The organism is Aeromonas sp. QDB54 (assembly GCF_027707385.1).
Lineage (GTDB): Bacteria > Pseudomonadota > Gammaproteobacteria > Enterobacterales > Aeromonadaceae > Aeromonas > Aeromonas hydrophila.
The window spans coordinates 57,672-114,243 of the sequence record NZ_JAPCIT010000011.1 but is presented as its reverse complement, the minus strand read 5'-3'; the positions used below and the strand labels follow the sequence as shown (position 1 = coordinate 114,243).

General features: G+C 60.9%; 48 protein-coding genes, 2 tRNA genes and 1 pseudogene (2 of these 51 only partly in view). 21 read left to right on the top strand and 30 right to left on the bottom strand.

From position 1 onward, the window contains the following. Positions 1 to 1,205, bottom strand: partial view of a heme ABC transporter ATP-binding protein/permease CydC gene (cydC, locus tag PG881_RS12865; RefSeq protein WP_270800426.1) — the 5' portion only. It extends 541 nt beyond the left edge of the window; only the first 1,205 of its 1,746 coding nucleotides appear in the window; it begins with the start codon at positions 1,203 to 1,205; its stop codon lies beyond the left edge, outside the window. Next, positions 1,198 to 2,967, bottom strand: a complete 1,770-nt coding sequence (cydD, locus tag PG881_RS12860) for a heme ABC transporter permease/ATP-binding protein CydD (protein WP_270800423.1) — start codon at positions 2,965 to 2,967, stop codon at positions 1,198 to 1,200. Before cydD ends, cydC begins: the two co-directional genes overlap by 8 nt. A 201-nt stretch (positions 2,968 to 3,168) precedes the next feature. On the opposite strand from cydD, the gene PG881_RS12855 reads away from it, so the two are divergent. Both PG881_RS12855 and PG881_RS12850 read left to right on the top strand, forming a co-directional pair. After that, a tRNA-Gly gene (locus tag PG881_RS12855) sits at positions 3,169 to 3,242 on the top strand. A 94-nt stretch (positions 3,243 to 3,336) separates the two neighbouring features. After that, positions 3,337 to 3,411: transfer RNA gene (locus PG881_RS12850), tRNA-Gly, on the top strand. Positions 3,412 to 3,557: 146 nt separating this feature from the next. Here PG881_RS12850 and arcA read toward each other — a convergent pair. Next, entirely contained in the window at positions 3,558 to 4,277 is a 720-nt protein-coding gene (arcA, locus tag PG881_RS12845; protein WP_011706824.1) for a two-component system response regulator ArcA, read from the bottom strand. Positions 4,278 to 4,653: 376 nt separating this feature from the next. On the opposite strand from arcA, the gene PG881_RS12840 reads away from it, so the two are divergent. Continuing rightward, entirely contained in the window at positions 4,654 to 5,070 is a 417-nt protein-coding gene (locus PG881_RS12840; protein ID WP_270800421.1) for a DUF3293 domain-containing protein, read from the top strand. A 42-nt stretch (positions 5,071 to 5,112) separates the two neighbouring features. Then, positions 5,113 to 5,592, top strand: coding sequence for a putative 4-hydroxy-4-methyl-2-oxoglutarate aldolase (locus tag PG881_RS12835; RefSeq protein WP_011706822.1), 480 nt, complete (start codon positions 5,113 to 5,115; stop codon positions 5,590 to 5,592). 5 nt (positions 5,593 to 5,597) lie between these two features. Here PG881_RS12835 and PG881_RS12830 read toward each other — a convergent pair whose 3' ends face one another. Next, positions 5,598 to 6,074, bottom strand: coding sequence for a hypothetical protein (locus PG881_RS12830; RefSeq protein ID WP_016351501.1), 477 nt, complete (start codon positions 6,072 to 6,074; stop codon positions 5,598 to 5,600). Between the two features lie 172 nt (positions 6,075 to 6,246). Here PG881_RS12830 and PG881_RS12825 point away from each other — a divergent pair, with 172 nt between their 5' ends. Next, positions 6,247 to 6,645, top strand: coding sequence for an META domain-containing protein (locus PG881_RS12825; RefSeq protein WP_024943684.1), 399 nt, complete (start codon positions 6,247 to 6,249; stop codon positions 6,643 to 6,645). Between the two features lie 115 nt (positions 6,646 to 6,760). On the opposite strand, the gene aceK is transcribed toward PG881_RS12825, so the two are convergent. Then, a complete protein-coding gene (gene aceK, locus PG881_RS12820) occupies positions 6,761 to 8,488 on the bottom strand; it encodes a bifunctional isocitrate dehydrogenase kinase/phosphatase (RefSeq protein WP_024943685.1) in 1,728 nt (575 codons plus the stop codon). 195 nt (positions 8,489 to 8,683) lie between these two features. On the opposite strand from aceK, the gene PG881_RS12815 reads away from it, so the two are divergent. The 5 genes from PG881_RS12815 (at position 8,684) to PG881_RS12795 (ending at position 14,859) form a co-directional block, all read left to right on the top strand. Beyond that, on the top strand, positions 8,684 to 9,376 hold the full coding sequence (locus PG881_RS12815) for a tRNA/rRNA methyltransferase (protein WP_270800417.1): 693 nt from the start codon (positions 8,684 to 8,686) through the stop codon (positions 9,374 to 9,376). 260 nt (positions 9,377 to 9,636) lie between these two features. Then, complete coding sequence (thrA, locus tag PG881_RS12810) at positions 9,637 to 12,096, top strand: bifunctional aspartate kinase/homoserine dehydrogenase I (RefSeq protein WP_270800415.1); 2,460 nt, start codon at positions 9,637 to 9,639, stop codon at positions 12,094 to 12,096. Between the two features lie 2 nt (positions 12,097 to 12,098). Then, a complete protein-coding gene (gene thrB, locus PG881_RS12805; protein WP_270800413.1) occupies positions 12,099 to 13,079 on the top strand; it encodes a homoserine kinase in 981 nt (326 codons plus the stop codon). After that, positions 13,076 to 14,350: a threonine synthase gene (gene thrC / locus PG881_RS12800; RefSeq protein ID WP_270800412.1), complete on the top strand. Its 1,275-nt coding sequence runs from the start codon at positions 13,076 to 13,078 to the stop codon at positions 14,348 to 14,350. The genes thrB and thrC overlap by 4 nt, the downstream gene beginning before the upstream one ends. Before the next feature lie 92 nt (positions 14,351 to 14,442). Further along, positions 14,443 to 14,859 carry a YybH family protein gene (locus tag PG881_RS12795; RefSeq protein ID WP_270800410.1) on the top strand — a complete coding sequence of 139 codons (417 nt, stop codon included), beginning with the start codon at positions 14,443 to 14,445 and terminating at the stop codon, positions 14,857 to 14,859. A 224-nt stretch (positions 14,860 to 15,083) separates the two neighbouring features. On the opposite strand, the gene PG881_RS12790 is transcribed toward PG881_RS12795, so the two are convergent. Next, on the bottom strand, positions 15,084 to 15,986 hold the full coding sequence (locus PG881_RS12790; RefSeq protein ID WP_270800408.1) for a hypothetical protein: 903 nt from the start codon (positions 15,984 to 15,986) through the stop codon (positions 15,084 to 15,086). A 406-nt stretch (positions 15,987 to 16,392) separates the two neighbouring features. On the opposite strand from PG881_RS12790, the gene PG881_RS12785 reads away from it, so the two are divergent. Beyond that, entirely contained in the window at positions 16,393 to 17,988 is a 1,596-nt protein-coding gene (locus PG881_RS12785; protein ID WP_270800406.1) for an ATP-binding cassette domain-containing protein, read from the top strand. A 10-nt stretch (positions 17,989 to 17,998) separates the two neighbouring features. After that, positions 17,999 to 18,139: pseudogene (locus tag PG881_RS12780) on the top strand (threonine synthase); the annotation flags it as partial. Between the two features lie 210 nt (positions 18,140 to 18,349). Here PG881_RS12780 and PG881_RS12775 read toward each other — a convergent pair. From PG881_RS12775 to PG881_RS12765, 3 genes are read right to left on the bottom strand one after another with little or no spacing between them, the layout of a single operon-like run. Then, positions 18,350 to 20,131 carry an AAA family ATPase gene (locus tag PG881_RS12775; protein WP_270800404.1) on the bottom strand — a complete coding sequence of 594 codons (1,782 nt, stop codon included), beginning with the start codon at positions 20,129 to 20,131 and terminating at the stop codon, positions 18,350 to 18,352. Next, the gene (locus PG881_RS12770; protein WP_182859761.1) at positions 20,128 to 20,610 is read right to left on the bottom strand and encodes a hypothetical protein; all 483 of its coding nucleotides are present in this window, start codon (positions 20,608 to 20,610) and stop codon (positions 20,128 to 20,130) included. Before PG881_RS12770 ends, PG881_RS12775 begins: the two co-directional genes overlap by 4 nt. Continuing rightward, positions 20,607 to 21,773 carry a dsDNA nuclease domain-containing protein gene (locus PG881_RS12765; protein ID WP_270800402.1) on the bottom strand — a complete coding sequence of 389 codons (1,167 nt, stop codon included), beginning with the start codon at positions 21,771 to 21,773 and terminating at the stop codon, positions 20,607 to 20,609. The genes PG881_RS12770 and PG881_RS12765 overlap by 4 nt, the downstream gene beginning before the upstream one ends. 677 nt (positions 21,774 to 22,450) lie before the next feature. Here PG881_RS12765 and PG881_RS12760 point away from each other — a divergent pair. The 3 genes from PG881_RS12760 to tsgA all read left to right on the top strand — a co-directional run bounded on the left by PG881_RS12760 (position 22,451) and on the right by tsgA (position 25,033). After that, positions 22,451 to 22,831: a hypothetical protein gene (locus tag PG881_RS12760; protein ID WP_270800400.1), complete on the top strand. Its 381-nt coding sequence runs from the start codon at positions 22,451 to 22,453 to the stop codon at positions 22,829 to 22,831. Between the two features lie 282 nt (positions 22,832 to 23,113). Continuing rightward, the gene (gene deoD / locus PG881_RS12755; protein ID WP_016351488.1) at positions 23,114 to 23,815 is read left to right on the top strand and encodes a purine-nucleoside phosphorylase; all 702 of its coding nucleotides are present in this window, start codon (positions 23,114 to 23,116) and stop codon (positions 23,813 to 23,815) included. A gap of 54 nt (positions 23,816 to 23,869) precedes the next feature. Further along, the gene (gene tsgA, locus PG881_RS12750; RefSeq protein ID WP_270800396.1) at positions 23,870 to 25,033 is read left to right on the top strand and encodes an MFS transporter TsgA; all 1,164 of its coding nucleotides are present in this window, start codon (positions 23,870 to 23,872) and stop codon (positions 25,031 to 25,033) included. Positions 25,034 to 25,111: 78 nt separating this feature from the next. On the opposite strand, the gene PG881_RS12745 is transcribed toward tsgA, so the two are convergent. From PG881_RS12745 to PG881_RS12725, 5 genes are all read right to left on the bottom strand, one after another. After that, positions 25,112 to 25,789, bottom strand: a complete 678-nt coding sequence (locus PG881_RS12745; RefSeq protein ID WP_103829218.1) for a Crp/Fnr family transcriptional regulator — start codon at positions 25,787 to 25,789, stop codon at positions 25,112 to 25,114. A gap of 190 nt (positions 25,790 to 25,979) precedes the next feature. Beyond that, complete coding sequence (locus tag PG881_RS12740; RefSeq protein WP_270800393.1) at positions 25,980 to 29,261, bottom strand: response regulator; 3,282 nt, start codon at positions 29,259 to 29,261, stop codon at positions 25,980 to 25,982. A gap of 163 nt (positions 29,262 to 29,424) precedes the next feature. Continuing rightward, positions 29,425 to 30,192 (bottom strand): DODA-type extradiol aromatic ring-opening family dioxygenase, encoded by a 768-nt coding sequence (locus PG881_RS12735; protein ID WP_011706806.1) that lies wholly within the window; start codon positions 30,190 to 30,192, stop codon positions 29,425 to 29,427. A 244-nt stretch (positions 30,193 to 30,436) separates the two neighbouring features. Continuing rightward, positions 30,437 to 30,907 (bottom strand): FKBP-type peptidyl-prolyl cis-trans isomerase, encoded by a 471-nt coding sequence (locus tag PG881_RS12730; RefSeq protein WP_016351483.1) that lies wholly within the window; start codon positions 30,905 to 30,907, stop codon positions 30,437 to 30,439. 163 nt (positions 30,908 to 31,070) lie between these two features. Beyond that, on the bottom strand, positions 31,071 to 32,225 hold the full coding sequence (locus PG881_RS12725) for a Na/Pi cotransporter family protein (protein WP_201885657.1): 1,155 nt from the start codon (positions 32,223 to 32,225) through the stop codon (positions 31,071 to 31,073). 248 nt (positions 32,226 to 32,473) lie between these two features. On the opposite strand from PG881_RS12725, the gene PG881_RS12720 reads away from it, so the two are divergent. Further along, positions 32,474 to 32,860 carry a hypothetical protein gene (locus PG881_RS12720; RefSeq protein ID WP_270800387.1) on the top strand — a complete coding sequence of 129 codons (387 nt, stop codon included), beginning with the start codon at positions 32,474 to 32,476 and terminating at the stop codon, positions 32,858 to 32,860. Between the two features lie 98 nt (positions 32,861 to 32,958). Here the strand turns inward: PG881_RS12720 and PG881_RS12715 are convergent, their stop codons facing one another. From PG881_RS12715 to PG881_RS12690, 6 genes are all read right to left on the bottom strand, one after another. After that, positions 32,959 to 34,302 (bottom strand): APC family permease, encoded by a 1,344-nt coding sequence (locus tag PG881_RS12715; protein WP_011706802.1) that lies wholly within the window; start codon positions 34,300 to 34,302, stop codon positions 32,959 to 32,961. Next, the gene (locus PG881_RS12710; RefSeq protein WP_162837661.1) at positions 34,302 to 34,451 is read right to left on the bottom strand and encodes a hypothetical protein; all 150 of its coding nucleotides are present in this window, start codon (positions 34,449 to 34,451) and stop codon (positions 34,302 to 34,304) included. The genes PG881_RS12715 and PG881_RS12710 overlap by 1 nt, the downstream gene beginning before the upstream one ends. Positions 34,452 to 34,807: 356 nt before the next feature. Further along, entirely contained in the window at positions 34,808 to 36,151 is a 1,344-nt protein-coding gene (locus PG881_RS12705; protein ID WP_011706801.1) for an APC family permease, read from the bottom strand. After that, a complete protein-coding gene (locus PG881_RS12700) occupies positions 36,148 to 36,273 on the bottom strand; it encodes a hypothetical protein (RefSeq protein ID WP_257622350.1) in 126 nt (41 codons plus the stop codon). The genes PG881_RS12705 and PG881_RS12700 overlap by 4 nt, the downstream gene beginning before the upstream one ends. A 235-nt stretch (positions 36,274 to 36,508) precedes the next feature. Next, a complete protein-coding gene (gene gabT / locus PG881_RS12695; RefSeq protein ID WP_270800385.1) occupies positions 36,509 to 37,798 on the bottom strand; it encodes a 4-aminobutyrate--2-oxoglutarate transaminase in 1,290 nt (429 codons plus the stop codon). Between the two features lie 149 nt (positions 37,799 to 37,947). Beyond that, entirely contained in the window at positions 37,948 to 39,411 is a 1,464-nt protein-coding gene (locus PG881_RS12690) for an NAD-dependent succinate-semialdehyde dehydrogenase (protein ID WP_194759023.1), read from the bottom strand. Between the two features lie 310 nt (positions 39,412 to 39,721). Here PG881_RS12690 and puuR point away from each other — a divergent pair, with 310 nt between their 5' ends. Continuing rightward, a complete protein-coding gene (gene puuR, locus PG881_RS12685; RefSeq protein ID WP_076360156.1) occupies positions 39,722 to 40,333 on the top strand; it encodes an HTH-type transcriptional regulator PuuR in 612 nt (203 codons plus the stop codon). 51 nt (positions 40,334 to 40,384) lie between these two features. Continuing rightward, positions 40,385 to 41,662 (top strand): NAD(P)/FAD-dependent oxidoreductase, encoded by a 1,278-nt coding sequence (locus PG881_RS12680; RefSeq protein ID WP_076360154.1) that lies wholly within the window; start codon positions 40,385 to 40,387, stop codon positions 41,660 to 41,662. 76 nt (positions 41,663 to 41,738) lie between these two features. On the opposite strand, the gene PG881_RS12675 is transcribed toward PG881_RS12680, so the two are convergent. Next, on the bottom strand, positions 41,739 to 42,239 hold the full coding sequence (locus tag PG881_RS12675; RefSeq protein ID WP_011706794.1) for an SRPBCC family protein: 501 nt from the start codon (positions 42,237 to 42,239) through the stop codon (positions 41,739 to 41,741). Positions 42,240 to 42,425: 186 nt separating this feature from the next. Here PG881_RS12675 and PG881_RS12670 point away from each other — a divergent pair, with 186 nt between their 5' ends. Together PG881_RS12670 and PG881_RS12665 are read left to right on the top strand one after the other, a co-directional pair. Further along, positions 42,426 to 42,848: a GNAT family N-acetyltransferase gene (locus tag PG881_RS12670; protein ID WP_016351475.1), complete on the top strand. Its 423-nt coding sequence runs from the start codon at positions 42,426 to 42,428 to the stop codon at positions 42,846 to 42,848. A gap of 415 nt (positions 42,849 to 43,263) precedes the next feature. Then, the gene (locus PG881_RS12665) at positions 43,264 to 43,674 is read left to right on the top strand and encodes an H-NS family histone-like protein (RefSeq protein ID WP_017410727.1); all 411 of its coding nucleotides are present in this window, start codon (positions 43,264 to 43,266) and stop codon (positions 43,672 to 43,674) included. 582 nt (positions 43,675 to 44,256) lie between these two features. Here the strand turns inward: PG881_RS12665 and PG881_RS12660 are convergent. The 9 genes from PG881_RS12660 to nadK all read right to left on the bottom strand — a co-directional run bounded on the left by PG881_RS12660 (position 44,257) and on the right by nadK (position 56,201). Next, positions 44,257 to 45,363 (bottom strand): 3-deoxy-7-phosphoheptulonate synthase, encoded by a 1,107-nt coding sequence (locus tag PG881_RS12660; RefSeq protein WP_270800377.1) that lies wholly within the window; start codon positions 45,361 to 45,363, stop codon positions 44,257 to 44,259. A 261-nt stretch (positions 45,364 to 45,624) separates the two neighbouring features. Then, the gene (locus PG881_RS12655) at positions 45,625 to 46,431 is read right to left on the bottom strand and encodes a siderophore-interacting protein (RefSeq protein WP_024945089.1); all 807 of its coding nucleotides are present in this window, start codon (positions 46,429 to 46,431) and stop codon (positions 45,625 to 45,627) included. 171 nt (positions 46,432 to 46,602) lie between these two features. Next, positions 46,603 to 47,976, bottom strand: coding sequence for an efflux transporter outer membrane subunit (locus PG881_RS12650; RefSeq protein WP_270800375.1), 1,374 nt, complete (start codon positions 47,974 to 47,976; stop codon positions 46,603 to 46,605). After that, entirely contained in the window at positions 47,973 to 49,916 is a 1,944-nt protein-coding gene (locus PG881_RS12645; RefSeq protein ID WP_270800372.1) for a MacB family efflux pump subunit, read from the bottom strand. Before PG881_RS12645 ends, PG881_RS12650 begins: the two co-directional genes overlap by 4 nt. After that, positions 49,913 to 51,076: a macrolide transporter subunit MacA gene (gene macA / locus PG881_RS12640; RefSeq protein ID WP_029304088.1), complete on the bottom strand. Its 1,164-nt coding sequence runs from the start codon at positions 51,074 to 51,076 to the stop codon at positions 49,913 to 49,915. The genes PG881_RS12645 and macA overlap by 4 nt, the downstream gene beginning before the upstream one ends. A 215-nt stretch (positions 51,077 to 51,291) precedes the next feature. Further along, complete coding sequence (locus tag PG881_RS12635; RefSeq protein WP_011706786.1) at positions 51,292 to 51,732, bottom strand: universal stress protein; 441 nt, start codon at positions 51,730 to 51,732, stop codon at positions 51,292 to 51,294. Positions 51,733 to 52,092: 360 nt separating this feature from the next. Next, the gene (locus PG881_RS12630; protein ID WP_266140915.1) at positions 52,093 to 52,986 is read right to left on the bottom strand and encodes a DHHA2 domain-containing protein; all 894 of its coding nucleotides are present in this window, start codon (positions 52,984 to 52,986) and stop codon (positions 52,093 to 52,095) included. Between the two features lie 554 nt (positions 52,987 to 53,540). After that, positions 53,541 to 55,205: a DNA repair protein RecN gene (gene recN / locus PG881_RS12625; protein WP_011706784.1), complete on the bottom strand. Its 1,665-nt coding sequence runs from the start codon at positions 55,203 to 55,205 to the stop codon at positions 53,541 to 53,543. Positions 55,206 to 55,316: 111 nt separating this feature from the next. Then, positions 55,317 to 56,201, bottom strand: coding sequence for an NAD(+) kinase (gene nadK, locus PG881_RS12620; protein ID WP_005303013.1), 885 nt, complete (start codon positions 56,199 to 56,201; stop codon positions 55,317 to 55,319). Between the two features lie 269 nt (positions 56,202 to 56,470). Here nadK and grpE point away from each other — a divergent pair, with 269 nt between their 5' ends. After that, positions 56,471 to 56,572, top strand: the 5' end (the start) of a protein-coding gene (gene grpE / locus PG881_RS12615; protein ID WP_011706782.1) for a nucleotide exchange factor GrpE. It continues 474 nt past the right edge of the window; 102 of the gene's 576 nt are visible here — the first part of the coding sequence; the start codon lies at positions 56,471 to 56,473; its stop codon lies beyond the right edge, outside the window.

The following is a 56,572-nucleotide window of genomic DNA, read 5'->3' as shown; positions in this document are numbered from 1 at the left end:
TTGCCATCGAGCAGGATCTTGCCGGCCTGCGGGTTCCATTCGCGGGTCAGCAGTCCCATCAGGGTCGATTTGCCGCAGCCGGTTTGGCCCAGCAGCGCCAGTTTTTCACCGGCCTGCAACTGCAGGGTGCAACCGCGCAGCACCGGCTGCGGGTTGCCTGGGTAGCTGAAGTAGAGGTCGCTTATCTGCAACGCCCCCTGTGGCGCGTGGCGCTCTTCGTGGCCCCACTCGGGGGCCTTGGCCTCTTGCAGGATCTCGTTGAGGCGGCGGGCAGAGGTGAGGCTGGTGGAGAGGTGCTGGAAGGCACCGGCCAGCGGCATCAGCGCCTCGAAGCTGGCCAGGGTGGCGAATACCATCAGTGCCGTGATGGGATCCGGCGCGGCGCCTGCCACCCCGTGACCGGCCAGCCACAGCATCAGGGTGAGGGTCCAGCCGCTCAGCAGTTGCACCGAGCAGTTGGCCAGCCCGCTTACCCGGGCCATGCGGGCCTGGGCCTGGATCAACGCCTGCTCGGCCTGCTGCAGCTCGTCGCGCGCCCGGGGGGCGGCGGCAAACATCTGCAGCTCGGCCTGGCCATCCAGATAGTCCACCAGACGGGCACGCAGGTTGGACTTCTCGGCGATCAGCTGGCGACCGGGCTGGCGGCCGAGGAAGTAGAACACCAGCGGCAGGGCCAGCATGCCGAACAGCAGGATGGCGCCCAGTATCAGGGCCAGGTCGGCATCGAACAGCGAGAGGAAGAACACCAGACCGGCGGTGCTGAGCAGGGCCGCACCTATGGGAGTGACCAGCCGCAGGTAGACGTGGTCCATGGCGTCGATGTCGGCCACCAGCCGGTTGAGCAGATCCGCCTGGCGAAAGCCTGCCAGGGCGCCGGTGGAGAGCGGCGAGAGCTTTTGCCAGAACCAGACCCGCAACCGGGTCAGCACCCGGAAGGTGGCGTCGTGGCTCACCACCCGCTCACCCCAGCGGCCGGCGGTGCGGATGATGGAGAAGAAGCGTACCCCGCCAGCCGGCGTCATGTAGTTGAAGGTGTCGCGACTGGCGACCGCCATCCCCGCCACGGCGGCGGCGGAGAGGAACCAGCCGGAGAGCGACAGCAGTCCCATCCCGGCGACCAGGGTCACCAGGGCCAGCAGCAGGCCGAGGGAGAGGCTCAGCCAGTGCTGGCGATAGAGGCGCAGAAACGGCAAGAGATCAGTCATCGAGAGAACCCTCGTTACGTTGGGAGAGCAGGCGAGCGAACGGCCCCTGCGCGGTACTCAGTTGCTGGAAGCTGCCTTGCTCCACCAGCTTGCCACGCTCTAGCACCAGGATCTGGTCCATCTTGGTGAGCTGGTCGATGCGGTGGGTGACCATCAGCAGGGTCTGGCCTGCGGCGGCCTGTTCGAGCGTGGTCATGATGGCCCGCTCGGAGTGGCGATCCAGGCTGGCGGTCGGCTCGTCCAGCACCATCAGCTGGGTGGACTTGAGCAGGGTTCGGGCCAGGGCGAGGCGCTGGGCCTGGCCGACCGAGAGGCCGCCGGCCTGATCCCCCACCGCATAGTCGAGCCCCTTCTCCATGGCAAACTCCCACGCCTGAGCCCGTTTCAGGGCCTCCTCCAGCTCGCTGTCACTGGCAGCGGGGTTGGCCAGCAACAGATTGTCACGCAGCGAGGCATGGAACAGCTGCGGGTTCTGGGAGAGCCAGCCCAGCTGGCGGCGCCACTGGCTCATGTCGAGGTTGGCCAGCTCCTGGCCGTTGACCTTGAGCTCGCCGCGATAGGGGGCAAAGCCGAGCAGGGCATTGACCAGCGAGCTCTTGCCGGCGCCGCTGATGCCGATGAGGGCGGTGCGCGAGCCGGACGCCAGGGTGAAGTCGATGGGGCCGACCAGCACCTTGCCCTCGGCGCTCAGCACTTCAAGGCCTTTGGCTTCTACCTTGATGGGGGCGTCGGCATGGAAGGGCGCATGGCCTGAGGCGGGTTCCGTCACCTCGGCTTCGAGGAACTCCAGCAGCTGTTCGGCGGCGCCGATGGCCTGCGCCTTGGCGTGGTAGTGGGCGCCGAGTTCCCGCAGCGGAGCGTAGAACTCGGGGGCCAGAAACAGCACGAACAGGCCGGTAAACAGGGTAACTTTGCTGCCATAGTGGCCGAAGTTCAGGTGATCGATATAGGAGAAACCGAAGTAGACGGCCACCAGCGCCACCGAGAGGGCGGCGAAGAACTCCAGCACGGCGGTACTGAGGAAGGCAAGGCGCAGCACCTCCATGGTGCGTTCGCGAAAATCTTCCGACGCATCGCGAATGGCATCCCCTTCCGCCTGGGTGCGCATGAAGAGCTGCAGGGTGCGCAGCCCCTTCAGGCGATCGAGGAAGTGGCCGGAGAGACGGGCCAGCGCCTGGAAGTTGCGGCGGTTGGCATCGGCGGCGCCGACCCCCACCAGGATCATGAAGAGGGGAATGAGGGGCGCCGTACCCAGCAGGATAAGGCCGGCGGCCCAGTTGACCGGGAACACGGCCACCAGGATCACCACCGGAATGAACACGGCAATCGCCATCTGCGGCAGATAGCGGGAGAAGAAATCCTGCATGTTTTCAATCTGCTCCAGCAGCAGGCTGGCCCAGCTGCCGGCCGGTCGACGCTGGATGTAGGCCGGTCCCAACCGGCCGAGGCGGGTGAGTACCAGCTCGCGGATGGCCTGGCGCACCGCGCTGCCAGCCTTGAAGCTGGCTACTTCACGGCCATAGGCCAGCACCGCCTTGCCGAGGGTGACCAGCAGCAGGGCGATGAAGAGGGGAATGGATTGCGCCGGCGTGGTGCCCTCGATGATGAAACCGTGCAGCAGGGTGGCCAGCAGCCAGGCCTGCGCCACCATCAGGATGCCCTGCCCCAGGCCAAAGCCGATGGAGAGGCCGATCCAGCGCCGGCCGTGGCTCGATTGATTGCGCAACCAGCCATAGAGTCGTTTTTGCGTTTTTTTATCCATTACCACCATCCTCGCGTCGAGTGGCGCAAGACTATCCTCGCCCCCCAGGCTTGGCAACCTTGTAAATTCCGGCTTGTGAAAACGGTTGATTGAAAAAGCGGCTTGCTGCTCATTAGTTGGTCGAACAGATTGATTTACGGTAAAAAACCGCATCGAGGTGATTGCGCTCGGCGGCAAAATGCATATAGTAGATGCCCTGACGCGGGTGTAGTTCAATGGTAGAACGGTAGCTTCCCAAGCTGCATACGTGGGTTCGATTCCCATCACCCGCTCCAAATTCCAGATAACGGTCAAGGCCGTTGTCACCTCAGCCGAAACGGCTGTCTGTCGTGGGGTTTCCCCATCACACCAAGCAAGTTTTGATGCCAGGCGGGCATCGTATAATGGCTATTACCTCAGCCTTCCAAGCTGATGATGCGGGTTCGATTCCCGCTGCCCGCTCCAGCCTTCATGCAAAAAGCCCACTCCTGCGAGTGGGCTTTTTGTTGTCTGTTTTTTGATGCCGGCGAGAGTGCCAGCTTGACCAAGCTGGATGGCGCAGAAATGGAAAAGGCGCCATCGGCGCCTTTTCAACTCGGGGAGAGGGAGGATTACTCCTGCTCCAGCTCGCCGCAGAAGCGATAGCCTTCGCCGTGGATGGTGGCGATGATCTCGGGGGTGTCGTTGACGCTCTCGAAGTGCTTGCGGATGCGGCGGATGGTGACATCCACGGTACGGTCGTGGGGCTTGAGCTCACGGCCGGTCATCTTCTTGAGCAGCTCGGCGCGGGTCTGGATCTGGCCCGGGTTTTCGCAGAAGTGCAGCATGGCGCGGAATTCGGAGCGCGGCAGCTTGAACATGTCGCCAGCCGGACTGACCAAGGCGCGGCTGTTGATGTCCAGAGCCCAGCCGTTGAACAGGTAACGCTCCACCAGTTTCTTCTCTTCGCCACCGGCGGCCACGTTCATGGTGCGGCTCAGCAGGTTGCGGGCACGGATGGTCAGCTCACGGGGGTTGAACGGCTTGGTGATGTAATCGTCGGCACCGATCTCCAGACCCAGGATCTTGTCCACTTCGTTGTCACGACCGGTCAGGAACATCAGGGCGATGTTGTCGTCCTCACGCAGCTCGCGTGCCAGCAGCAGGCCATTCTTGCCCGGCAGGTTGATGTCCATGATCACCAGATTGATGGTGTGGGAAGTCAGAGCCTGATGCATCTCGTCGCCATTGTTGGCTTCGAGCACGATATAGCCCTCTGCCTCGAAGATGCTTTTCAGGGTATTGCGAGTGACCAGTTCGTCTTCGACGATCAGAATGTGTGGTGTTTGCATGAGTATTCCCAGATTCTTATCAGTTAGTTATCTAAATTTTAACACTCTTTGGCGTTACCCGACCGGTCCTGAAAATTTATTACGTCATCCTGGGTATGAATGTCAGGTCGGATTATCGCGAATTTGGCATCAGCGTTGGCAAACATCCCTGTGCCACACATAGGCTCTCAATAAGTCTGATCGAGAGAAGCCTGGAAAGGTAGTCCATTACAAAAGTGGCTGCATTTTATCAGTTAACAGGCGCATAACAACACTCTTTGCCGTCAGATAGCAACTTTTTAACTCTGGTTTGATATAGGTCAAACCCTGAGTTCACAGCATGATACTTGGGGTTGCCCCCATTTTCGCCCCTATAAAATGTAATGGAATGTAACATGTGGTTGACATGAATTTGTGGGAAAACTACAGAAAAATCTGCTTTATTGCACCCTTTTCGGCGCCGAAATGGCCTGCCTACGCCATTGTGACGGCCTGGAATCCTGCCAGCCGCCAGCTGGGAATGCGTCGCAATACCCACCGTCAGCGGGCCCTGTGGCGGGCCATTGCGGCGGTTCCTCGCTGGCTGGTGATGGGGCCCTGCCGGGGCAGTTCGCTGGATGAAAGCTGGCAGGAGTCGTCGCTGCTGCTGGCCTCCACGCGCAGCGAGGCCATCCGGCTGGCGGCCCGCTTTGGCCAGAATGCCATCTACTGGGTGGATCAGGGGGAGCTCTGGCTGTTGCCGGTGTTGCTGGAGGGGGAGCCACACCATCTGGGCAGAATTGAATCCCACTGGATTGTCAGGGACTCTGCTTGATGAAAGAATGAGCGAATTCATGTCCATGGAAGGAGACTTATGATGCTGGATCTACTGCCCGATCTCTGTGACGAGTACGGCGATGCTCTGCAGGTGGCGGAGCCGCTGTTTCAAAATTTTGGTGGCAAGGCGCTGTTTCACGGCCAGGCGGTCACTCTCTCCTGCTATGAGGACAACAGCCTGGTGCGGGAGCTGGTCAACCGGCCCGGGCAGGGGCGGGTGATGGTGATCGATGGCGGTGGCTCCCTGCGCCGCGCCCTGCTCGGCGATCAGCTGGCGATCAAGGCGGCGGAGCAGGGCTGGGAAGGCATCGTGATCTACGGCGCCGTGCGCGACGTGGGCACGCTGGCGACACTGGCGCTGGGGGTCAAGGCATTGGCGCCCTGTCCGGTCAAAACCGAGAAGCGGGGACAAGGGGAACTGGATGCCGTGGTGTCGTTTGCCGGGGTGACCATACATCCGGGTGACTACGTCTACGCCGATCTCAACGGCGTGCTGGTGAGCGCCACCCGGCTGATCTGATCCCGCTAGAAGTTGAAGCCGACCCCGACGCTGAGGGATTGTTCGGTGCTAAAGGCGCTGACACCGTAATTGGCGGTGATGGCCAGTTGCGGGGTCAGCAGCAGGCTGGTGTTGAGCTCCAGCAGGGTGCTGGGTTTGTTCACTTCCAGCTGTTTGAGCTGGCTGCCGATGTTGAGCATGGGGGAGAGCTGATAGCGCACCCCCGAGCTCAGGTTGTAGCCGGATTGCTCGCTGCTGGGGCCGATGGCCGGGCCTGCTTCCATGTAGAGGCTGACGCCATCGTGCAGCGGATACTGATAGCCGGTATTGATGAGCCAGAGATCGAAACTGTCGTTGTGATGAGTCTGATTGTCGAGCAGCACGCCGGAGTAACTCTTGACGTAGAGCTGGCTGTTGGCGTCGTTCTTGAGGAAATCCCAGTCGGCGGCCTGGGCGGTAAGGCTGAGGCATGAGACGAGTGCGATGACGGATGATTTGACCATTCTTTTCCCCTCCCTGGGTCCGGAACAGGAATACAAGCATGGCACATGCCAGCTGGTAGTAAAGGGAACCCCGATCACAATAAAACAGTTTTGATTTGCTCCGCTCTCATGATACACAGGCCCCCATCACCATGTTTCTTCCCCTATTTTGCTGATATCAAGAGGTGAACCCATGAACAAAAAACTGACTCTGCTGGCCGTACTGGCCCTGGGAGGCTGCGCCATGGCAACTGGTTCCAAGCTGACTCAACTGCAAGCTTCCACCTGGCAACTGCAAGGGGCGAGCGGCGACACCTTTACCCTGCAAGTCGCCGGTGACAAGGTGGCGGGCAAGGGCGGCTGCAACCGCTATTTCGGCGCCATCACCCAGCAGGGTGACGGCGTGCTGGCGCTGGGCCCCATGGGTTCGACCCGCATGATGTGCATGGGCGATCTGGCCGGCAAGGAGATGCTCTATCTGCAGAAGCTGGAGAAAGTGGCGAGCTTCCAGATCAGCGGTCAGCAGTTGGTATTGAGCGACGCCAACAAGGCGGCGCTGCTCACCTTCGATGCCATGCCTGCCGCCAAGTAACTGACGGTTTTGTCAGGGGCTGTCGTAGCGCGAGCTGACGGCCCAACGCAAAAGGGACGCTACGGCGTCCCTTTTGCTATTTGCACTCCCTTTTGCAACTGGGCTCCCGGACAGGCTAGCCCCCCCGTTGAAACTTGAAGCGCTTCTTGCGCCGATAGGGATAGACATCCTCGAATACCCCCTCCTTGATGTTGCTCTGCAGCATCTTCCAGTAGTTGGCATCGAACAGCTCCTTGTGCAGCTGCATCATGATGTCGCGCACCTGGGGTTTTTGCAGCAAGAAGGTGGCGAACTCCTCGGGGAAGATGTCGTTGGGGGCCACCGAATACCAGGGCTCTGCGCTCCACTCGTCCTCGGGGTAGCGGGGCGGCGGGATCTGGCGGAAGTTGCACTCCGTCATGTAGCAGATCTCGTCGTAGTCGTAGAACACCACCCGGCCGTGACGGGTGACCCCGAAGTTCTTGAACAGCATGTCGCCCGGGAAGATGTTGGCCGCCGCCAGCTGCTTGATGGCGTTGCCATACTCCTCCAGCGCGAGCCGGGTCTGCTGCTCGTCCGCCTTGTCCAGATAGAGGTTGAGCGGGATCATCTTGCGCTCGGTGTAGAGGTGCTTGATCACCAGCTTGTCGTCGGTGAGGGTCAACGCAGACGGGGCCACCGTCTTGAGCTCGGCCAACAGCTCCGGCGAGATGCGATCGAGGGGAAACTCGAAGTTGGTGAACTCCTGGGTATCGGCCATGCGGCCAACCCGGTCGTGCTGTTTTACCAGCCGGTATTTCGCCTTCACCTGCTCGTGGCTCACATCCTTGGGCGGCGTGAACTCGTCTTTGATCACCTTGAACACCACGTCATAGGAGGGGAGGGTAAACACGCTCATCACCATCCCCTTGATGCCGGGGGCGATGACGAACTGCTCCCGGCTCTGGGCCAGGTGCTGCTGATAGTGGCGATAGAGCTCGGTCTTGCCGTGCTTCTGGCAACCGATGGCGTTGTAGATCTCGTAGTCCGGCTTGTGGGGCATGATCTGGCGCAGGAACAGCACGAACAGCGCCGGCACGGGGGCATAGACCATGAAGTAGGCGCGGGCGAAGCCGAACACGATGGAGGCCAGCTCAGGCTCGAAGATGACGGTGTCCACATAGATGCTCTGACCGGTGCTGAGCAGCGGCAGGATGAAGGGGAAGACCTGCCCCTTGACCCGGATCAGCCCCACCAGATAGGCCCCCTTGTTGCGGTAGAACACCTCCTTGAGGAGCTCGATGGCGAACGGCTCATCGTGCAGGATGGCCGGCCCGTTCTCGGCAAGATGGCGCTGGATGTCGACAATATCCCGCTGTTTGTCCTCATAGGGCAGGGTAAAGCTGTAATCCCCCAGCAGCTGGCTCAGGGTCTGCGGCAGGTGGGCGAGGTCGGTGCGATAGATGCGCAGCAGGGCGCTCAGGTCGGGGTGTTCTCCCCGGCTGCGAAATGGATGGATGTAGAGGTTCTCGTCGCGAATGTTGCGATGGCGGAAGATGCGGCGATAGACGGAGTTGAAGAAGGACTCCGCCACCTCGAAGTTCTCGCACTTGGGCAGCAGATCGCTGAACGCCCCCTTCACCTGCTTGAGCAGGGCCTGGCTTGGCAGGGTTGCCCCCATCATCTGCTTGATCAGCGCCGTGGTGGCGCCGACGTGATGATCATAAAGGCGAATGCGCTCGCGCCCGGCGAGCTGCACCCCCAGCCAGTCGCTGTTCTCGAAGCGACTCTTGCTGCCCTGGGTGATTTCGAGAAACCGGCTGTAAAACGACTCGAAGCGTTGCAGAATCGTCTCGGCGACGGCCTGTTCCAATGGCTGCTGCATCTCTCTCTTCCTTGTGATCTGTCGGGCCGATGGCGCCTGGGATTGGCTGCAATTTGTTCACATTCCCGGCCACTATGGCAACATTCAAACGTCTGTTCAAGTGGCAATTTCCGGGTGAAAACGGTAGATTGCGCCCCTGTTTTGCCGATATTCCGCTGTTGTTTGCGCGTTCGGCCCTGCCCAGGAGAAAACCCGATGAAACTCTATTTTGTGCTGGTGGCCCCCGCCCGCCCGGCCAACGTGGGCGCTGCCGCCCGCGCCATGAAAACCATGGGCTTTGATGCCATGCGACTGGTGGCAAGCCGGGTGCACGAAGAGGAGGAGGCGAGCTGGGTGGCCCATGGTGCGCAGGAGGTCCTGACCCAGGCCGAGGCGTTCGACACCCTGGAAGAGGCGCTGGCCGACATGGAGCTGGTGGTGGCTACCACTGCCCGCCAGCGCGGCCGTTATCAGCACTACCTCACTCCGGCCGAGATCCGCGACCAGATCAAGGCCAAGCCATCGCTGGACAAGGTCGCCATCGTGTTTGGCTGCGAGGAGTCGGGGCTCTCCAACGAGCAGCTGGCCCAGGTCGACCTCATCAGCTATCTGCCGCTCAAGGTGAGCTACCCGTCCCTGAACTTGGGACAGGCGATCATGCTGTACGCCTACGAGTTGAGCCAGTTGCTCGATGAGCCCGAGGTGCTAGCAGAAAATGTTGATAACGCCGGACAGGTTCGGGTGCTGAAAAGCAAAACAGCAGAAATTCTCGGTGAACTCGGAGTTTCGCAGGATGAAAAACTGCATCAATGGGTGATGGACCGAGTGCCCATGCTGCCGCAGCGGGATTTGAATATGCTCCACCTGCTCTGCAAAGACCTTGCCCGCAAACTTGGCAAAGAGGTTTAGGTTGACAGCCCTGCGCCCGGCGCGGTATTGCTAAAAGCCAGCTTCGTTCAAGAGTGTTCGTCATGCAGTTATTCACCAACGTCATCACCACCACCATTATTACCGGTACCACCACAGGTGGCACTGGGGCCGGTTGATGCGCTGACGAACAAGCACAGAAATCAGAAAAGGCCCGTACCCACCCAGTACGGGCCTTTTTGTTGGATGATTTTCAGAACCATTTTCGGGCAAATTTGCAAGGATCACAGGGAGAGAAAGCGATGAGAGTGTTGAAGTTTGGCGGGTCGTCACTGGCCGATGCAGAGCGTTTTTTACGGGTCGCCGATATCGCGGTGAATACCCACGGCCAATCCCAGGTTGCCCTGGTGCTGTCGGCACCGGCCAAGGTGACCAACCACCTGGTGGCTCTGGTGGAGCAGACCAGCCGCGGCATGGATGCCAGCAGCACATTGTTCGAGATCAACGGTATCTTCTCCCGCCTGCTGGCTGGCTTGAAGGCAGCCTATCCGGCGCTGGATGACAAGGCGCTGCAGTCTCGTCTCACCAGCGAACTGGATCAGGTGGAGCGGCTGATGCAGGGCATCCGTCTACTGGGGCTCTGCCCGGACAACGTGCAGGCCCGCATCCTGAGCCGGGGCGAGAATCTCTCCATCGCCTTCATGCTCGAGCTGCTGCGGGTGCGTGGCCTCGAGCTGGACATCATAGTGCCGGAGCAGCTGCTGGTGACCGACGGCGGTTATCTGGAGGCTCACGTCGACATCGAAGCCTCCCGCCTGCGCTTCGCCGCCAAGGGCCTGCGCTCCGATTGCCTCTACCTGATGCCGGGCTTCACCGGTGGCAGCGACAAGGGGGAAACCGTGCTGCTGGGTCGTAACGGGTCGGATTACTCCGCCGCCGTGCTGGCCGCCTGCGTCGATGCCGAGTGCTGCGAGATCTGGACCGATGTCGAGGGCTGCTACAACTGCGACCCGCGCCTGGTGCCGGACGCCTATCTGCTGAAAACCCTCTCCTACAAGGAGGCGATGGAGCTCTCCTACTTCGGTGCCAAGGTACTGCACCCGAAAACCATCGCGCCGGTGGCCCAGTTCCACATCCCCTGCCTCATCAAGAACAGCTTCAACCCGCAGGGGCCGGGCACCTTGATTGGTGTCGAGCAGGGGGATGACGACCTGAAGGTGAAGGCCATTTCAGATCTCTCCGGCATGTGCATGTTCAACGTCTCCGGCCCTGGCATGAAGGGCATGGTGGGCATGGCCGGCCGCATCTTCTCCGCCGTCTCCCGCGCCGGGGTCAGCATCGTCCTCATCACCCAGTCATCCTCCGAGTACAGCGTCAGCTTCTGTATCCACAGCTATGACTGCGACAAGACCCGCAAGGTGCTGGAGCGCGAGTTCGAGCTCGAATTCAAGAACCAGCTGCTGGATCCGCTCGAGATCATGCAGGATCTGGCGATCATCTCCCTCATCGGTGACGGCATGCGTACCAGCAAGGGGATGGCGGCCCGCTTCTTCACCTCGCTGGCACAAGCCTCCATCAACATAGTCGCCATCGCCCAGGGCTCGAGCGAGCGCTCCATCTCTGCGGTGGTGCGGGATCGCAAGGTGGCCGAAGCCATCAAGGCCTGCCACCAGAACTTCTTCGGCAGCCAGCAGTTCATCGACTTGTTCGTGGTCGGCGTTGGCGGTGTCGGCGCGGCCCTGGTGGATCAGATTGCTCGCCAACAGCCGGTATTGGCCGAGCAGGGCACCGGCCTGCGGGTAGTGGGCATTGCCAACAGCCGTCAGATGGCGGTCAACAAGGATGGGCTGAACCTCGCCAACTGGCGTGAACAGCTGGTGGAGGCCCGTGACAGCTTCAGCCTGGAAGCGGTGCAAAAGCTGGTGGAAGAGAGTCACCTCATCAACCCGGTGATCGTCGATTGCACCTCCAGCGAGGCCATCGCCGTGCAGTATGCCGACTTCCTCGCCGCCGGTTTCCACGTGGTCACCCCGAACAAGAAAGCCAACACCGGGTCGCTGGATTACTACAAGGCGCTGCGCCGCACCGCCCGCCAGACTCGCCGCAAGTTCTTGTATGAAACCAACGTGGGCGCCGGCCTGCCGGTCATCGAGAACCTGCAGAACCTCATCAAGGCCGGCGACAAGCTGCGCGCCTTCGACGGCGTGCTGTCCGGTTCGCTCTCCTTTATCTTTGGCAAGCTGGACGAAGGGATGGCCTTCTCCGATGCCACCAAGATTGCCCGCAGCAACGGCTTTACCGAGCCGGATCCGCGCGACGATCTCAACGGCATGGACGTGGCCCGCAAGCTGCTGATCCTGGCCCGCGAGGCCGGCATGGCGCTGGAGCTCTCCGATGTGGAAGTGGAGCAGGCGCTGCCGCCAGGCTTTGATGTGAGCGGCGATGTGGAAGCCTTCATGGCCCGCCTGCCGGAGGCTGATGGCTGGTTCCGCGACCAGTTCGCGGCGGCCCAGCGTGACGGCAAGGTGCTGCGCTACGTGGGTTCCATCGAGGGTGGCAAGTGCAAGGTCGCCATCAAGGCGGTCGGTGCCGACGAGCCGCTGTTCAAGGTCAAAGACGGGGAGAATGCGCTCGCCTTCTTCTCTACCTACTACCAGCCGATCCCGCTGGTGCTGCGCGGCTATGGCGCCGGTACCGAAGTGACCGCCGCGGGCGTCTTTGCCGACGTGCTGCGCACCCAGAACTGGAAGCAGGAGTTGTAAGCATGAGTTCAGACATGTACCAGAGCGGCAGCGTGGTGGCCTATGCCCCCGCCTCCAGCGCCAACCTGAGCGTGGGATTCGATGTACTGGGGGCGGCGCTCGCCCCCGTGGATGGCTCTCTGCTTGGGGATCGCGTCCAGGTCAAGGCGGCCGATACGGCATTTGCCCTCTCTAGCGTGGGCCGTTACGCCCACAAGTTGCCGGCTGACCCGAAAAAGAACATCCTCCATGACTGCTGGCTCGCCTATGGCGAAGCGCTGGAGAAGCGCGGCATCAAACTCAAGCCGCTCGAAATGGTGCTGGAGAAGAACCTGCCGGTGGGCTCGGGCCTGGGTTCCAGCGCCTGCAGCGTGGTGGCGGCACTCGAAGGGCTCAACGCTTTTCACGGCGCGCCCCTCAATGAACATGACCTGCTGCTGCTGATGGGGGAGATGGAAGGCAAGATCTCCGGCTCCGTCCACTACGACAACGTCGCCCCCTGTTATCTGGGCGGCATGCAGTTGGTGCTGGAAGAGCACGGCGTCATCAGCCAGGGCATTCCGGTGTTCGACGAGTGGTACTGGGTGGTCTGCTACCCGGGCACAGTGGTCTCCACCGCCGCTGCCCGCGCTATTTTGCCGGCCCAGTATCGCCGGCAGGATTGCCTCACCTATGGCCGCCGGCTGGCCGCCTTCGTGCACGCCAGCTACACCGGGCAGGAGGGGCTGGCGGCGAGCGTATTGAAAGACGTGATTGCCGAGCCTTACCGCGCGGCGTTGATTGAAGGCTTTGCCGAAGTGCGGGCCCAGGCTGCCCAGAACGGGGCGCTGGCCACCGGCATCTCGGGCTCCGGCCCCAGCGTGTTCGTGGTGATGAAGGATCTGGCCCAGGCCGAGCGGATGAAAGATTGGATGGATGCACATTTCGTGCAGAACGAAGATGGATTTGCCCGGGTTTGCAAACTCGACATGGCCGGGGCACGGGTAACAGGAAGCGAGCTATGAATCTTTACAATATCAAGGACAAGAGTGAACAGGTGAGCTTCGCCCAGGCGGTGCGTCAGGGTCTGGGCCGCGAACAGGGTCTGTTCTTCCCCGAGCGGCTCGAGCCGCTGGCCGACGTCGATGCCCTGCTGGAGCTGCCGCTGGTGGAGCGCTCCGCCCGCATCCTCAGCCAGCTGCTGGGGGACGAAGTGCCCGCGCCTAAGGTGCACGAGCTGGTCAAGGCCGCCTTCACCTTCCCGGCGCCGCTGGTCAAGCTCAAAGATGGTACCTATGCCCTCGAGCTGTTCCACGGCCCGACCCTGGCGTTCAAGGATTTCGGTGGCCGCTTTATGGCCCAGTGTTTGGCTGCGTTCAGAACCAACGACAAGATCACTATCCTCACCGCCACCTCCGGCGACACCGGCGCCGCCGTGGCCCACGCCTTCTACGGGCTGGAGGGGATCGAGGTGGTGATCCTCTACCCCAAGGGCAAGATAAGCCCGCTGCAGGAGGCGCTGTTCTGCACCTTAGGGGGCAACATCCGCACCATCGCCATCGACGGCGACTTCGATGCCTGCCAGGCGTTGGTGAAGCAGTCCTTCGATGACGAAGAGCTGAAAAAGGCGATTGGCCTGAACTCCGCCAACTCCATCAACATCAGCCGCTTGCTGGCCCAGGTTTGCTACTACTTCGAGGCGCTGGCCCAGCTGCCGAAAGCCGATCGTGCCAAGGCGGTCATCAGCGTGCCGTCCGGCAACTTTGGCAACCTCACCGCGGGTCTTATCGCCAAGGCGCTGGGGCTGCCGGTGAAGCGCTTTATCGCCGCCACCAATGCCAACGATACCGTGCCGCGCTACCTGAAATCCGGTCAGTGGGAGCCGCACCAGACGGTCGCTACTCTGTCGAACGCCATGGACGTGAGCCGCCCCAACAACTGGCCGCGGGTGGAAGAGCTGTGCCGCCGCAACGGCTGGGCGCTGGAGACCTTAGGGTCTGGCATGCGCAGCGATGCCCAGACTCGAGACGCCCTCAAACGCCTGCATGAGCTGGATTACCTGTGCGAACCCCACGGGGCGATTGCCTGGGATCTGCTGGGCGAACAGCTGGGTGAGGACGAAGTGGGGGTGTTCCTCTGCACCGCTCATCCGGCCAAGTTCAAGGAGTCGGTGGACGAGATCCTGGGGCTGGACGTGCCGCTGCCCGGCCCGCTCGCCAAGCACGCCGTGCTGCCGCTCTTGTCCCATAACCTGCCGGCGGAGTTTGCCCCGCTAAGGGCCTTCCTGCTCGGTTAAGTTGACTGCCAATCCCCCGACCTCGGGGGATTTTTCTATCCATTGCTTTCTATCCGTGGCAGGGCGGGCAGGCCGCCCCATAAGGAGTGAAGATGAGTCAGCATCCCCTTCGTGCTCTTATCGAGACCTGCGACGCCGCCATCTCCCGGCGCGATTTCGACGCCCTGATGGCCTTCTACGCCGAGGACGCCGCCCTGGTGGTCAAGCCCGGCATGGTGGTGCGCGGCATTCCCGCCATCCGCCGTGCCTTCACTGCCATCTCGGATTACTTTCAGGGGCAGCTCAAGGTGGATCAGGGGGTAATGGAGGTGATTGAGGGGGCCGACAATGCGCTGGTGATCATGGAGACCCGGCTCAATTACCCGGATGGTCAGGGAGGCCTGACTGATGAAACCCGCCGTGCCACCTATGTGTTTCGCAAAGAAGCCGATGGGCAGTGGCGCTGCACCATAGACAACTCCTATGGCACTGCGCTGCTGGCAGCGGTGGACCCCGAGCCTTCTGCCTGAACGCTCCCAGGGGCTATCCCAGAGTGGGGACTGCTACAAGCCCCCGAATGGCAGGTAATCAATAAGCTGCTGATATATAAACACTTGTTAGACATTGCTGTGACCGTGATGGTGAGCAGCCCATCCCTGCCTGCCGGCGCAGATAGTGACTCGCCAAACTGGGTGAACGGGAAACAAAAATCCCCCGAGTGCGGGGGATTTTTATTGCTTCGATAACGGGCTGCTTAATTGGCTTTGCCAATCACCTGAGGGCTCGCTTCGCAGAAGTCGTAATCGTCGCAGTACTGCACCTGATAGGCATACTCCTTGCCGGAGATCAGAGGATTCTGGTCGCCATTGATGTCGATATAGCGGTCGTCGTTGATGCCGAGTTTGGCCAGTTCGACAAATTTCTGATCTTGCGGCTTGTCGAGTTTCTCGGCACGGGAGATGCGGGTGTATTTATGCTGACGGGTCGTGATGGCGCTGTTGTCGGCATTGCTCCAGGCGAGCTGGACTTCGCTGACCAGATCATTGCTGGCCTTGATCCCGGCAGGCTGGTTGAATCTTGGGTACTGCACCTTGATGGTGGAGCTGGCGATGCGCAGTCTCAGGCTGGTCAATGAGTCGAAGGAGGCAATATTGCTGCCGCACAGCGAGAGATATTTCGGCATCGCCTTGTCATATTTCGGCTGATCCTGTCCGTCGTAGAAATGCATCGAGAGCTGGGTATCGCCGCTGGAGTAAGAGGTCGCCCGTTCGATGTTCTTGCGCTGGGACAACATGAAGTTGTCGGGTGATCTGCCGGCCCCGACGGAAAGGGTCATGAAGGTATAAGAGTCGCTGGTGGAGGGCTGATAGAGATTATTGGTGCCCCGCAGGGAGTAGCTGCGATATTTCGGGTCCGAATACATGTAGGAGTAGAGATCCATGGTGCCGGCAGAGGCACCTCCTTCCGCATTGACGCCGGTGTCATTGAAGTTGTGTCCGAACAGCAGGGTGGCGCCTTGCGGGGTATTGAGGCGATACATCTGGCAGCCATCGATGATCCGCTGGTATTCCAGTGTGGCGAAGTGGTGGGCAACAGTCTGTTCGGCCATGGCAGGTGCAGCCAGCATGGTCAGAGCGGCGAAGAAAGCGCGTTTCATATAATCGAATCCCGAATAAAAAAAGAGCGCACATTCTAGATCATGTCATTCGTCAGTTGTGCTCCATATGGGTATTGAACTATCCCTCAAGGAGTGGTTTTCGTACGAGCCTTTATGGCGACTGAGATTGGCCGACAACAGGATCTGAGCCAGATGATGTGTGTTGACCTGCCCGCATACGTCGGGTTAGCCTCTTGGCTCCTTTGATATATGAGTACTTCCTCCGATGCGCATTTAACCTGTCCGCACCCCGCTTTTGATTCCTCTCCCGCCAGGGAGATCGGGTGCGTCTTACCGTGACAGGTTGATGCTGATTCCTCTGCTTTTTTCCACTTGTGGACACGTGTCCCTGTCATTTGGCTTGGCTCTTGGCCTGCGGCTCCCGCATTGGCCCACAGGAGTTCAGATGACCCATATCGCATGTCATATCAACGCCTTGCAGCTGCCCTTCGGCGCCTGCACTGTGCCCCTTACCTTCACTTTGCCCGCTGCGGGCTGCACCCTGATCGGCCACAACGGCATCGGCAAGAGCCTGCTGCTGGAATTGCTGGCGGGCCAGCGCCGCGCGGCTTCTGGCAAGATCGAGTGGTTGACCCCCATCAGCTGGTTGTCCCAGTTTGCACCCGCGCAGGCTCATGACGGTGCAGCCAGCGTGGCCGACCTTATCGGCTGGGGCGAGCCGCTGCGGGCCCTTGAGCGCATCGAACAGGGGAGCTGCGCCCTGGACGATTTCGAGCGGCTGGCTGATCGCTGGAACCTGCGCAGCGATCTTGCCGACCTGCTGGCAGAGGCTGGCCTCAGACTCGATGCCCATGCCCCGGTCAGCACCTTGAGCAGCGGCCAGCTCACCCGTTTGCGCCTGCTGGCGCTGTTTGCGAGGCCTGCTCACTTTCTGCTGCTCGATGAGCCGGACAACCACCTGGATGCCAGTGGCATCGCGTGGCTGAGCCAGCGATTGGCCAGCCACAGCGGTGGCTATCTGCTGGTAAGTCACGACCGGCGCCTGCTCAATCAGGGGAGCCAGATACTGGAGCTGGGCGAGCAGGGGCTGCAGAGTGCCAGCCTCTCGTTTGAGGCATTTTTGGCGCAGCAGGCGGAGCTGCAGGCTGCCCGCAGCGCCCGGTTGGCGCAGGCGATGCGTAGTGAGAAGGCGGCGGCGCGCAGCGTGCAAAAGGTGCGCGAACAGGCGGCCAGACGGGCCAGTCAGGGGCGGCGCGAGCGCGGCTCCCAGGCCAAGATCCTGCTCGATTTTAAAGCGGAACAGGCGGGCAAATCCCTTGGCAAGGTGCTGGATCGCCACGAGCGGGGCCACAGTGCCCAAGTGGAGGCGCGCGCCGAGGCGGCAGCCGCGCTGGCGGCGGTGCAGCCGCTTGTCATGAAATGGCCGGCGAAAAGCGATCGCAAGGGGGCGGCCCAGCCGCTGGTGATCACGGCGGCGCGCCACAGACGCTGGCATGATCAGCAGGTAGATCTGGTGCTGCAACGGGGGGAGCGCTGTCTGTTGGCCGGTGGCAACGGCAGCGGCAAGTCGAGTCTGCTGCAGATGCTGCGCGGTGAGTTGGCGCCCGAGGCGGGCAGCTTCCGCATCAATGGCCGGCTGGCCTGTCTCGATCAGGGGCTGAGCTTGATTGCGCGAGATCTCAGTCCGCTCGCCAACCTGCTGGCAGTGGCGCTGACACTTTCCGAGAGTGACGCAAGAACCCGGCTGGCGGGTATCGCACTGCGCGGCGATCGCGCCCTGGCGCCCTGCCATGGGCTGAGCGGTGGCGAGCGGTTAAAGCTGGGCCTCTTGATGGTGCTGGCGCAACTGCCCGACTTGCTGCTGCTGGACGAGCCGGACAACCATCTGGATCACCCCTCGCGCCAGTTGCTTATTCAAGTGCTGGCCGACTATCCGGGCTCCCTGCTGCTGGTTTCTCATGATCCCGAGTTTGTGGCTGGGGTAGGGGTTGAAAGGGAGTATTGGTTGGAGAGAGAGAAACAGATGCTGACAAACGTATAAGCCTCTGCACAAGTTCAAGGGGCCGGTGGACGAGATCCTGAATCTCAATGTGCCGCTACCCGGCCCGCTGGCCAAGCATGCCGAACTGTCGCTGCTCTCTCATAACCTGCCTGCCGAGTTTGCCCGGTTAAGGGCGTTTTTGGTGGGTTAAGCCGCTGAGCTTAGATAACCGATAGAAATAAAAATCCCCCGGCAACGGGGGATTTTTATTTCTGGATGGGGAAAGGGTACTCAAGCTCGATCTACGGTTTTATAGTGGGATGACTATTTGGAGCATGCATCGTTCCTGTTGCTTAGAATACTAAGGACTTTTATGGGCTCGACTTTGTGACCGGAGTCTGGTGATCACTAGCTCTGAGCACTAGTTCTTTATGTCAACATGGTCATTTTTCTTAAGAAACATTAAATGGTCCTCTCCGGGGAATTTTGGGTTCCATTCCACATCATGCTGGTCACCAGAGTAGTGATACTCAGTTGTGGAAAAGATGATTTGAATATTATTTTGTTTAGAGAGGGATTTTAATGATTTTATATATCCGTCTAAATCTTTGTTTTCTATGTCATGTTGCTTTGGCGTGTCGAGTATCATAAAGCGCAGGTTTTTTTCACTTTCTTCTGAAATTAACTCCACTAAAGCAGCATGATATGCAAGCACACTCCTTATACGTGTGCTTCCTTTTAGTTGTGTGATGGTTTCGACCCCTAAAATAGGAACAAACTCATCCGTGTATGTTATGTCTTTGCTGATGTTTGTTGTGTGTATTGAGTCAAGCCAATAAACAAAAAGATCTTTTAACTTTAGTCTTATCTTAATTATTTCAGGTAGTCTACTTTTAGTTTCAGATAGTCCTCTGTATTCATCATACACCCTATTTCTCACAGTGACCTTATCAAAGAGAATACTTTCAATACGTTCAATGTTTTCAAGTTCACTAAGTTGGGATTGAAGTTCAAAAACTTGATTTTTAATTCTAGATATAGCATCTACTAAAGTTGCTAATTCAGGTTTGTTTATTGATTCATTTCTCTCTTCGACAATGGTTTTTATTGACCACTCAAGATTTTCCTTGGATGTTATCAGCATGTCTAGAGTCGATAACTCTGTGACTCTATTTCTTTCTAGATCTTTTAGTTGATCTTTTAAATAGAGAAGGTTTTTACTATATGCATTTGAACTTTGAGAAAAAAGTTGGCAGTTTGACGAACCACATATTTCATCAAACGAAATAAATATTCTTCTGGCGCCTTCATTTAGACTTAATGTTTCTATCTCTGTGTTTATGTCTGAGATGATTTTTTGTAATCCATTACCTCTCTGGGTTATGACTTCTATTTGCTCATCCAAAAGTATTATCTCCTTTTTATGTCTAGATATAACTTTATCATAGATATTTATGGAGTCATCATAGCTATTACCAACGTTTTTTAATTGTTCCAGTTCACTTTCAAACCCTTGGATTTCTCTTCTTAAATCCTCTGGCTGTTTAGTTATGTAAATTGTTTTTGTTTTTTCGATAGTTAATTTTTTGGATATATCTTGGTGTTCTCTATCTAATCTATCTAACTTGTCCTTTAGATCTTTCCTTGCTTTTTTTTCATCCACGGAATTTTTAGGTGGAAGGCGGAATGCCAATCTTATCATTTCAGAAAACTGATCTTTGATAAAGTTACTTGGTGGGGAATATAATTTTCCGTATCCTTCGTCTTGGTCTAAATAAAAGATAGGTAAAAGAGATGAGAAATATGGTGGAGTTGCTTTGCTTTGCACGGTTACAAGCTGTTTTAAACTAAAGCCAAGCAATTCAAAGATAAATGCTGAATGTGATGCTTCATCATAAAATGTCTGCGTTACTCCATTGGGCTCAATAACATGGATATGTATTTCTTCTTTACTATAAAATCTCTTAAATTGATATTTTTTATCTTCGATTTCCACATGCAAAATGGCATAGTTGCATCGGTCATAGATATCATTTCTAAAAACATTTGGATAACCTAAGCAGTACGAAATAGATTGAACTATTGGTGTCTTACCACTGCCATTTGGACCATATATTTGAGTTATGTGCTCTCCGAAAAATAATTCTTCAGATATCCAGCCATCTTTTCCCTTAGGGAAAATCTGTATTTTTATGAGCTTCATTCTAACTCCGAGTCTAATTGGCGTGAAACACAAATGTTCCGGTATGAACGGGATATCAAGCTGAGATTATATTCAAGATTTTCATCCCAAGCGTTCGCTCTATCAATAACTTTCTTGCCCAGCTCTGTTATCTGCAACCGATCTTTTCTATTATTGATAGTAATCAAACCGGCATTTTCTAAAAAGCTCATTGATTTTACAGTTCGAATTCTTAGATTGGCTGACCAACCAATATGTTGGGTTGATCCTTTAAATCCTAAAAAGCTACTTTCAATACATTCACCAACCAATTGTCCAACCTCGGCTACCTTCGGCTTTCTCTTATCTTTAGCTAGCACTAATATTATTATGCTTATAAGTGGGAGTTGAAATAATGCTTCGTTGTCAAGGAGGTTGTACTGTTCTGATTTTTCTTGGGAGGATAGTGGCAGTGTTATGACATTATTTTGGAGGCGATGGAAAAAACTCTCAAAGTTCATATGCCACCTTTTATTATTTCAGAGAAAACAGCTCCCAGCAACATTTCTTCCGTAAGCCCATACAATCTGGCTTCACTTTTTAAGTTAGCATGAAACTGTTTTAATGGTGCATGAAGGCGTGATACGGTTAGTGAATTATTATTTTTTGCGGAAACAGCATTAATTATATCTCTTACAGAGCTGATAATATATCTCAGTTCAAGTTCGGATATGTTATGTCGAATGTTTCGATACCATATATCCCACTCAGTCTTGCATTTTGAGCAGAAGGTTACATCATCTAAACTGGCTCCAGAGGATAATAAGGTTCTTTGTATTATTGATAATGATTTTATTGCTTGGGGATCTTCGCCTCTGAGAATTTGCTCATAGGCCTCTTTAGATAAGCTGAGTAATGGTAGAAGGTCATTTATAGATACTGAAGAGGACTTTTCAATATTTTCCTCTGTAAATGGTTTAATTACTCCAGAGGATTTTGTGGATATTAACTCAAGTAATTTTATTATTATGTCTGTTGATTCATTGTGAGTTAAATCTATCTCGCTGTATTCATATATTTTCGCTCGTGCAAGTGGTCCAAAAAATGAGGCATCATCTTTTAGATGGTAGACGTCATTTTCAAATTTCAACTTTGATAGTCGAGCCTTTATATCTTCGTTAGACAGAGGAAGTTTTAGTTCATCCTTATAAATGTCATTGAATTTTTCAAGAAGAACTTTACTAAATTTACCAGTGAATTTTCCATCTTCAATATCAGAAAGTAGATTATCAATATCATCCTCATTGTTTATATTTGTTTGAAATATTACAGAGTTACGGTTCTGATTGAAAGTGATAGTGTGAATCAACATTTTACCTACAAAGCTTTTCTTTATTTCATCAGCGGATATGGCACCTCTTTTTTTCATCCCAAAAACTTCTAATAAAGTCCAGTTTTGGTTTTTCTTTGCTCTGGTTTTTACTTGGTAGAAAATGTATTTAACGTTGTCGCCATCTTTTTTCCTGATCACGATATCATCGTGAAGATCACAATAAATGCGATCGAAATCTCCACCGGATAAAACTTGTAATGCTGCGATGGCTGCTGAACGTACTTGTGCTCGATACCTAGAAAAAGAGTCTCTTCCTGATTGCTCTCTGGGGGGAATACTTTCTAGTAACATATTAAAGTTCCATAAAAACGAATCTCGTTTATTTGCGGGCTTTGCACATTATTATTTCTTACTTCAGATGGACAATAATAAAGTCATGGAGTGTTCATCTGCGAATTCAGCCAGACAATGTGCAATATGAAAAAACTGATGCCGCCGAGCCGATTTTTATCATGCAACACTGGAGATAATTAGACTGAATATCCGAAAATACGCTACCGCCCTTGGATTGCAGCTTCCAATGTGCTCCATCGACCAGCAGGAGGAGCCCGGATGGTGCTGTAGGCGCCGAATGACCAGCATATCCCCAAGCCTCATACGCAAACCAGTCAAAAATTGACGTAACTATCAGGAATATCTGCGTTTTATGCGCTGGCTCAAGAAATTGCTGTAGCGGGGGCTGGATTCCCATGGCCCTTGATTTTATTGGGGTTGGCGAGCGTCGTGGAGAAGAGGGGGCTGACTTGCTGTTGAGGCTGAGCTGGCCGGGGAGAGTCCCGCTTGGCCAATCGGCGCTATAGTGCGGCTATGGTGCCCTGTGCCCTGTGCCCTGTGCCCTGTGCTCCGTGGCCCTGGCTGGCGAGGCGGGGGATCTGCGGCAACAATCAGCTGTTGCAATAACCGCTATTTGCAAACCATCACTGTGCAAACAGGTCACCATGTCAACACATCACAATAAGGAACGTCATATGAAGCGTATTGCCATCCTGTTCGGCCTGCTCTGCGGCAGCGTGCTGCTGGCCAACCCGGTCTTTGCCAACGACTCGGCCCAGTTGCAGTGCGAGGCGCAGGCCGCGGCCAAAAAACTGGCGGGCGCCGCCAAGACCAGCTTTGTCGGCAAGTGCGTGAAAGATGCCGCCGGCGCCGCGACCGGCGAGTGCGAGAAAGCCGCAGCCGACAAGAAGCTGGCCGGTGCGGCCAAGAACAGCTTTATCCAGAAGTGCGTGAAGACTGGCGCGGCAGTGGATCCGGCGGCCAAGTGCGAGAAGGCGGCGGTCGACAAGAAGCTGGCTGGCGCGGCCAAGAACAGTTTTGTCCAGAAGTGCGTGAAGGATAGCGCCGCCAAGTAAGGGGTTTTCTTGTCCGGTGTGTTTGCGGGGGGCCTGATGGCCCCCCGCGCTTTTTGGGGGGCAGGGGCGTTATCGCTAAGCGGGTAACGCAGCGTATGCCGCAGGGGCAGGACTGATTAAGAGCCGATAAGCGGCGGTGAAGGGGGCAAGCGGGGGCGGCCTGGGAGAAGTTGCCGGAACTGGGATCTCGATCGGCGCAACAGGACTTTTGTCCTGCAAGGGGCAAGGGGGTGGGGGCTAGGATGCGCTCATCCACACGAGTCAAACTGGAGCACAACAACAATGACCGCTCATATCAATGCCAACCCGGGCGATTTCGCCGAGACCGTCATCATGCCGGGGGACCCGCTGCGGGCCCGCTATATCGCCGAGACCTTTCTGACCGATGCGCGCGAGGTGACCAATGTGCGCAATATGCTGGGCTACACCGGCTACTACCACGGCCAGCGTATCTCGGTGATGGGCCACGGCATGGGGATCCCCTCCATGGTGCTCTACGCCCACGAGCTGGTGAACGACTTTGGGGTCAAGCGGATCATCCGCATCGGCAGTCTGGGGGCGACCCAGCGCCACGTGCAGATGCGTGACGTCATTCTGGCGCAGGCGGCGGGCACCGACTCCCCGACCAACGCCAAGCGCAGCGCCGGCTACCAGATGGCCACCTCGGCCGACTTCGCCCTGCTGCACAAGGCGTTTACCAAGGCGCAGGAGAAGGCGATTCCGGTCAAGGTGGGCAATATCTTCACCGGCGACCTCTATTACGATCCGGACGAAAACCTCATTCCGGCGCTGGAGAAGTTCGGCGTGCTCGGCATCGACATGGAGGTGGCCGGTCTCTACGGGCTGGCCCATCAGCAGGGGATCGAGGCGCTCGCCATCCTGACTGTCTCCGACCACTGCCTGACCGGAGAAGAGACCACTGCCGAAGAGCGGCAGCTCTCCTTCAACCAGATGATCGAGCTGGCGCTGCACACCGCGCTGTAAGCGCCGCAGCCCCGCCCAACCCTGCACGCACCCTGACCCCAAGAGAGATCCAATATGAACAATAAGCTCTCCCTCACTGCCATCAGCTTCCTGGCCAACTTCGTGATGGCCGGTTTTGCGACCCAGTTCGGCATGCTGATCGACCCCATCGCCGCCAAGTTCGGCGCCGACGTCAATCAGGTGGCCTCCATCTTCTCCCTGCTCAACGGCGGGGCGCTGGCGGGCACCATTGCCGCCTTCTTCCTCATCGAGAAGGTGGGCCTCAAGCGGATGACGCTGCTCTGTTACGGCCTGATCGCGCTGGCGGCGGCTTCGCTCCATCTGACCGGCTCGCTCTATGTAGTGATGGCGGCCATGACGGTGATTGGCCTGTGCGGCGGGGTGGGGCTCTGCATTGCAGGGACCCTGGTGGTGAGCGTCTGGCAGGCACGGATGCAGAGCACCATGCTGGTGGTGCAGGATGCCACCTTCAACGTGGCCGGGGTGGTCTTCCCGCTTATCACTACCTACACCCTGACCCACGCCATGGCGTGGAGCTGGAGTTATCTGGCGGTGGGCGTGGTGGCGCTGGCGACCATGCTGGTGGCGGTGCTGACCAACTTCCGCAGCTGCGAGGCGGGCGGCGAGAGCGCCGGCAACGAGCACTCGGAGTGGAACCTCGGCATCATCAGCGGCGGATTGGGGCTCTTTCTCGGCATGCTGGCGCTCTACACCTTCCTCACCTGGGCGCCCATGTTCGTGAAGAACAAGTTCGGCATCCCCTTCGAGGAGGCGGGCAACATCATCACCCAGTACTGGACGGCGGCCCTGCTCGGCGCGCTGGTCTCGACCGCCATCGTGACCCGCATTGCGATCCGCACCTTCCTCTTGGTGATCATCACGCTGGCGATGGGGATGACGGCGCTTATCGTCACCACCGACAACCTGAGCCAGCTGCCTTACCTCACCTACGGTTACGGCTTTGTCTGCGCGGCCCTCTACAACGCCTTTATCGCCTACGGGGTGTCGTTTGTGCGCCAGGCATCGAGCAAGAACGTTTCCTACATCCTGATCAGCGGCAGCGCGGGGGCCATGTTCAGCCCGGCCATCAGTGCCATGTTCGAGCAGGTGATCGGCCTGCAGGCGGTGATGTACGCCATCCCGCTTATCTACGGCGTGATCCTCGCCATGCTGGTGGCCTCGCTGAAAATGGCGCGTCCCCAACCCTGTCTCGCCTGAGCGGGAGAGTAAACAGCAAGAGGGGCGGTATAAACCGCCCCTCTTTTTTGTCTTTAACCGGCAACTGATGCCTGCGACTTATGGCTGCTCCAGAAAGGCCTTGAGCCCCGCCAGATCGCGGATCTGCAACCCCTCCTCGCCGCGCTCCACCAATCCTTTATCCATCAACTCTTTCACCGCCCGCCGGTAGACCCGGTCGGTGGTGCCGAAGCGTTCCGCCTCCTGATACCCCTTGCGAAAGCCGCTCACCGGGTTGTGGTGGCAGTGGCTGTGATAGAGGTCGAGGGCGATGTTGTAGCTGATGGGGTAGAGCATGCGGCAGGTGAAGATATCCACCGTGTCCTGATAGTCGATGGCAATGGCGGTGGCAAAGAAGAGCGCCACCTTGGGGTGGGCGACCAGCGCCTGCTCCAGCTGCTCGCCGTCGATGCGGGCCACCTCCAGCGGCTCCTCGGCGATGATGTCGAGCTGGCAGCGGTAGCCGGTGAAGAACTCCATCTCGCCAAACAGCTGGTGGTCGCACTCCAGGGTGCCGAGCTGAAAGCGGCGGCCATTCATGGCGGTGTGGCCCATGGCGATGCGGCCGCTCTTGACCAGCACCAGATCCCGCAGCGGTTCACCCTGGCGCATCAGGGGCTCTCCCTCGGGGATGAGACGCTGCTCCGTGATGCAGGAGCTGACCACCTGTTCGATGAGATGGTGGCCGGCCTGCCAGTGGGGCTGAAAGCGCCCCTTGAGAAGGGGTTTGAGTTGCATGGGGTTCCGGGTCGTCGCCAAACACAAACGGCTATTACACACCCTGCCGCTGGCAGACTCCAGCCCGAAGGCGCTGAGGGCCGGCGTGAGCATGCGAGGGTGTGACGGGGATCGGGCTGGCAGGACTGGGGCGGACACGGCTGGAGCGGATAGGGTGGGAGCACAGCCCAGCGCAAGCTGGCTCAGATTATCAGACCGGACTCAGGGCGCTGGCGCTGTTCTGCTCCAGGCTGGCGAGGGCCGTGCGCAGCCGGGCCAGGCCGATGGGCTTGTAGAGGCACTCGTCCATGCCGGCGGCCAGGCAGCGCTCCCGCTCGCGCGCGGTGGCGTGGGCGGTAAAGCCCCAGATAGGCAGGGTATGGCCGCGGGCGCGCAGGCGGCGGGTCAGCTCGAAGCCATCCATCAGCGGCATCTGGCAGTCGGTGATGACCAGATCGAAGGGGTGGCTCTGGATGGCTCGCAGCGCCTCGACCCCATTGCCGCGCACGCTCACCTCGTGGCCCAGGTGCTTGAGCTGCTGGCGCAGCAGCACCTGGTTGGCGTGGTTGTCGTCCACCACCAGCACCCGCAGCCGGCCGGAGGCGGCAGGGGGGGATGGCCGCTTGGGGGAGGGCACCATGGCCGACGCGGTGTCGAGCGGCGCAGGCAAGGGTTCGCACTCTAGCTTTGGCTCTGGCGCTGGCGCCAGCGGGGTGAGCGGCAGCCGGATCCTGAGCTCGGTGCCGGCGCCAAGCTCGCTGCTGACCGCTATCTTGCCCCCCATCAGCTGGCACAGCATGCGGGCGATGTTGAGGCCAAGACCCGTGCCGGCGAACTGGTAGGGGTCGTGGGCGCGGTAGAAGGGGTTGAACAGCCCGGGCAGCTTGTCGGGCGCTATGCCCACCCCGCTGTCGCGGATGAGCAGGTGCAGCTGGGGTTGCTCCGCGCTCCCCGCGAGGCTGGCCTGCAGGCTCACTTCCCCCTGCTCGGTGAACTTGATGGCGTTGCCGAGCAGGTTGAAGACGATCTGGCGCAGGCGCGGCCCGTCGATCAGCACCCGTGGCAGGGGATCCAGCTCGACCCGGTAGCTGAGCCCCTTCTGCTCGGCCATGCCCGCAAAGGCGCGGGCCACCGATTGCAGCAGCGGCGCCAGCTCGCACGGCTCGGGGGCCAGGGTCAGCTGGCCCGACTCGATGCTGGAGATGTCCAGCACGTCGCCGATGAGATCCAGCAGGCCGTTGGCGGATTCGGAGGCGATGCGCAGCTGCTCGCCGGTGTAGGGGGCCAGAGCGGGATCCTGGCTCGCCAGTTCCAGCATGCCGAGGATGGCGTTCATGGGGGTGCGGATCTCGTGGCTCATGGTGGCCAGAAAGTCGCTCTTGGCGCGGCTGGCGCGGTCGGCCTGCTCCTTGGCGCGGCGCAGCGCCTCCTCCATGGTCTTGCGCTCGGTGATGTCTATCCAGCCGTTGATCACCCCGCTGATGGCGCCGCGGTAGTCAAAGTAGGGCACCATCCAGTGGTAGACGAACTGGCGCGGGCCGCGCTGACTGAAGATGCGATCCGACAAGATGGGGCTGCCGCTTTGCAGCACCTGCTGAAAATCCTGCTCCAGGGTAGTGATGGCCTCGGCACCCAGCAGCCCCTTGAGCCCTTCAGCAAACGAGGTGCCGAGCACCCGCTCGATGGGGGCGTTGAGGATGGCCAGGTACTTGCTGTTGCAGAGGATCACCTTGCCGCCCTTGTCGCGCACCACGATGGGGTGGGGCAGGCTCTCGCCGAGCGCCTCGATGAAGCGCACATGCTCTTCCAGCTGGCGGCGGGAGGCCTGCTCCGAGCGGGCCAGCCGGTTGAGCATGCGGTTGCGATAGAGCAGCAGCAGGGCGACGGCGAACAGGCCGGCCAGCAGCAGGTAGAAGTAGGGGGCGTTGCGCTCCATGAAGGTGGGGGCCGGCAGTTTGCGGTTGCGCCACTGGTAGCTCATGGTGGCCAGCTCGTTGGGGGCGATGGAGAGGATGGTCTTGTCGATGACATCCATCAGCATCTGGTTGCCGGGCAGGCTGGCAAAGCCCATCCGGATGGGCTGGTTGTCGGCGGGGCCGGCGATGCGGATCTGGCTGAGCCGGCCGCACTCCACCGCGTGCTGGGCAAAATAGAGCGGCACGATGGCGGCGTCGAGCCGGCCGTCGTCGACTGCCGCCATCGCCTCGTCGGCGCTTTCCAGATAGCTCACCCGGCTGCTGTCGAGCCGCCGGGCGATGGGGTTGTAGTGGGTGCTGCCCACCCGCTTGCCGGCGAGCTGCGCCAGATCGCCGCTCAAGGCATCCCCCTTGCGGGCCACCAGTACATAGATGTCGTCGGTGGCATAGGGCAGGGAGGGGCGCAGCCGGTAGCTCTCGGCCACCGGGCGGGAGATGGCGCCGATGAGATCCAGCTCGCCCCTGAGCAGGGCCTCGTTGCGCGCCAGCTCCGAGCCATAACTGACGAACTCGAAGCGCAGGCCGGAGCGCCGGCTGATCTTCTCCAGCATCTCCACCGACATGCCGGTGAGCTGGTTGTCGTAGTCGCGCACCCCGTAGGGGTAGAGATCGTCCATCAACCACACCCTGACTGGGCCGGCCGTCGCCAGCCAGGCGCGCTCCTCTGCGCTGTAGAGCTCGCTGGGGCGCTCGACGATGTCGCGGATGGGGCCGTTCCACTGGCTGAAGATGAGGCTGTGGGTGATGTCGCTCACCCCGGCCAGGGCGTGATTGAGCAGCGCCAGCAGCCGGGGGCTGTCGGCCGAGACCGCAAAGCGAAAGCCGTCTGCCGCGATGGCGGGTTGCGCCTGGCTGCGCTGCCGGATCTTGTCGAAGCGCTCGCTGTTGAGGTAGTGCAGGGAGTGGGGATCGCTTAGCAGCAGCGGCTCGCGGCCGAAGAAGACCGCATCGAAGGCCGCCACGTTGGAGGGGTAGTTGACCAGCACCAGATCCGGGTAGTAGCGCTTGAAGGCGGCCTCGTCCACATAGCCCTGCACGGTGGCGACCCGCTGGCCCGGCAGCAGCAGCGGGCCCTGTTCGGCGGCGAGCGCCGAGAAGACGGGGGCACTGCTGAAATAGCGCTGGCTGAGGGCGATGCCCGCCTGGTCGGGGCCGCTCAGGCTGAGGTTGCCGAGATTGACGAGGTCAAGCTCCCCCGCCCGCAGCGCCGCCAGTGCGCTGCGCTTGTCGTCGAACACCCGCAGTTCGACCGGCTTTTGCAGGGTCTTGGCGACGATGTCGAGATAGTCGGCGGAGATCCCCTCGAAGTGCTCGTCCAGTCCGGTCATGGTGAACGGGCGGTAGTCGTGGCGCAGCACGCCGACGCGCAGCAGCTGGTGCCGGGCCAGCCACTGCTGTTCGGCCGCCTGCGTGGGGGCCGGGCTGCTCTGCAGATAGTGACGGCTGTGCAGGGTGAGCGCCTGGGCGCAGAGGGGAAACAGCAGGCAGAGCAGCAGCAGGGGTCGAATAAGGTTCATTGCCGGCTTGCGCCCCTCCCGCTGGTCAGATGGTGATCGAAAGCGGCGATTCTACCGAAGAGCGGCGGACAATGAACCTCTATTCAGCAGTTTGTCAGTGCCGGCGCCATAAAAAATGGCGGGAAGCGACCCGCCATCTTGCGCTGTCTGGCACTGCCAGGGCTCAACCGAAGCGGTAGGAACCCATGTAGAGGCTGCCGCCATCCCAGCTGTCGTGCAGCTTGACCGGCTTGTCCTGGCCGGCGGCGCCGAGTGCCACAAACAGCGGACGCAGGTGATCGTCGTGGGGATGGGATTCCACCGCCCCCGGCGCGCGCGCCCGGTAATCTTCCAGCGCGGTCCGATCGCCCTCGCTCATGGTCAGCTCCAGCCAGTTGACGAAGCTGCGGGCCCAGCCCGGCACCGGCGAGTTTTCCGGCCCCAGTGCCCGCAGGTTGTGGGTGATGGCGCCGGAGGCCAGGATGCCGATCCCCTGGGCGCGCAGCTGTTGCAACGCCTCCCCCAGTTGCCACAGCTGGCGCGGGGTGAAGCTGGCCGGGATGGAGAGCTGCACCAGCGGGACGCTGCTGGCGGGATCCATCAGCGAGAGCGGCGACCAGACCCCGTGATCCAGCTCGCGGCGCACCGGTTCGGCGGGCAGGCCCGCCAGCAGCAGCTGATCGCTCACCGCCTCCTGCAGCCAGAGCGGGCTGCTGGCCGGCCAGCGGATGTGGTAGAGCGGCTCGGGGAAGCCGTAGAAGTCGTACATCAAGGCCGGGTTGGGCTCGACGTTGATCTGCAGCTCGCTGCGGGTAAACCAGTGGGCCGAGATGACCACCAGCCCCTTGAGATCGCCAAGGCGCAAATTTTTGAGGAAATGGGTCGCCGGCTGGTCGCGCAGAACCAGATCCGGGGCGCCATGGGAGATGAACCAGACGGGGGCGATAGACATGACAGACTCCATATGCGTTGTGCCGGTGCGCGGCGCACCGAAAACTGTGGGCCAGGGCGACATGCCACTGACGATATGGTCATTATCTGCCCCGACAATGAAGTTAACAATCCAGCTTGATGAATAAGCACTGTTCACTATTGGTTGATAGTGATGGAGGGAGGGTAGGCGGTTTTACTCATGACAAGGCCGGCGCAGTGGCCGGCCCTGGGGGATCAAACAGGCGCTGAATTGGGTCTGACTGTTATTGAATACCCAGCAGTTCCACGTCGAAGATCAGCACGGATCCCGGCGGGATCTTGCCGGCGGCGCGATCGCCGTAGGCCAGGTTGGCGGGGATGTAGAAGCGGGTCTTCTCCCCTTCCACCATCAGCTGCACCCCTTCGGTCCAGCCGGCGATCACCTGGTTGAGGCCAAACTCGATGGGCTCGCCGCGGGCGACCGAGCTGTCGAAGACGGTGCCATCCAGCAGCTTGCCCTCGTAGTGCACCTTCACCTTGCTGGTGGCGGTAGGGTGAACGGTGCCGGTGCCCGGGGTCAGCACTTCATACTGCAGGCCGGAGGCGGTGGTGGTCACCAGGGGTTTTTCCTTGTTGGCGGCGAGGAACTCGGCGCCCTTGCGCACGTTTTCCACGGCCTGCTTCTTGTTGTTGCTGCTCGAGTAGAAGTAGTAGGCGACGCCGGCAACCAGCAGCGCGATCAAAACGAATTTCATCGGGTATCCCTATGTCGTGAAATGCCGAGAGGGCAGTGAGAGCGGCATCTTATCCCAGCCGGGGGGCGAGGGCGAGCCGGCGGGCGGCAAGATGTGACTGGACGGGCAAAGCCTGAGCCAGAGTCAGAGTCGAGGGACGCAGCGCATCCCCCGGCCTCTGTCGTTACTTGGCGGCCACCATCATCAGGGCGGGCAGGGCGAAGAAGAGGCCCGCCACGTAACCGAGCGCCAGCAGCTTGTTCTCGCTGCCGACCCGGGCCAGCCCCTCGGCCGCCTTGACCGGCAGCTCGCGCAGGAAGGGCACCCCGTAGATGAGCACCACGGCGAACAGGTTGAACAGCACGTGCACCAGGGCGATGGTCAGCGCCAGCTTGGCACCGGCGCCGCTGATGGCGGTGGCGGCCAGCAGGGCGGTGATGGTGGTGCCGATGTTGGCGCCCAGGGTGAAGGGGTAGAGCTGTCGGGTGCTGAACACGCCGCCGCCGGCCAGCGGGATCATCAGGCTGGTGGTGGTGGAAGAGGACTGCACCATCACGGTGACCAGGGTGCCGGAGGCGATGCCGGTCAGCGGGCCGCGGCCCAGCGCCCGGTGCAGCAGATCCCTGGCACGGCCCACCAGCACTTTCTGCAGCACCTTGCCGAGCCAGGTGACGCAGCCGAGGATCAGCAGGATGCCGATGCAGATGGTGGCGATGGCGGGCCCTTTGCCCGGCAGGAAGGCCACCAGGCCGTCGATGAAGGTGAGGGCCGGGGAGAGCAGCGGCTTCATGAAGTCCATCCCCTGCATCGACATGTCGGCGGAGCCCGCCAGCAGGTCGGCCAGCGCCTCGGCGCTCTTTTGCAGCAGGCCGAACATCAGTTCCAGCGGCAGGAAGATGAACACCGCCAGCAGGTTGAAGAAGTCGTGCACGGTGGCGGCGGCAAAGGCGCGGCGAAACTCGCCCCGATCCCGGATATGGCCGAGGGAGACGATGGTGTTGGTGATGGTGGTGCCGAGGTTGGCGCCCATCACCATGGGGATGGCCATGCCGATGGGCAGGCCGCCGGCCACCAGGCCGACGATGACCGAGGTCACCGTGCTGGAGGATTGCACCAGGGCGGTGGCCAGGATGCCGAGCAGCAGGGCGACGAAGGGGTTGCTGGCGAAGGCGAAGATCTGGGCCGCGCCCTCGGCGCCGCCGGAGAAGCCCTTGAAGCCGTGGGAGACGGCGCCGACGGCAACCAGGATCAGGTAGATCAGAGTGATGACAGCGAGCCAGTTGAACAGTGGGCCGGTACGACGGGTCTGCTGTTGTGCGAAAGATGGGGTGCTGTGCATGAAGCCTCTTGGGACAGTCTGCGTGAAAATGGACGGGCGCATTAGACCAAGGCTCCATGACAGAAATATGACAAAGTGACACTTTTGTGATGCTTTGATGACATGGACGGCGGGGCTCATTGGACAGGAGGTGTCGGAGCTGGCCGGGATCCCGGCCGGTTTGGCCACAGATCCCCCGCGCGGCTTGCAGCCGGGAGTCAGGGCGCTATGCTGCCCCCTTTCCTTCCCTCAACGAGAGTGATGTTGTTATGCGTGCATGGGTGCTGTGTCTGTCCCTGTCCCTGGGTCTGTTGTCTGCCGGTGCGCAGGCGAGCGTGTTCAAATCCGAGTGCAACCTCGACAAGGCGGTGAAGAACGAGGCGCTCAACGCGACCCTGGGGGTCAAGGGCAACTGCGATACCGACAAGCTGGTGCGCCAGCAGAAAGAGAAGGCCAAGGCCGAGGTGAAGAAGAACACCACGGACATGCTGGACCAGAAAACTGCTGGCCTCAAAGAGGGCAAGAGCCAGCTGCAGGGGACCCAGCAGAAGGTCAATCAGGCCGGTCAGCAGCTCAAGCAGACCCAGCAGGATGTGAAGGCGGTGGCCAAGGATCCGCTCAAGGCGGCCGCCACTGCGGTGATCAATCAGGGCTGATCTGCCTGCCCGCTTTGGGCGGGGCCGCGAGCGCGGCGTGCACAGCAAGAAGGGGAGCCATGGCTCCCCTTCTGCATTTGTGCGTCTGCTCGTCGTCCTTACTGGGTGTCGGCCGCCTCTTCGTACTGACGGAAGGGGATGCGGAACACCGCGAGGCGCAGAAACAGGTAGGTGACACCAAGGCCGGCCCAGATCAGGCCCAGCTCCAGCGAGCTCTGCTCCAGGTTGATCCAGAGCGCGCCTATGGTGGCGGCGCCCAGCAGCGGCAGCACCAGGAACAGCAGGTGCTCCTTGAGGCTCTTGTTGCGCTTCTCGCGCACCCAGAACTGGCCGATGACCGACAGGTTGACGAAGGTGAAGGCCACCAGGGCACCGAAGTTCACCAGCGCCAGCGCCATGTCCAGATCGAACGACACCGCGGAGAGCGCCAGGGCACCCACCATCAGCACGTTGATGGCCGGGGTGCGGAATTTCGGGTGGATGTAGCCGAACACCCGCTCCGGGATCATGCGATCGCGCCCCATCACGTAGAGGATGCGCGACACGCCGGCGTGGGCGGCCATGCCGGAGGCCAGCACCGCGACCGTGGTGCACACCAGCACCACGCTCTGGAACAGGGTGCCGCCGACGTAGAGGGCGATCTCCGGCAGCACGGCGTCCGGCTCCTTGAAGCGGGCCAGATCCGGGAAGTAGAGCTGCAGGAAGTAGGAGACGGCCACGAAGATGATGCCGCCGATCAGCGCGGTCAGCACGATGGCGCGCGGGATCACCTTGCCGGCGTTGGGGGTCTCTTCGGAGAGCGAGCTCAAGCCGTCGAAGCCCAGGAACGAGAAGCAGAGGATGGTGGCGCCGGTAAACAGCGGCACCATGCCGGCCGACTCGAAGTGGAACGGCCGGCTGCTCAGCAGGGTCGCCGCCCCTTCACCGTGATAGATGCCCCAGCCCATCAGGCCGAGGAAGACGGTGATGATGGCGAGCTGGATGAAGACGATGACGCCGTTGAAGTTGGCCACCAGGTTGATGCCGCGCAGGTTGAGGAAGGTCATCACGGTCACCAGACCGAAGATGAAGATCCAGGGCTCGACGCCGGGGAACATGGCGGTCAGGTAGATCTTGGCCAGCAGGATGTTGATCATCGGCATGAACATATAGTCGAGCAGGGAGGACCAGCCGACCATGAAACCGATGTAGGGGTTGAACACCTTCTGGGCATAGGTATAAGCCGAGCCCGCCGAGGGGAAGCGGCGCACCAGATGGCCGTAGCTGAAGGCGGTCAGCAGGATGCCGCCGAGCGCCAGCAGATAGGCGGTGGCGACGCGGCCTTCGGTAATGTCACCGACGATGGCAAAGGTATCGAATACCGCCATGGGTGTGAGGTAAGCCAGACCCATCACCACTACCTGGAAGAGGGTGAGCGTCTTGAGCAGCTTGGCACCGGCCATCACGCTTTCTCCTCTGCGATCGCCAGGTCGGCGAAGGGGGACGGGATCAGGGACGCAGCGCGTCGCTGGACACAGGGGACGCCGGTCTGCGGCACAGACGGGTGGCGTACGCCGGCGGGCACCGGCAGGAAAGCAGTGAAATGCCCCATGTTTTTCCTCACAACGTCGGGAGATTGCCTGGCAATCTCGATATCAATTCCGGTACAAAGTCCGGCCTCTTGGTGAATGTGGTTTTCCCCTAAAAAACGAAGAACCGATGCTGCAAAAAACATCGGCTCTCAGGGGCGGCGTATTGTGCCCTCAGGGGGGGGAGGACACAAGCAAAAAAGCCCCGGTCGGGGGATTTTGTTGACCTGGGTCAGGTCGGGCTGTGGCTCCGGGCTGGCAGCCAGTGTTGACGGGGGCTGCAGCGACGCAGGTCACGCGCGAAAATGGCTGTTGCGCAGGGCTGACAGGGGTAAAAAAAGCGCCCGCAGAGGGCGGGCGCAGTGAACGCAAAGGAGGCTCAGGAGGCGTCGGTTTCGGGCCGGCGCAGCTGGACCCGGAACACGGTGAGCCGCAGCAGCAGATAGAGGGCGCCGAGTGCGGCCCAAATCAGCCCCAGTTCGAAGGAGGCCGGCTCCAGGTTGAGCCAGAGCACGCCGATGCAGGCGGCCCCGCACAGGGGCAGCAGCAGGAACACCAGATGGTCCCGCAGCGTCTTGTTGTGACCGAGCTTGACGTAGAAGTGGGCGATCACCGCCAGGTTGACGAAGGTGAAGGCCACCAGAGCACCGAAGTTGATCAGCGCCAGCGCCATCTCCAGGTCGAACGACACCGCCGAGAGGGCCAGTACCCCCACCAGCAGCACGTTCAGGGCCGGGGTCTGCCAGGTCGGGTGAACGTAGGCGAAGAAGCGGCTCGGCAGGGCGCGATCCCGCCCCATCACGTAGAGCAGGCGCGACACGCCGGCGTGGGAGGCGAGCCCGGAGGCCAGCACCGCCACAGTGGTGCAGACCAGTACCACCGCCTGGAACAGCTTGCCGCCCACATAGAGGGCGATCTCTGGCAGCACCGCATCCGGTTGCTGGAAGCGGGAGATGTCCGGGAAGAACAGTTGCAGGAAGTAGGAGACGGAGATGAACAGCACGCCGCCGATCAGCGCCGTCAGCACGATGGCGCGGGGGATCACGCGGGAGGCGTCCGGGGTCTCTTCGCTCAATGTGGTGATGGCGTCAAAGCCGAGGAACGACAAGCAGAGAATGGAGGCGCCGGTGAGCAGAGGGGCCACATTCATGTGCTCGGAGAAGAAGGGACGGCTGCTCGCCACCGTGCCGAGCCCCTCGCCATGGTAGACACCCCAGGCGATGAGGCCGATGAAGACGGCGATGATGCTGAACTGCATGATGACGATCAGGCTGTTGAAGTTGGCCACCAGCTTGATGCCGCGCAGGTTGAGCAGGGTCATGACGGTGGCCAGACCGAGAATGTAGGTCCAGGGTTCCACGCTCGGGAACAGGGCCTCCATGTAGATCTTGGCCAGCAACATGTTGATCATCGGCATGAACATGTAGTCGAGCAGGGAGACCCAGCCCACCATGAAACCCACGTAAGGGTGAAACACCTTCTGGGCATAGGTATAGGCCGAGCCTGCCGAGGGAAACTTGCGTACCAGGTGGCCGTAGCTCATGGCGGTGAACAGCATGCCGATGAGGGCGAACAGGTAGGCGGTGGGCACATGGCCTTCGGTGATCTCGGTGACGATGCCGAAGGTGTCAAACACGGCCATGGGGGTCAGGTAAGCCAGCCCCATGATGACCACGTGCCACAGTTTGAGGCTTTTTTTCAGGCCGACGGGTTGGGCATTCATTGTGCTTTCCCCTCAATCCGGGCCGAAGGGATCAGGCTGACGGTATCAACCTGGGCATAGGGGGCGCCAGAGAGGCGGCGCAGACCGGCGTGGGCCGGCAGGAAAGCAGTGAAATACCCCATGGTGTTCCTCACTAGAGAAGCGGGTGTCGTGAGATGGCAACCCATCTCGCTATCATTTCCGGTCGGTTCCGGCCTCGTTGTGGATTTGTTTGCCGTAAAAAAAGAACCTGACTCAGCAAGTGGTCGGTCCTTTGTTGCGGCGGCGCATTGTGCATTCGTGTTGCCCCCTTGACAAGCATATCAAGGGGGCAAAAACGCATTTTTTTGCACTGATGAGCGGATGTTGCGGTTCTGATCAGCCCTGGGCTGCCAGCAGGGCCTGCTCGAGCAGATCCAGCCCCTCGTCGATGAGGGCCGGAGAGGCCGTCAGCGGCGCCAGGAAGCGGATGACGTTGGCGCGCACGCCGCAGGCCAGCAGCACCAGCCCACGCTTGCCCGCCTCGGCCACCAGCCGCTTGGTGAGGTCGGCATCCGGTCTGGCCGCATCGCGCTGCTTGACCAGCTCCATGGCCACCATGGCGCCGGGGCCGCGGATGTCGCCGATGCAGTCAAAACGCTCCGCCAGCTGCTGCAGGCGGGCCTTGATCTGCTCGCCCTGAGCGTTGGCACGTTGGTTGAGCTGCTCCTCTTCGATCACCTCCAGCACCGCCAGGGCAGCGGCGCAGGCGATGGGGGAGCCGGCATAGGTACCGCCCAGACCACCCGGTTTGGCGGCGTTCATCACCTCCGCCTTGCCCACCACGGCGGAGAGCGGGAAGCCGCCGGCCAGGCTCTTGGCCAGGGTCATGATGTCCGGCTCGATACCGGCATATTCGGTGGCGAAGGTCTTGCCGGTGCGACAGAAACCGCTCTGGATCTCGTCGCAGATGAGCAGGATGCCGTGCAGATCGCACAGCTGGCGCAGGCGCTGCATGAAGCTGGCGGAGGCGGGGTAGAAGCCCCCTTCACCCTGCACCGGTTCGATGATGATGGCGGCCACCCGGGTCGGTTCGATATCCGAGCTGAAGCAGAGATCCAGCGCGGCCAGCGCATCGGCCTCGCTCACCCCCAGGTAGTCGCTCGGGAAGGGCAGGTGATAGACCTCTCCCGGGAAGGGGCCGAAGCCGGTCTTGTAGGGCACCACCTTGCCGGTGAGCGCCATCCCCATCATGGTGCGGCCGTGAAAGCCCCCCTTGAAGGCGATGGTGCCGCTGCGACCGGTGTGGGCACGGGCGATCTTGATGGCGTTCTCCACCGCCTCGGCGCCGGTGGAGAGAAACAGGGTGCGCTTCGGGGTGGGGCCGGGCACCAGGGCATTCAACTTTTCTGCCAGCTCGATATAGCCGGGGTAGGGGGTGACCTGGAAGCAGGTGTGGCTGAATTTTTCCAGCTGTGCGCGCACCGCGGCCACCACTTTCGGGTGGTTGTGGCCGGTGTTGAGCACGGCGATGCCGGAAGCAAAATCGATGTAGCGGTTGCCCTCCACATCCCATAGCTCGGCATTTTGCGCCCGCTCGATAAACACCGGCAGCAGGGTGCCGACACCGTTGACCACGGCCGCTTCACGGCGCGCTTGCCACGCCTTGTTTGATGCTGACTGACTCATCTTTCCTCCCTGAGGGGCCGGGGGCCCCTGTCTCAATGTGGCGAGGCCCCCTTGGGAGCACTCACTTCGTCCTTGTGAACTGATATGGCTGCGCTGGCGGGTGGCGGGCCCCTGTTGCAGGCCCGGCCGCCGGCGCAAGATGTGACTGACTAGCGGATGCCGCCGAAGCAGAGGTATTTGGTCTCGAGGTACTCCTCCAGCCCCTCGGCCGCCCCTTCACGACCGAGGCCTGACTCCTTGATGCCGCCAAAGGGGGCCAATTCGGTCGAGATGATCCCCTCGTTGATGCCGACCATGCCGTATTCAAGCTGCTCGGCCACCCGCCAGACGCGGGCGATGTCGCGGCCATAGAAGTAGGCGGCGAGGCCATATGGGGTGTCGTTGGCCAGGGCGATGGCCTCGGCTTCGGTCTCGAAGCGCACCAGCGGCGCCACCGGGCCGAAGATCTCCTCCTGCAGGATGGGGTTGGCTTTATCGACCTTGCCCAGAATGGTGGGCTGGTAGAAGAGCGGGCCGGCGGGATGGGCTTCGCCCCCGAGCAGCAGCTCGGCGCCGGCGGCGGTGGCCTGTTTGACCAGCTCGGCCACCTTGCTGGCGGCGGCCGGGTTGATGAGCGGGCCTATCTGGGTGCCCTCGCTCATGCCGTCGCCCACCTTGAAGGCTTTGACTGCGGCGGTGAGCTTCTCGGCGAAGGCGTCGTAGATGCCGGCTTGCACCAGGATGCGGTTGGCACAGACACAGGTCTGGCCGGCGTTGCGGTATTTGGAGGCGAGTGCGCCGGCAACGGCGGCGTCGAGGTCGGCGTCGTCAAACACGATGAAGGGGGCGTTGCCACCCAGCTCCAGCGACAGCTTCTTCATGGTGTCGGCGCACTGGCGCATCAACAGCTTGCCGATGCGGGTGGAGCCGGTGAAGGAGAGCTTGCGCACCGTCTTGTTGTTGCACAGCTCGTTGCCCACCGCTGCGGCCTGATGGCTTGTGACGATGTTGATGACTCCGGCCGGGATGCCTGCCTGCTCCGCCAGTGCCGCCAGCGCCAAGGCACAGAGCGGGGTCTCGGCGGCCGGCTTGATGACGATGGTGCAACCGGCTGCCAGCGCCGGGCCCGCCTTGCGGGTGATCATGGCGATGGGGAAGTTCCAGGGAGTGATGGCGGCGACCACCCCCACCGGCTGCTTGATGGTGGCCAGCCGGCGATCGCTGGAGAAGCCCGGAATGGTGCGGCCGTAGGCGCGTTTGCCCTCTTCCGCGAACCACTGGATGAAGCTGGCGCCGTAGGCCACTTCCCCCTTGGCCTCGGCCAGCGGCTTGCCCTGCTCGCAGGTCATGATGCGGGCCAGCTCCTCCTGGTTGGCCATGATGAGCTCGAACCAGGCGTAGAGCCGGTTGCTGCGCTCCTTGGCGGTGAGCGCGGCCCAGCCGGGCTGGGCCGCGTGGGCGGCGGCGATGGCGCGGCGGGTGTCACCCTCGTCCATGTCGGGCACCTGGGTAATGACCTGACCGGTGGCCGGGTTGTGCACCTCGAACCGGCGTCCGCCGCCGGCTTCACACCAGCGGCCATCTATATAGGCAAGGGATTTGATCAGGGAGAGTGCGGGTTGTGATGCTGACATAGATAGCAAGCCTCGATTGTGGGTCAGGGGGCCGGCTCATCCTGTGCCGCCACCGTATAGAATAATAAGCACAGGAAGACCATAAATTGAGCTGAAATGTTTTTCAAGTGTTAAATATATTTGAGTAAACTGTGTCTCGCGTGCTAGAAATGGAGCTGTTGGAGCGATTTTACCGGTTTTTGCGGTGCAGGGTGTGCAAAATAATGAACGGCATGTGCTGTGCAGGATAACAAACAGGCCGGTCAGGTTGACTCGCTATTTTAACCGGGTGCCCAGCTGGCACCTTACAGGCACACAGGGAGGTGGCCGAATGCAGCAATCACAGGGCGAGACGCGCTGGCAGTCCATGACCGACAACCCCATGACGGGCAAAGGGGTGGCGCAGAGCATGGGTGAGCGTCTGGCGGCGACCCGCCGCCGGCTCGGGCTCTCCCAGCGGCGGGTCGCCGAGCTGAGCGGGCTGACCCATGGCGCCATCTGCATGATAGAGCAGGACAAGGTGAGCCCCTCGGTGGCCTCTTTGCAAAAGCTGCTCAGTGTCTATGAACTGCCGCTGTCGCGTTTTTTCGCGGAAGAGGAGGGCGGTACGCCGAGCGTGGTGATCAAGGCCGAGCAGCTGATCGAGCTGGGCAGCCAGGGGGTCTCCATGAAGCTGGTACACAACGGCAACAACCGCCGCCAGCTCGGTTTCATGCTGGAGACCTACGCCCCCGGTACTGACACCGGCGGCCAGGTCACCCATCTGGGGGAGGAAGTGGGCACCGTGCTGGAGGGATCTGTGATCCTGACGGTGGCGGGCCAGGCCTATCCGCTCAGCGCCGGGGACAGCTACGTGATCGACACGGGCGAGCCCCACAGTTTCAGCAATCCGTCGGGGCAGGTGTGTCGCATCGTCAGCGCTCACACCCCGGCCAACTTCTAGTGCCGAGACATCGTCTCGTTTGGGAAAAGAACCGGTAAGGAAACAGGGATCATGACCGAACATGTAAACAGTTACTACGCAGCCAGTGCCAATAAACACGCGCCCTATCCGACGTTGACGGAACAGCTGGAGTGCGACGTCTGCGTCATCGGGGCGGGGTATACCGGCCTCTCCAGCGCGCTGCACCTGGTGGAAAAGGGCTATTCGGTGGTGGTGCTGGAGGCGGCCCGGGTGGGTTTTGGCGCCAGCGGTCGCAACGGCGGCCAGATCGTCAACTCCTACAGCCGCGACATCGACACCATAGAAGCGAACTGCCCGCCGGATCAGGCCAGGCTGCTCGGTTCCATGCTGTTTGAGGGGGGCCAGATCATCCGTGAGCGGATCAAACGCTACAACATCCAGTGTGATCTGCAGGAGGGCGGGGTGTTCGCCGCCGAGACCGAGAAGCAGCTGCACGAGCTCAAGGCGCAGAAGGCGCGCTGGGAGAAGTGGGGCAACGACAAGCTGGAGCTGCTCGATGCCGACGGCGTGCGCGAGGTGGTGGCGAGCGATCGCTACGTCGGCGCCCTGCTCGACAAGAGCGGCGGCCACATCCACCCCCTCAACCTGGCGTTGGGGGAGGCGGAGGCTATCCGCTTGCAGGGTGGCAAGATCTTTGAGCAGTCCGCCGTCACCAGCATCACCCCGGGCACGCCTGCGCTGGTCAAGACCGCCAAGGGGGCGGTAAAGGCGCGCTTCGTGGTGGTGGCCGGCAACGCCTACCTCGGCAATCTGGTGCCCGAGCTCGCCGGCAAGAGCATGCCCTGCGGCACCCAGGTGATCGCCACCGAGGTGCTGGGAGAGGAGCGGGCCCGCTCGCTGCTGCCGCAAAACTACTGCCTGGAAGATTGCAACTATCTGCTCGACTACTACCGTACCTCCGGTGATCACCGGCTGATCTATGGCGGTGGCGTGGTTTATGGGGCGCGAGATCCGGCGGACATCGAGCGGCTGATCATCCCCAAGATGCTGAAAACCTTCCCCCAGTTGGCGGACGTCAAGGTGGAGTACACCTGGACCGGCAACTTCCTGCTCACCCTGTCGCGCCTGCCGCAGTTTGGTCGCATCGGCCCCAACATCTACTACATGCAGGGTTATAGCGGCCACGGTGTTACCTGCACCCATCTGGCGGGCAAGCTGCTCTCCGAGGTGCTGAGCGGTCAGGCGGAGCGCTTCGATGCCTTCGCCAAACTGCCGCACTATCCCTTCCCCGGTGGCCGCCTGTTCCGGATCCCCTTCACCGCCGCCGGCGCCGCTTGGTATACCTTGCGCGACCGGCTGGGGGTATAAGTCAGCGTGCGCCGAGTCTGATCTCCATGAAAAAAGAAACACCGCCAGCTGGCGGTGTTCTTCTTTATATGGGCTCTTATTGAGCCAGGGATTTCAGTTGCTGCTTGTCCGGCGGGTTGTTCCAGTCGATGGGGCCGTGGGTGAAGCGGTATTGCAGGCGGGGCAGGCTGGTTTCCAGCCACTCTTCGCGAAAATAGGCGTAGCCCTGATCCCAGTCCGGGTCGTTGGCCCAGCCGGTTTGCAGGAAGTAGAGCCGGGTGCCCTGGCCTTCCGGCACGAACCGCAGGCTGACCTGAGTCTTCTGCAGGCGGATGTGGGGCAGGGAGGGCGGGAAATTCCAGCTGAAGCTGAGCAGGTCGTGGGGCATGACGGCCATCACCCGGCAACCTTCGCTGCCACGTTCACCCAGCGGGGCATCGGGTCTGAAATAGATTTCGAAGGGACCATTCGGTTCGGGCACCATCAGGCACTCCGGCGCCAGAAAACTGCGCAGGCCACTCTCGGTTGTCCAGGCGCGCCAGACATCGTCGATATGGGCCGGAACAAAGATGTTGCCTTCTATCTGCTTGTTATCCATAAATCAGCGAGCCTCAAACCATCCATACATGGGACTCAGGCAGTATAGTCCCATGGTTCATGAAATGGACAGAGGTGTGTCACACCCCTGCCATCGCCGGGAGACTATTATGCCCGTGCGATTTGACATGGTGCCTGTGTTCCATTGAGAGTGGGGTCAGGCAGTCACAATGACAAGGACGCTTTGATGATCAGAGTCATGCAAGAGACGGATATTCCCCAGTTGGCGCAGCTGTTTCTCAAAGGGCGGCGGCAGACGTTTCACTGGGTCGATCCCGCGCATTTTCGGCTGGAAGATTTTGACGAGCAGACCCGGGGTGAGCAGATCTGGGTAGCCGAGCAGGGGGGAGCGCCTTGCGGGTTTGTCTCCATCTGGGGAGATGAAAGCTTCGTTCATCACCTGTATGTCTCGGCCGACTGGCATGGGCAGGGGATGGGGCGGGCCCTGCTGAGTCACGGGTTGGCCTCTTTTCAAAAGCCCGCCTCGCTCAAGGTGGCGACCCACAACACGGCGGCGCTGGCCTTTTATCATCGACTGGGGTGGCAGAATACGGCAGAAACCGGCCACTGCGAGATCACCGGCCCCTGGCGGCGGTTGATCCTGGAATAGGGCGCCAGCGCCCTGCGAATGATCAGATCATGGTTGCAGAGCTGCATTGCCGGCAGTAACGAGCGGATGCTGCCGGTAATATATAGTGTCAATCGTCTACCTTGAGTCTCATGTGGGTGACTCAGGTTTTAACAGCCGTGGCCAATTGTAAAATAGCGGTCGCAACTGTGATGGAAAATATAACGGGGCACATCTGCGCTATTTGCCATACCCGGTATAGGGAATTGCATGGCAAAAGATGAGCTGGTGTGACGTAATGGGGAATGGCTGAATAAAGTCAGCGGTATATTCAGCCGCACTTTTTTGTTAAGAAAGTGACAGTGGCTATAAAATCATTATGTTGTCATCAAACAGCCGTGCTATTCTCAAGCTGTGTTATCCCTGTGACAAACAAAAATAATTCTGTGAGGAAGTAATGAACGAGTTTCTGAAAGTTCTGCTGAACATTCGCAGCCTGCGCGCTGCCATCCGTGAATTGCCGTTTGAACAGCTGCAAGAAGCAAAAGAAAAGTTCGAGCTGGTATATAACGAGCGTGCCGAGTCTGTTGAACAAGAGCGTGCCGAACAGGAAGAGCGTCAGCGCAAGCTGAGCGAGTTCACTGAAATGCTGCAGCAGGCCGGTATCGACCCCCGTGAGCTGCTGAACAGCGCCGCCGCCCCGGCTGCCGCTGCTGGTGCGACCAAGAGCAAGCGCGCCCCGCGTCCTGCCAAGTACAAGTACCAGGAAGATGGCCAGGAGAAAACCTGGACCGGTCAGGGCCGCATGCCGAAAGCCATTGCCGAACAAGTGGCACTGGGCAAGGATCTGAATGATTTCCTGATCTGATCCACGGGATCAGTCATGAATGATGCCGCCCATGAGGCGGCATTATTATTTGTGCTCACCAAAAATATCTTCTGTCAATTCCCCAACTCCCCTGATACGACCTTGTTGTGTCGCATTCAGACCGGCACTCTGCACGTCAATTGGTCGCCCCATGATGGAATGATTAATTGGATATGGTCGTACCGATGGCTTCCTGTGCACGCTTTTGTTGTCATCGTGATCATCGGAATGTCAGCCATATCTGGACTCATATAGCCCGTCAGGTATTAGCTGGCTGACGATGTGGCAATGGGAAACGCATTAAGCCAGTCGCAAGGCGTGTCTCTTTTTTGCTCCATAACCTGCCGGATTTTACCGCGTGGTTATCCGCCCTGACCGGGGGAGACTGCTGGTTTGCGGCCTGCAGTGGGTAATACCTGAGCCAACTTATTATTAATTCCAGCCGGATCCGAATGTCAGCGTACTTTGCATGGAAAAAGAGTGAGCTGGTCATTTAATCGGTAGACCCGAGCAATCGACAGGGTGGGAATATCGGCAAAATAATAAGGCTCCCGTTGCGGAAGCCTTATTGCTGATGGTAGCTCAACTGGCCAGCTGGGCATGCCAGCGGGCGATGTCCGGTTGTGCCCGACCAGGGTGCTGGCGCCGTGTCTCGACGGCCTCTGCCAGCATGGCGAGCAGGGCCTGGGTATCGTCCCAGCACAGGCAAGCATCGGTGACCGACTGGCCATACACCAGCTCGGCCAGCGGCGCCGGTTTCTGGCTGCCTCCCTGCAGGAAGCTCTCGACCATGACGGCGGCGATGGCGTCGCTGCCTTCCCCCAGCTGGCGGCAGAGCTCTCCTGCCACCCGGATCTGGTTCTTGTGCAACTTCTGGCTGTTGCCGTGGCTGCAATCCACCATCAACCGGGGCGTGAGCCCCTGCCGTGCCAGTCGCTCGGCCGCCTCTTCCACGTCGCTCTGGTGATAATTGGGGCGGGTGCCGCCGCGCAAGATGATGTGGCCGGCCGGGTTGCCCTCACTCTTGATCACCACCATGCCGCCCTGGCTGCCGGGAGCGGTAAACAGGTGGGAGGCTTCACTGGCTTGAATGGCATCGATGGCCACCCGGATGTTGCCATCGGTACCGTTCTTGAAACCGATGGGGCAGGGCAAGGCCGAGGCCAGCTGCCGGTGCACCTGTGACTCCGTGGTCCGGGCACCGATCGCCCCCCAGCTGATGAGATCGGCCAGGTAGAGGAAGCAGGTGGTATCGAGAAACTCGGTGGCGGTGGCCAGCCCCAGCTGGTTGATGTCGAGCAGCAGCTGTCGTGCCAGCAGCAGGCCATGGCCTATGTCGTTGCTGCCATCCAGATGGGGATCGAACACCAACCCCTTCCAGCCCACCGTGGTGCGGGGCTTCTCGAAATAGGTGCGCATCACTATCTGCAGCCGATCCCGATAGTCGTGGGCCAGCACTGCCAGCCGCCGGGCGTAATCGAGGGCGGCGAGGGGATCGTGAATGGAGCAGGGACCGATGACCACCAGCAGGCGATCGTCTTCCCCGCTCAGGATCTGGCGAACCTGCTGACGGTGCTGATCGATCCCGGTTGCCAGATCGGCGGGACAGGGGTGAAGTGCCAACAGGTCGGCAGGAGTGGGGAGAGCCTCCACCGCGAAGGCGCGCATTACCGAGTTCAAGACTGCCATCTGGATTACCTTGCTGTGCAAATGGAGTGAATGACGTGCACTCCACACCGGGACCCGGACGAGGGAGCTGCAATGGGGCGTCATCACCTGTTATTGTTGAGAGTGATTATCATTATCTTGTTGTCGGCCACAAATGCAAGCACAACCGAGTGGCATACCAGAATGGGGGGGGGAGAACAGGCGGGTGGCATTGCACCAATGGCAATCAAGCCCATGGCCGGTAGACCATGAGCTTGATATTTCAGGACAAAATCAGCTGATTCAGCTGTCCATCACGTCGTGACGCGCATGGTGATAGGCCTCTTCATCCTTGCCGTGGCGCCAGTAGGGCACGGCGTAGACCCGGGTGCGATCCACCTCGAGTGTGCGCCGTACGTGGCGGCGCATGGGGACCACCAATCCCTCTTCCCCGCCGAACCAGAAGTAGCTCTGTTGCTCCTCCAGCGGCAGGGCGGTGAAGTACTCCACCAGCGGCGCCGTCTCTTCGGGGGAACCGACAAACCAGCGCAGGGTTACCCCGGCGGGCAGCGACAGATCCTGCACATCTTCCTGATAGGGCACCAGCAGGGCGATGTGGCCGCGGGCATCGGCGGGCATCACCTCGGCCATGGCGCTGATGGCAGGCAGTGCGGTGAGATCCCCCACCATGTAGTAGTGGCTGGCAGGCTGCAGCATGGGGTCCGGACCACCGGGGCCCGAGATGGCCAGCAGGTCGCCTGGCTTGACCTCGTTGGCAAAGCGGCTGGCGGGGCCGCCATCGCCGTGCAGGGCGAAGTCGATATCCAGCTCCAGCGCCTCGCGGCGAAATGCGCGAATGGTGAAGGTGCGCATGATGGGGCGCTGGCTCGGATCTTCCCAGCGCGGCCCCTGCGGGGTGGGGGTGGGCAGTACGGCATGGGCCTGGCCCGGCTGGGGCAGCATGATCTTGATATGGGCGCCGCCACAGGTGAAGGGGTAGTCAGCGAGCTCCGGGCTGGTCAGGCAGATCCGGCGCAGGTGCGGGCTCACATCCTGAATGTGCTTGACCGTGAGCAGACGGGGACGATTGACCGGGACGGACTGGGACATGGGCATACTCCTGACTGATAATGGCGCCCATTTTTCATTAAATGAAAATTATTATCAATTGGTTTGTGTGCCAGCAGTCAGACCCTGGCCGAGGGGACAAGGCACATAACGGGAGAAATAAGGGAGATGCCTCATGCCCTCGCGTGGTGCGAGGGCATGAGGCAAGGCTGGTCAGCTGCGATCGCTCCCCCCCAGTGCCTTGTAGATCCTGGCCATGGTGTTGAGCTGCTCCTTCTGCTGGCCGAGCAGGGCGAGCTCGGCATCCCACAACCGGTTCTGCTCATCCAGCCAGGGTTGTACCCCGGTGGCGCCAGCCTGGTAGCGGGCTCTGGCCAGCCGCTCCGCCTCCTTGGCAAACGCCAGCTGCTCGGCCAGGTAGTTCAGGCGCTGCTCGCCGTGGTGGCGGGCGGCCAGACCATCTTCCACCTCCACCAGCGCGCTGTAGAGCTGCTTGCGAAACTCCGCTTCGGCTATCTGGTAATCGAGCTGGGAGCCCGCGATGGCGAGCCGGGTCTTGTTGTATTCGAGGAAGGGCAGCGCCAGCGTGGCACCCAGGGTACCCACCGGGTTTTGCAGCACCTGGGTCAGGGTGTCCGAGCTGCTGCTGGCCCCACCGGTCAGGCTCAGGGTGGGGTAGAAACCGGTGCGGATCTCGTCCCCCTTCGCCAGGGTCTTGCGCAGGCGCAGCTCGGCGGCGCGCACGTCGGGGCGCCGCGCCAGCACATCGGCCGGAATGCCGACTGCCAGCGTGGGGATGGGGGCCGTCGGCAGCGCCTTGGGTTCGAACGCCAGCGAGCCGCTGCTGCGACCGAGCAACAGCCGCAGGGCATTGCGGGCCTGCTCCTGCTGCATCAGGAGCGAGCTGAGCTCCGCCTGCTTGCCGGCTTTCTGCTGGCTGGCCTGCACTAGGTCGAGCCGGGTCACGGCGCCGGCCCGGTACTTGGCCTGGGTCAGCTGCTCGGCGCGCTCATAGTTGGCGAGCTGCTGCTGGCCGAGGGTGATGGCCGAGCCGAGATAGGCCAGCTGCCAGTACTGCTCCAGCGCCTTGCCGATCAGCATCAGGCGGGTGGCCGCCAGATCCTGGGCGGAGGCCTCGGCTTCCCAGCTCGCCTGATCCCGCACCGAGGCGAGCCGGCCCCACAGATCCACCTCGTAGTCGAGGGTCAGGGAGGGGCCCATGCTGCCGCTGGCCTTGCCGCTCTTCAGATCCTTGGTGCCATTGCCGCTGATGCCGGCATTGACCGAGGGGGTCAGGTTGGTGTCGGCCAGATCGGCGCCGAGCAGGGCACTGCGCAGGCGCAGGCCGGCTACCTGCATGTCCGGGTTGGCGGCCAGCACGGCCTCGATCAGCCGATCCAGCTCGGGGTCGTGGAAGCCTTGCCACCAGAGGCCGGCCTGCTGCCGGGTGAGGCCGTCGTCCGGCTGTTGCCAGTGATCGGCCAGCGCCAGCTCTTGCCGCTGATAGCTGCTCTGCTGGCTGCAGGCACTGAGACCGAGCGCCAGGGTGAGGCAGAGCCCCAGTTTGGATAAGTGGTACATCGTCATTCCCTCGCCAGCGCCTCGACCGGATCGAGCCGGGCGGCATTGCGGGCGGGCAGATAGCCAAACAGGATCCCGATGAGCGAGGAACAGCCAAACGCCATCAGGATGGAAAAGAGCGAAAAATGCATCTGGATGCTCTCCACGAACAGGGAGAAGAGCAGGCCGATGAAGAGGGAGACGCCGACACCGAGCATGCCGCCCAGCAGGCTCACCATCACCGCCTCGATCAGAAACTGCTGCAGTATGTCCGACTGGCGGGCGCCGACCGCGATGCGAATGCCAATCTCGCGGGTACGCTCCACCACCGACACCAGCATGATGTTCATCACCCCGACGCCGCCGACGATGAGGGAGATCACCGCGATGGCGGAGACCAGCAGCGTCATGGTGGCGGTGGTCTTCTCCACCGACTTGATGATGCTGTCGCTGCTGAAGGTGAAGAAGTCCTTCACCCCATGGCGCTGGGTCAGCAGCTCGATGGCGGCCTGTTCGGCCAGCGCCGGTTGCACCCCGTCCTTGACCCGGATGGTGAGCTGGCTGAAGTGGTTCTGGGAGATGAGACGGCTCATCACGGCGCTGTAGGGCAGCCAGACGTTCACCGACTGGCTGCTGCGGCCAAATCCGGTCTCCTCTTCCACCACGCCGATGATGCGCACCGGCAGGGTGCCGACCAGCACCACCTGACCGACGGGATCCTGCTTGCCGAGCAGGCTCTCGATGGTCTTGCCGTCCACCACCGCCACCGCCGCCCGGTTCTGGATGTCACGCTCGTCGAACAACCGGCCGTTGGTGAGCTTCATCCCCTTGACCCGGAAGAAGTCGTTGCCGACCCCCACTATGCTGCCGCTGCTGGTCTTGTTGCGATAACGCAGCTGGCCGGGGGCGGCTATCTGGGGACTGGCCCCTTCCAGATAGGGCTGACCGAGCAGGGCATCGAGATCCCGCTTGTTGAGGGTCTGGATGCTGGCCGCCTTCTCGTCTCCCCAATCCTTGCCGGGGAAGATGTCGATGGTGTTGGTGCCCATGGCGTTGATCTGATCGATCACCTTGGCGCGCGCCCCCTGACCGAGCGCTACCACGCTCACCACGGCGGCGATGCCGATGATGATGCCAAGCATGGTGAGGAAGGTGCGCATGCGGTGGGCCAGCATGGCGTGCAGCGCCATGCGCGCCGCTTCCCGGTAGCGATCCCAGTCGTGGCCAGCTCCTTCCTTGCCGGCAGGGGCGGCGGTCGGGGTCACGGGGACGGCCGCCGGCTTGCGACCGTTGTCCTCCTGCACCCGGCCATCTTTCAGGGTGATGATCCGGTCGGCGTGGCTGGCCACCTCCATGTCGTGGGTCACCAGAATGATGGTGTGGCCCTGGGCGTGGAGCTCCTTGAGAATGGCCATCACCTCCTTGCCGCTCTGGCTGTCGAGGGCCCCGGTCGGTTCGTCCGCCAGGATCACCTCGCCGCCATTGGCCAGCGCCCGGGCGATACTGACCCGCTGCTGCTGGCCGCCGGAGAGCTGGCTCGGGGTATGATGGCTGCGCTCGCTGAGCCCCAGCCGGGTGAGCAGCGCCTGTGAGCGGGCCTGGCGCTCGGCCCGTGGCGTACCGGCGTAGACGGCCGGGATCTCCACGTTGGCGGCGGCATTGAGGTGCGGCAGCAGGTGGTAGCGCTGAAAGATGAAGCCGAAGTGGTGGCAGCGCAGCCGGGCGAGGGAGAGGGCATCCAGGGTCGCGGTATCCTGGCCACGGAACAGGTACTGGCCACTGCTCGGCCGATCGAGGCAGCCCAGCAGGTTCATCAGGGTCGACTTGCCGGAGCCGGAGGCACCGACGATGGCGATCATTTCCCCCGCCTCGATGGTGAGGTCGAGCGGATGGAGCACGGTCACTTCCTGCTCCCCGCTCTGGTAGCGGCGCTCGATCCCCTTGAGCTGGATCAGCGGCTCGCTCACAGCATGATCTCCACGTCATTGTTGCTGGCTGGCTTGCCCTGGCCCAGGGTGACCTTCTCCTGTTCGCTCAGGCCGCTAACCACTTCGATCTTGATGTCGTCCTTCATGCCGGTCTTGATGCGGCGGGTCTCCTTCTGATCGTCCTCCTTGAGCAGGGTGACCTCGTACTCGTTTTCCCCGAGCTTCTTGCCAAGGGCGGTCTGCGGAATCGTCAGCACCTGCTTGCGCTCGCCGAGCACTATGGTGACCTGGGTGGTCATGGCGACCCGCAGGGTGTGATCCGGGTTTGGCACGTCGAACAGGGCGTAGTAGTAGACGGCGGCGTTGCTGGTGGCCGTGGTGCTGGTGGCCTGTTCGTTGATGTTGGTGGGGGCCAGCTCGACGGTGCGCAGGGTGCCGTGGTAGCGGGTATCCGGGTCTCCCATCAGGGTGAAGTAGACCGGCATGCCGGCCTTGACCCGGGTGACGTCCGCTTCCGAGATCTGCGCCTTGACCGTCATGGTCTCCAGATTGGCGAGCTTGAGCAGGGTCGGCACCGTCTGGCTGGCGGCCAGAGTCTGGCCCTGACGGGTCACAATGCTGACGACGGTGCCATCCATGGGGGCCTGAATGCGGTTGTAGCCGAGCTCGGTCTTGGTTCTCTCCACCTTGATCTGGGCATTCTCGACCTCGGCCTGGGCGCTTTGCAGCTCGGCCCTGGTCACGGCCAGGAGGGCTTCGGCGCTCTCCAGATCGGCGCGCGAGCTTGCCTCCTGCCTGAACATCTGCTGCTGACGGCGCCAGCTCAGCTCGTTCTGCTTGAGCTGGGCCTGCTTGATCTTGAGCTGGGCGCGGCGGCTGGCGAGATCCGCCTCGGCGGTCTTGAGGTTGTTCTGGGCGATCAGCGGGTCGATCTCGGCCAGCAAATCCCCCTGCTTGACCTTCTGGCCCGCTTCCACCGCGAGATAGGTGACCTGGCCGGAGACCTGGGCACCGACGTCCACCTGCTCGATGGCCTGCAGTACCCCGCTGGCCAGCACGGTCTGCTCCACATCCTGACGGGTCACCTGGGCGGTCAGCACCGGCTCGGGCGTCTTGCTCGGCCAGATCAGCCAGCCGATGGCGAGCAAGAGGACGAGGGCGAGCAGGGCAATTTTTCTCTGCTGGGGAGTTATGTTCATGTTTCACCTGAAAGAAGCGAACGAAGGCGTGCAAGGGCAATATCCTGCAGCAAACGAGGCTTAAAAAACAGCGATGAATATGTAAGGAAACATGTAGATAGCCTTGTCATTAGGCCGGGGCTATGAGGAGGACAAGCAGGGGATGGCGGGGTAAAAAGGACCCCGAAAGGGAGCTGGCAACAGGGTGCCCACCTCGCGGGTGGGCACCCCGGTCATCAACCGACGGCTTTGAGCTGCTCGCTGTAGGGCTCGTGGCAGATCTGGATGTCGATCGGCAGCTTGTAGATGAGCAGGCGGGCCAGGGAGCCTTCCATCCAGTGGTGGCGGCTGCCGACCAGCAGCAGATCGGTCGGGTTGGCGGCCAGCCAGCGTTTCAGGTCGGGCACCACGTCATCGACCACCAGACACTGATAATCCACCGGGTGCTGCAGGGTGGTGATGAGTTCGCTGATGATGGCCTTGGCATCCAGCGTGCCTTGGGCGCTGCGCTCCTCTTCCGACAGCGACAGGCTCTTGCGGCGCATCTTGCTGCTGTGGGTCAGGTGCAACAGGGTCAGCTCGCCCCCCATGGCTTGTGCCAATTGACTCGCTTTGGCCAGCGTCTCCTGCTCGTAATCCTTGCCTTCCAGCAACAGCACAATATTGGTTGAGGTCATAAGCAGTTCTCCCTTGGCATGGCGCGGGTCACCCGGGACAAACGGCCTGTCCCATACCACTGTGTGCCCGCTATGTGTCGCATAGCACGAACCTGGCTCTCTGTGCGGCAGGCGTCACCTCGTGTCGGTGATGCATCGCCAGGCCATGTTCGTTTACATCATCATAACAGACTGAGTTGAATGGAAAATGAAGGAAAACCGGGTTTTGGCGGGAAAATGGGATACGAGGCGGTGAAAGTGTGAGCAAAGCATGAGTCGTCTGGCCGGGAAGCGCCGTGAATGGGCCGGTGAGGCAGATATTGAGGGGGCTGAAAAGAGGAGTGGGCGGCGAGCCGGCAGAGGCCGGCCCGCCGCCTGGGGTCAGACCTGCTCGCCGGAGAGATAGCGGGTCAGCCAGGGCAGCCCCTCCTTCTTGCGGCTGACGGCACCAACCAGATGCGTTGGCTGCTCGGGCAGAATGCCGTTGCTGGCGAAGTAGAGCTGGCTGCCCCCCTTGGCCAGGTCGGTCAGCATCAACACATAGGCATCCAGCTCGTCCTGCATCAGCCGCGCTTGCATGGCTTGTTCCAGCTCGGCCTGGCGGCTGTGCAGCTGGGCGGGATCCATCACGCAGATCTGGCTGACATAGAGCTGGTAGCCGGCGATCTGGTAGGCCTTCTCATCGGCGGCAAGCAGCTCGGTCATGGGGGCGTCACCGAGCTGGGTGCGCCGTTCCAGCAGGGTCTGGGCAAAAGGCTCCAGCGCCAGATCGGCCAGCGGCAGCAGGGCATGGACGGCGGCGCGGTCGCGGGCCGTGGTGGTGGGTGAGGTGAGGCTGAAGGTATCGCTGATGATGGCCCCCAGCAGCAGGCGAGCCTGGGCGCGGGAGAGGGTGTCATAGCCCATCAGCTCCAGCAGCACGGTGGCGCTGCACCCGACGGCCCGGATCCAGGCATCGAGCGGGCCCCGGGTGATGAGGGTACCGATGCGATGGTGATCGATGAGGCCCTGCACGTCCGCCTCGGCCAGCCCTTCTGGGCCCTGCTCCAGCTCGCTGAAATCCACCAGGAACACCTCCTTGTTGGCCACGCTGCCCTGCAGCAGAGGCGGGGCAGCAACGCCGGCGGTTTCCAGAATGAATCGGGTTTCCGCAATGGGCTCACCGAGGGCGTAGGCCTGAGCCGGCCGACCCTGACGATTGAGCCAGTCGGCGGCAACCAGAGCGGTACAGATACTGTCGCTGTCGGGATTCTTGTGACCAAACACGTGGAGCATGGTGCCATTCCTGCGGTTGATGACGTACCTGAGGCAAGATCAGGTATGCGGGGCAAATGGGAAAACAGGGGCTGACCCCCGCTCTGGTTTCACTCTATGCGCCGTCCCTGCTGATGGCAACCGGCGCAGGCCGCCCTACGGCGGGCGAAACCCTGTGGTCAAAGGGGCGCACACTTCTGCTGCTGAATCGTCTTGGGGCAGGGCAGGGAGGCAAGCCCGGACAGGGAGACAAGCGGGAGGAGATGGCTGTGTGGCAAGCGCTGGCGGGCTCGCCCATGGCCGCAAGGTTCACGTTGCAAGAGGTGGATAGAGGGATGGGCAAGCAAAGAGATGAGACTGTGGCTCGGGTTGGTTAGCGACAAGGATGCTCCAACCCGGTCAGGCAGCCGTGACCATGCAAAGCGCCAGGGAGTGCTCTCTCCAGGATGCGGCAACGGCGGCATGGTGATGATGCACCAGTTGCTAAGCCACAAACCGCTGTCACCAGCTGGCGGGGTGACGCGGGGTCCCTGTTCCTCACCGTGGGCCCCGCGTGCAGATGGCTGACCTGTATCTCAGCAGGCCAGCAATTCGCGGGCGTTGGCCAGGGTATTGTCGGTGATCTGGTCTCCCCCCAGCAGGCGGGCCAGCTCGTTGAGACGGGCCCCTTGATCCAGCGCCTGCATCTGGGTTTCCGTGGTCTTGCCGTCGGTGTGCTTGCTGACCACCATGTGCTGATGGCCCTTACCCGCCACCTGTGGCAGGTGGGTGACCACCATCACCTGGGTGGATTCACCCAGCTGGCGCAAGAGGCGCCCCACCACGGCGGCAGTCGGGCCGCTGATCCCCACATCCACCTCGTCGAAAATCAGGGTCGGGGTCGAGACCTTGCGGGCGCTGATGACCACGATGGCCAGGCTGATGCGCGACAATTCACCGCCGGAGGCCACCTTGCCGAGCGGCTGGATGGGCTGGCCCGGGTTGGTGGTGACCATGAACTCCACCCGATCGATGCCAAGGGGCGAGAGGCTGCTCTGGGCATCGGGGCGTACCTCGATGGCGAAGCGGCCATCCGGCATCGCCAGCTCGTGCATGCTGGCACTCACCTTGGCGCCGAGCTCCTCGGCGTAGCGCTGGCGACTCTGGCTCAGGGCCTCGGCGGCTTGTACGAAGGCCAGGCGGGCCTCGGCCAGCTCGTCTTCCATCCCCTCCAGGCGCTCCTCGTCGGAGTTGAGGCGCGCCAGATCGGCGGCCAGCTCCTGGTGGTGCAGGGCCAGCTCGGCCGGTTTGACGTGGTGCTTGCGGGCGAGATTGATGGCCTTGGAGAGGCGGGCTTCCAGCTCGTTGAAACGCTCGGGGTCCAGCTCCAGCCGGTCCAGATAATTGCGCAGCTCGCTGTGGCTCTCCTGCACACCGATCAGCGCTTCGTTGAGCATGCCGAGCACGTCGCCAAGCCGGCTATCCATGGCGACCAGGCTCTCGGCCCGATCGACGACGGTCTGCAGCAGGCCGGCGATGGTGGTCTCCTCGTTGTCATAGAGCAGGTCGAGACAGGCGCCGCACTCCTGCATCAGCTCGGTGCCGTTGGCCAGGCGCTGGTGCTCCTCTTCGATCTCTTCAAACTCCCCCGGCTGCAGGGCGAATTCGTCCAGCTCCTGCACCTGATATTCGATGAGCTGACGACGGGCCTCCCGCTGCTGCTGCTCGGCCTTGAGTCGGTTGAGTTCGTTCTGCAACTGGCGCCACTGCTGGTAGTGGCGACGCACCTCATCGAGCAGCAGATGGTGGCCGGCGTAGCCATCGAGCAGGGCGAGCTGGTAGTCGGGTTTGAGCAACATCTGGTGGGCATGCTGGCCATGGACGTTGACCAGCAGCTGGCCCAGGTTCTTGAGCTGGGTGAGGGGGACGGGCACGCCGTTGATGTAGCTGCGCGAGCGTCCCTCGGCGGAGATGACCCGCCGCACGATACACTCCCCTTCGTTTTCCAGCTCGTTGGTGGCTAGCCAGGCGCGGGCGGCCGGGTTGCCGTCCAGCAGGAAGCGGGCGCTGACCTCGCTCTTGTCGCTGTCCGGTCGTACCATGCCGGCCTCGGCCCGTTCCCCCAGGCACAGGCCCAGGGCGTCGATGGCGATGGATTTACCGGCCCCGGTCTCACCCGTGATGCAGGTCATGCCCGGTTGCAGATCGAGCTCGAGAAACTTGACGATGGCGAAGTTGTTGACGGTCAGCTGGGTCAGCATGGTCTCATCCTGTATGGGCCAACATTACTGTGTATGCATCCAGTATATACTGGTTTTCCATACAGTAAAGAGTCGACCCGCAACAGGATGCGCAGGAACGTCAAGCGCGCGTCAGAACAGCTTGCTGCCCCAGCCGAGCTTGTTGCGCAGCACGTGGAAGTAGCTGTAGTCGAGCGGATGCACCAGATGCAGCTTGTGGCTGCTCTTCTTGATGAGGATCTCGTCCCCCGGGTGGACTGCCAGGGTCACCTGACCGTCGCAGCTCACCTGCATGGCGTCATCCTGATTGTCCGGTGAGACCAGCAGCCGCACTTCGCTGTCGGCGTCCAGCACGATGGGACGGCTGCTCAGGGTGTGCGGGAACATGGGCACCAGCGTGATGGCATTGAGCTTGGGGGTGAGGATGGCGCCGCCCGCCGACAGGGAGTAGGCGGTGGAGCCGGTGGGGGTGGCCACTATGATGCCGTCCGAGCGCTGGCTGTACATGAAGCTGCCGTCGATGTAGACCTCGAACTCGATCATGTGGGCAATCTTGCCCGGGTGCAGCACCGCCTCGTTGACCGCCAGATTGTTGGACTTGCGCTCGCCGTGGCGATAGACCGCCGCCTCCAGCAGGAAGCGGTGCTCGCTCTTGTAGTGGCCGCACAGCACCTGCTCCAGCGGCAGCAGGTAATCCTGCGGCGAGAGATCGGTGAGAAAACCGAGGTTGCCCCGGTTCACCCCGATCACCGCCACGTCGAAGCGCGACAGCACCCGCGCGGCCCCCAGCATGTTGCCGTCACCGCCGACCACGATGGCGAGATCCGCCTGCTGGCCCAGCTGCACCAGATCCATCACGTTCTCGTCCATGATGCCGAGGGCATGGGCCACCCGGCTCTCCACCAGTACCCGAAAACCGCGGGTGGTCAGGTATTGATGCAGGCCGGTCAGGGTCTGGTTGGCCCCTTCGTGGTGGGGTTTGCCAATCAGGGCGATGGTTTTGAACGGAGAATCCATAGTCTGTCGGGTCTGGGATGAGTATTGGGGGGAGTATACCGCGCTTTGGGGGGGATTTGTCTGCCACCGGCTGGTCCGGCCGCAGCGGATGCCGGGAAAAAGCCCCAAATTGCCCGCCGCTGCACGCTCTTGGCGATAATGGCGCCCTTTTCCCCTTGAAAGCCGGGGATCCATCCCCATAATAGCGCCAACATAGTCGGCCCATTGCCGTCCGGTCGCTCAACCGGGTGGTCGGGCCCTCAATAAGTAACCCCGGAATTGGAGATGTCATGAACCACGAAGAACAAAAGGTTGAAGCGATGGAGCAAGTGGAAGCCCAGCCAGTCGAGCCGACCGATGTAGACAGTGAAGTGACAGCCGAGCAGGCCCGC

What these genes read in the sequence shown, in the direction of transcription:
- cydD (WP_270800423.1), bottom strand. Translation starts at nt 2,967, where the DNA reads ATGGATAAAAAAACGCAAAAACGACTCTATGGCTGGTTGCGCAATCAA.
- arcA (WP_011706824.1), bottom strand. Translation starts at nt 4,277, where the DNA reads ATGCAAACACCACACATTCTGATCGTCGAAGACGAACTGGTCACTCGC.
- PG881_RS12835 (WP_011706822.1), top strand. Translation starts at nt 5,113, where the DNA reads ATGCTGGATCTACTGCCCGATCTCTGTGACGAGTACGGCGATGCTCTG.
- PG881_RS12830 (WP_016351501.1), bottom strand. Translation starts at nt 6,074, where the DNA reads ATGGTCAAATCATCCGTCATCGCACTCGTCTCATGCCTCAGCCTTACC.
- PG881_RS12825 (WP_024943684.1), top strand. Translation starts at nt 6,247, where the DNA reads ATGAACAAAAAACTGACTCTGCTGGCCGTACTGGCCCTGGGAGGCTGC.
- aceK (WP_024943685.1), bottom strand. Translation starts at nt 8,488, where the DNA reads ATGCAGCAGCCATTGGAACAGGCCGTCGCCGAGACGATTCTGCAACGC.
- PG881_RS12815 (WP_270800417.1), top strand. Translation starts at nt 8,684, where the DNA reads ATGAAACTCTATTTTGTGCTGGTGGCCCCCGCCCGCCCGGCCAACGTG.
- thrA (WP_270800415.1), top strand. Translation starts at nt 9,637, where the DNA reads ATGAGAGTGTTGAAGTTTGGCGGGTCGTCACTGGCCGATGCAGAGCGT.
- thrB (WP_270800413.1), top strand. Translation starts at nt 12,099, where the DNA reads ATGAGTTCAGACATGTACCAGAGCGGCAGCGTGGTGGCCTATGCCCCC.
- thrC (WP_270800412.1), top strand. Translation starts at nt 13,076, where the DNA reads ATGAATCTTTACAATATCAAGGACAAGAGTGAACAGGTGAGCTTCGCC.
- PG881_RS12795 (WP_270800410.1), top strand. Translation starts at nt 14,443, where the DNA reads ATGAGTCAGCATCCCCTTCGTGCTCTTATCGAGACCTGCGACGCCGCC.
- PG881_RS12790 (WP_270800408.1), bottom strand. Translation starts at nt 15,986, where the DNA reads ATGAAACGCGCTTTCTTCGCCGCTCTGACCATGCTGGCTGCACCTGCC.
- PG881_RS12785 (WP_270800406.1), top strand. Translation starts at nt 16,393, where the DNA reads ATGACCCATATCGCATGTCATATCAACGCCTTGCAGCTGCCCTTCGGC.
- PG881_RS12775 (WP_270800404.1), bottom strand. Translation starts at nt 20,131, where the DNA reads ATGAAGCTCATAAAAATACAGATTTTCCCTAAGGGAAAAGATGGCTGG.
- PG881_RS12770 (WP_182859761.1), bottom strand. Translation starts at nt 20,610, where the DNA reads ATGAACTTTGAGAGTTTTTTCCATCGCCTCCAAAATAATGTCATAACA.
- PG881_RS12765 (WP_270800402.1), bottom strand. Translation starts at nt 21,773, where the DNA reads ATGTTACTAGAAAGTATTCCCCCCAGAGAGCAATCAGGAAGAGACTCT.
- PG881_RS12760 (WP_270800400.1), top strand. Translation starts at nt 22,451, where the DNA reads ATGAAGCGTATTGCCATCCTGTTCGGCCTGCTCTGCGGCAGCGTGCTG.
- deoD (WP_016351488.1), top strand. Translation starts at nt 23,114, where the DNA reads ATGACCGCTCATATCAATGCCAACCCGGGCGATTTCGCCGAGACCGTC.
- tsgA (WP_270800396.1), top strand. Translation starts at nt 23,870, where the DNA reads ATGAACAATAAGCTCTCCCTCACTGCCATCAGCTTCCTGGCCAACTTC.
- PG881_RS12745 (WP_103829218.1), bottom strand. Translation starts at nt 25,789, where the DNA reads ATGCAACTCAAACCCCTTCTCAAGGGGCGCTTTCAGCCCCACTGGCAG.
- PG881_RS12740 (WP_270800393.1), bottom strand. Translation starts at nt 29,261, where the DNA reads ATGAACCTTATTCGACCCCTGCTGCTGCTCTGCCTGCTGTTTCCCCTC.
- PG881_RS12735 (WP_011706806.1), bottom strand. Translation starts at nt 30,192, where the DNA reads ATGTCTATCGCCCCCGTCTGGTTCATCTCCCATGGCGCCCCGGATCTG.
- PG881_RS12730 (WP_016351483.1), bottom strand. Translation starts at nt 30,907, where the DNA reads ATGAAATTCGTTTTGATCGCGCTGCTGGTTGCCGGCGTCGCCTACTAC.
- PG881_RS12725 (WP_201885657.1), bottom strand. Translation starts at nt 32,225, where the DNA reads ATGCACAGCACCCCATCTTTCGCACAACAGCAGACCCGTCGTACCGGC.
- PG881_RS12720 (WP_270800387.1), top strand. Translation starts at nt 32,474, where the DNA reads ATGCGTGCATGGGTGCTGTGTCTGTCCCTGTCCCTGGGTCTGTTGTCT.
- PG881_RS12715 (WP_011706802.1), bottom strand. Translation starts at nt 34,302, where the DNA reads ATGGCCGGTGCCAAGCTGCTCAAGACGCTCACCCTCTTCCAGGTAGTG.
- PG881_RS12710 (WP_162837661.1), bottom strand. Translation starts at nt 34,451, where the DNA reads ATGGGGCATTTCACTGCTTTCCTGCCGGTGCCCGCCGGCGTACGCCAC.
- PG881_RS12705 (WP_011706801.1), bottom strand. Translation starts at nt 36,151, where the DNA reads ATGAATGCCCAACCCGTCGGCCTGAAAAAAAGCCTCAAACTGTGGCAC.
- PG881_RS12700 (WP_257622350.1), bottom strand. Translation starts at nt 36,273, where the DNA reads ATGGGGTATTTCACTGCTTTCCTGCCGGCCCACGCCGGTCTGCGCCGC.
- gabT (WP_270800385.1), bottom strand. Translation starts at nt 37,798, where the DNA reads ATGAGTCAGTCAGCATCAAACAAGGCGTGGCAAGCGCGCCGTGAAGCG.
- PG881_RS12690 (WP_194759023.1), bottom strand. Translation starts at nt 39,411, where the DNA reads ATGTCAGCATCACAACCCGCACTCTCCCTGATCAAATCCCTTGCCTAT.
- puuR (WP_076360156.1), top strand. Translation starts at nt 39,722, where the DNA reads ATGCAGCAATCACAGGGCGAGACGCGCTGGCAGTCCATGACCGACAAC.
- PG881_RS12680 (WP_076360154.1), top strand. Translation starts at nt 40,385, where the DNA reads ATGACCGAACATGTAAACAGTTACTACGCAGCCAGTGCCAATAAACAC.
- PG881_RS12675 (WP_011706794.1), bottom strand. Translation starts at nt 42,239, where the DNA reads ATGGATAACAAGCAGATAGAAGGCAACATCTTTGTTCCGGCCCATATC.
- PG881_RS12670 (WP_016351475.1), top strand. Translation starts at nt 42,426, where the DNA reads ATGATCAGAGTCATGCAAGAGACGGATATTCCCCAGTTGGCGCAGCTG.
- PG881_RS12665 (WP_017410727.1), top strand. Translation starts at nt 43,264, where the DNA reads ATGAACGAGTTTCTGAAAGTTCTGCTGAACATTCGCAGCCTGCGCGCT.
- PG881_RS12660 (WP_270800377.1), bottom strand. Translation starts at nt 45,363, where the DNA reads ATGGCAGTCTTGAACTCGGTAATGCGCGCCTTCGCGGTGGAGGCTCTC.
- PG881_RS12655 (WP_024945089.1), bottom strand. Translation starts at nt 46,431, where the DNA reads ATGTCCCAGTCCGTCCCGGTCAATCGTCCCCGTCTGCTCACGGTCAAG.
- PG881_RS12650 (WP_270800375.1), bottom strand. Translation starts at nt 47,976, where the DNA reads ATGACGATGTACCACTTATCCAAACTGGGGCTCTGCCTCACCCTGGCG.
- macA (WP_029304088.1), bottom strand. Translation starts at nt 51,076, where the DNA reads ATGAACATAACTCCCCAGCAGAGAAAAATTGCCCTGCTCGCCCTCGTC.
- PG881_RS12635 (WP_011706786.1), bottom strand. Translation starts at nt 51,732, where the DNA reads ATGACCTCAACCAATATTGTGCTGTTGCTGGAAGGCAAGGATTACGAG.
- PG881_RS12630 (WP_266140915.1), bottom strand. Translation starts at nt 52,986, where the DNA reads ATGCTCCACGTGTTTGGTCACAAGAATCCCGACAGCGACAGTATCTGT.
- recN (WP_011706784.1), bottom strand. Translation starts at nt 55,205, where the DNA reads ATGCTGACCCAGCTGACCGTCAACAACTTCGCCATCGTCAAGTTTCTC.
- nadK (WP_005303013.1), bottom strand. Translation starts at nt 56,201, where the DNA reads ATGGATTCTCCGTTCAAAACCATCGCCCTGATTGGCAAACCCCACCAC.